45 protein-coding genes (1 of these 45 running past the window's edge) are annotated in these 57,671 nt (G+C 60.7%); 35 read left to right on the top strand and 10 right to left on the bottom strand.

Features of this window, described 5'->3' with window-relative positions:
- Both JZX89_RS20715 and JZX89_RS20710 read right to left on the bottom strand, forming a co-directional pair.
- Positions 1 to 795, bottom strand: the 5' portion of a protein-coding gene (locus tag JZX89_RS20715; RefSeq protein ID WP_207135230.1) for an ABC transporter permease. It extends 195 nt beyond the left edge of the window; 795 of the gene's 990 nt are visible here — the first part of the coding sequence; the start codon lies at positions 793 to 795; its stop codon lies beyond the left edge, outside the window.
- Positions 796 to 804: 9 nt separating this feature from the next.
- Positions 805 to 2,412 carry an ABC transporter substrate-binding protein gene (locus JZX89_RS20710; RefSeq protein WP_207135229.1) on the bottom strand — a complete coding sequence of 536 codons (1,608 nt, stop codon included), beginning with the start codon at positions 2,410 to 2,412 and terminating at the stop codon, positions 805 to 807.
- Between JZX89_RS20710 and JZX89_RS20705 the strand changes: the two genes are divergently transcribed.
- The 3 genes from JZX89_RS20705 to JZX89_RS20695 all read left to right on the top strand — a co-directional run bounded on the left by JZX89_RS20705 (position 2,411) and on the right by JZX89_RS20695 (position 6,718).
- Positions 2,411 to 2,692, top strand: a complete 282-nt coding sequence (locus JZX89_RS20705) for a hypothetical protein (RefSeq protein ID WP_207135228.1) — start codon at positions 2,411 to 2,413, stop codon at positions 2,690 to 2,692. The two genes, JZX89_RS20710 and JZX89_RS20705, sit on opposite strands and share 2 nt — an antisense overlap.
- A gap of 95 nt (positions 2,693 to 2,787) precedes the next feature.
- Positions 2,788 to 5,550: a DNA translocase FtsK gene (locus JZX89_RS20700; protein WP_207135227.1), complete on the top strand. Its 2,763-nt coding sequence runs from the start codon at positions 2,788 to 2,790 to the stop codon at positions 5,548 to 5,550.
- Positions 5,551 to 5,641: 91 nt separating this feature from the next.
- A complete protein-coding gene (locus tag JZX89_RS20695) occupies positions 5,642 to 6,718 on the top strand; it encodes an Ldh family oxidoreductase (RefSeq protein ID WP_207135226.1) in 1,077 nt (358 codons plus the stop codon).
- Between the two features lie 18 nt (positions 6,719 to 6,736).
- Here JZX89_RS20695 and JZX89_RS20690 read toward each other — a convergent pair whose 3' ends face one another.
- Positions 6,737 to 8,731: a putative bifunctional diguanylate cyclase/phosphodiesterase gene (locus JZX89_RS20690; protein WP_207135225.1), complete on the bottom strand. Its 1,995-nt coding sequence runs from the start codon at positions 8,729 to 8,731 to the stop codon at positions 6,737 to 6,739.
- A gap of 316 nt (positions 8,732 to 9,047) precedes the next feature.
- Here JZX89_RS20690 and JZX89_RS20685 point away from each other — a divergent pair, with 316 nt between their 5' ends.
- From JZX89_RS20685 to JZX89_RS20645, 9 genes are all read left to right on the top strand, one after another.
- Positions 9,048 to 10,094 (top strand): class I SAM-dependent methyltransferase, encoded by a 1,047-nt coding sequence (locus JZX89_RS20685; RefSeq protein WP_207135224.1) that lies wholly within the window; start codon positions 9,048 to 9,050, stop codon positions 10,092 to 10,094.
- 285 nt (positions 10,095 to 10,379) lie between these two features.
- A complete protein-coding gene (locus tag JZX89_RS20680; RefSeq protein WP_207135223.1) occupies positions 10,380 to 11,204 on the top strand; it encodes a bifunctional allantoicase/(S)-ureidoglycine aminohydrolase in 825 nt (274 codons plus the stop codon).
- Positions 11,205 to 11,372: 168 nt separating this feature from the next.
- Positions 11,373 to 12,875: a sensor domain-containing diguanylate cyclase gene (locus JZX89_RS20675; protein WP_207135222.1), complete on the top strand. Its 1,503-nt coding sequence runs from the start codon at positions 11,373 to 11,375 to the stop codon at positions 12,873 to 12,875.
- A 554-nt stretch (positions 12,876 to 13,429) separates the two neighbouring features.
- Complete coding sequence (locus JZX89_RS20670) at positions 13,430 to 14,632, top strand: efflux RND transporter periplasmic adaptor subunit (RefSeq protein ID WP_369809579.1); 1,203 nt, start codon at positions 13,430 to 13,432, stop codon at positions 14,630 to 14,632.
- 11 nt (positions 14,633 to 14,643) lie between these two features.
- The gene (locus JZX89_RS20665) at positions 14,644 to 17,778 is read left to right on the top strand and encodes a multidrug efflux RND transporter permease subunit (RefSeq protein WP_207135221.1); all 3,135 of its coding nucleotides are present in this window, start codon (positions 14,644 to 14,646) and stop codon (positions 17,776 to 17,778) included.
- A 102-nt stretch (positions 17,779 to 17,880) separates the two neighbouring features.
- Positions 17,881 to 18,504: a TetR family transcriptional regulator gene (locus JZX89_RS20660; RefSeq protein ID WP_149899065.1), complete on the top strand. Its 624-nt coding sequence runs from the start codon at positions 17,881 to 17,883 to the stop codon at positions 18,502 to 18,504.
- 194 nt (positions 18,505 to 18,698) lie between these two features.
- Positions 18,699 to 20,222, top strand: a complete 1,524-nt coding sequence (locus JZX89_RS20655; RefSeq protein WP_207135220.1) for a sugar ABC transporter ATP-binding protein — start codon at positions 18,699 to 18,701, stop codon at positions 20,220 to 20,222.
- 52 nt (positions 20,223 to 20,274) lie between these two features.
- Entirely contained in the window at positions 20,275 to 21,276 is a 1,002-nt protein-coding gene (locus JZX89_RS20650; RefSeq protein WP_207135219.1) for an ABC transporter permease, read from the top strand.
- Between the two features lie 71 nt (positions 21,277 to 21,347).
- A complete protein-coding gene (locus tag JZX89_RS20645) occupies positions 21,348 to 22,301 on the top strand; it encodes a substrate-binding domain-containing protein (protein WP_149899062.1) in 954 nt (317 codons plus the stop codon).
- Between the two features lie 56 nt (positions 22,302 to 22,357).
- On the opposite strand, the gene JZX89_RS20640 is transcribed toward JZX89_RS20645, so the two are convergent.
- Positions 22,358 to 23,251 (bottom strand): LysR family transcriptional regulator, encoded by an 894-nt coding sequence (locus tag JZX89_RS20640; RefSeq protein ID WP_207135218.1) that lies wholly within the window; start codon positions 23,249 to 23,251, stop codon positions 22,358 to 22,360.
- A 538-nt stretch (positions 23,252 to 23,789) separates the two neighbouring features.
- Here JZX89_RS20640 and odc2 point away from each other — a divergent pair.
- The 10 genes from odc2 to JZX89_RS20590 all read left to right on the top strand — a co-directional run bounded on the left by odc2 (position 23,790) and on the right by JZX89_RS20590 (position 35,926).
- A complete protein-coding gene (gene odc2 / locus JZX89_RS20635; RefSeq protein ID WP_149899060.1) occupies positions 23,790 to 24,923 on the top strand; it encodes an ornithine/lysine decarboxylase in 1,134 nt (377 codons plus the stop codon).
- Positions 24,924 to 25,115: 192 nt separating this feature from the next.
- Positions 25,116 to 25,685 carry a GNAT family N-acetyltransferase gene (locus tag JZX89_RS20630; RefSeq protein ID WP_142842794.1) on the top strand — a complete coding sequence of 190 codons (570 nt, stop codon included), beginning with the start codon at positions 25,116 to 25,118 and terminating at the stop codon, positions 25,683 to 25,685.
- A gap of 148 nt (positions 25,686 to 25,833) precedes the next feature.
- Positions 25,834 to 26,235, top strand: coding sequence for a MarR family winged helix-turn-helix transcriptional regulator (locus JZX89_RS20625; RefSeq protein WP_207135217.1), 402 nt, complete (start codon positions 25,834 to 25,836; stop codon positions 26,233 to 26,235).
- A gap of 89 nt (positions 26,236 to 26,324) precedes the next feature.
- Positions 26,325 to 27,620, top strand: a complete 1,296-nt coding sequence (locus JZX89_RS20620; protein WP_207135216.1) for an MFS transporter — start codon at positions 26,325 to 26,327, stop codon at positions 27,618 to 27,620.
- Positions 27,621 to 28,180: 560 nt separating this feature from the next.
- On the top strand, positions 28,181 to 29,560 hold the full coding sequence (locus JZX89_RS20615) for a GH1 family beta-glucosidase (RefSeq protein ID WP_207135215.1): 1,380 nt from the start codon (positions 28,181 to 28,183) through the stop codon (positions 29,558 to 29,560).
- A gap of 412 nt (positions 29,561 to 29,972) precedes the next feature.
- Positions 29,973 to 30,602 (top strand): NAD(P)H-dependent oxidoreductase, encoded by a 630-nt coding sequence (locus tag JZX89_RS20610; protein WP_174374858.1) that lies wholly within the window; start codon positions 29,973 to 29,975, stop codon positions 30,600 to 30,602.
- A 370-nt stretch (positions 30,603 to 30,972) separates the two neighbouring features.
- Entirely contained in the window at positions 30,973 to 32,013 is a 1,041-nt protein-coding gene (locus JZX89_RS20605; RefSeq protein ID WP_369809588.1) for a methionine ABC transporter ATP-binding protein, read from the top strand.
- Complete coding sequence (locus JZX89_RS20600; protein ID WP_149899054.1) at positions 32,003 to 32,671, top strand: methionine ABC transporter permease; 669 nt, start codon at positions 32,003 to 32,005, stop codon at positions 32,669 to 32,671. Before JZX89_RS20605 ends, JZX89_RS20600 begins: the two co-directional genes overlap by 11 nt.
- Before the next feature lie 33 nt (positions 32,672 to 32,704).
- Positions 32,705 to 33,484, top strand: coding sequence for a MetQ/NlpA family ABC transporter substrate-binding protein (locus JZX89_RS20595; RefSeq protein WP_207135213.1), 780 nt, complete (start codon positions 32,705 to 32,707; stop codon positions 33,482 to 33,484).
- Between the two features lie 198 nt (positions 33,485 to 33,682).
- Positions 33,683 to 35,926: a putative bifunctional diguanylate cyclase/phosphodiesterase gene (locus JZX89_RS20590; protein ID WP_194287713.1), complete on the top strand. Its 2,244-nt coding sequence runs from the start codon at positions 33,683 to 33,685 to the stop codon at positions 35,924 to 35,926.
- A 6-nt stretch (positions 35,927 to 35,932) separates the two neighbouring features.
- On the opposite strand, the gene JZX89_RS20585 is transcribed toward JZX89_RS20590, so the two are convergent.
- The 3 genes from JZX89_RS20585 to JZX89_RS20575 all read right to left on the bottom strand — a co-directional run bounded on the left by JZX89_RS20585 (position 35,933) and on the right by JZX89_RS20575 (position 37,931).
- Positions 35,933 to 36,181, bottom strand: a complete 249-nt coding sequence (locus tag JZX89_RS20585) for a hypothetical protein (RefSeq protein ID WP_153516568.1) — start codon at positions 36,179 to 36,181, stop codon at positions 35,933 to 35,935.
- Between the two features lie 117 nt (positions 36,182 to 36,298).
- The gene (locus tag JZX89_RS20580) at positions 36,299 to 37,570 is read right to left on the bottom strand and encodes a glycerate kinase type-2 family protein (RefSeq protein ID WP_207135212.1); all 1,272 of its coding nucleotides are present in this window, start codon (positions 37,568 to 37,570) and stop codon (positions 36,299 to 36,301) included.
- Positions 37,571 to 37,574: 4 nt separating this feature from the next.
- Positions 37,575 to 37,931 (bottom strand): DUF1304 domain-containing protein, encoded by a 357-nt coding sequence (locus tag JZX89_RS20575; RefSeq protein WP_153516566.1) that lies wholly within the window; start codon positions 37,929 to 37,931, stop codon positions 37,575 to 37,577.
- Between the two features lie 230 nt (positions 37,932 to 38,161).
- On the opposite strand from JZX89_RS20575, the gene JZX89_RS20570 reads away from it, so the two are divergent.
- Genes JZX89_RS20570 through JZX89_RS20560 form a run of 3 tightly spaced genes read left to right on the top strand, consistent with a single transcriptional unit; the run spans position 38,162 to position 43,630 of the window.
- Complete coding sequence (locus JZX89_RS20570; protein ID WP_207135211.1) at positions 38,162 to 38,926, top strand: ImuA family protein; 765 nt, start codon at positions 38,162 to 38,164, stop codon at positions 38,924 to 38,926.
- Positions 38,841 to 40,358, top strand: coding sequence for a Y-family DNA polymerase (locus JZX89_RS20565; protein WP_207135210.1), 1,518 nt, complete (start codon positions 38,841 to 38,843; stop codon positions 40,356 to 40,358). Before JZX89_RS20570 ends, JZX89_RS20565 begins: the two co-directional genes overlap by 86 nt.
- Positions 40,355 to 43,630, top strand: a complete 3,276-nt coding sequence (locus JZX89_RS20560; RefSeq protein WP_207135209.1) for an error-prone DNA polymerase — start codon at positions 40,355 to 40,357, stop codon at positions 43,628 to 43,630. Before JZX89_RS20565 ends, JZX89_RS20560 begins: the two co-directional genes overlap by 4 nt.
- On the opposite strand, the gene JZX89_RS20555 is transcribed toward JZX89_RS20560, so the two are convergent.
- Both JZX89_RS20555 and JZX89_RS20550 read right to left on the bottom strand, forming a co-directional pair.
- On the bottom strand, positions 43,624 to 44,283 hold the full coding sequence (locus JZX89_RS20555) for a class I SAM-dependent methyltransferase (protein WP_207135208.1): 660 nt from the start codon (positions 44,281 to 44,283) through the stop codon (positions 43,624 to 43,626). The two genes, JZX89_RS20560 and JZX89_RS20555, sit on opposite strands and share 7 nt — an antisense overlap.
- 82 nt (positions 44,284 to 44,365) lie before the next feature.
- Entirely contained in the window at positions 44,366 to 45,304 is a 939-nt protein-coding gene (locus JZX89_RS20550) for an AraC family transcriptional regulator (RefSeq protein ID WP_149899045.1), read from the bottom strand.
- Between the two features lie 182 nt (positions 45,305 to 45,486).
- On the opposite strand from JZX89_RS20550, the gene JZX89_RS20545 reads away from it, so the two are divergent.
- The gene (locus tag JZX89_RS20545; RefSeq protein ID WP_207135207.1) at positions 45,487 to 46,704 is read left to right on the top strand and encodes an MFS transporter; all 1,218 of its coding nucleotides are present in this window, start codon (positions 45,487 to 45,489) and stop codon (positions 46,702 to 46,704) included.
- A gap of 83 nt (positions 46,705 to 46,787) precedes the next feature.
- Here the strand turns inward: JZX89_RS20545 and zigA are convergent, their stop codons facing one another.
- Entirely contained in the window at positions 46,788 to 47,990 is a 1,203-nt protein-coding gene (zigA, locus tag JZX89_RS20540) for a zinc metallochaperone GTPase ZigA (protein WP_149899043.1), read from the bottom strand.
- Between the two features lie 298 nt (positions 47,991 to 48,288).
- Here zigA and aztA point away from each other — a divergent pair, with 298 nt between their 5' ends.
- The 9 genes from aztA (at position 48,289) to JZX89_RS20495 (ending at position 57,573) form a co-directional block, all read left to right on the top strand.
- A complete protein-coding gene (gene aztA / locus JZX89_RS20535; protein WP_207135206.1) occupies positions 48,289 to 49,128 on the top strand; it encodes a zinc ABC transporter ATP-binding protein AztA in 840 nt (279 codons plus the stop codon).
- Positions 49,121 to 49,987: a zinc ABC transporter permease AztB gene (gene aztB / locus JZX89_RS20530; RefSeq protein WP_153516560.1), complete on the top strand. Its 867-nt coding sequence runs from the start codon at positions 49,121 to 49,123 to the stop codon at positions 49,985 to 49,987. Before aztA ends, aztB begins: the two co-directional genes overlap by 8 nt.
- A 29-nt stretch (positions 49,988 to 50,016) precedes the next feature.
- Positions 50,017 to 51,012 carry a zinc ABC transporter substrate-binding protein AztC gene (gene aztC / locus JZX89_RS20525; RefSeq protein WP_207135205.1) on the top strand — a complete coding sequence of 332 codons (996 nt, stop codon included), beginning with the start codon at positions 50,017 to 50,019 and terminating at the stop codon, positions 51,010 to 51,012.
- Positions 51,013 to 51,404: 392 nt separating this feature from the next.
- Positions 51,405 to 52,097: a FadR/GntR family transcriptional regulator gene (locus tag JZX89_RS20520; protein ID WP_046800886.1), complete on the top strand. Its 693-nt coding sequence runs from the start codon at positions 51,405 to 51,407 to the stop codon at positions 52,095 to 52,097.
- The gene (locus JZX89_RS20515) at positions 52,094 to 53,266 is read left to right on the top strand and encodes a PLP-dependent transferase (RefSeq protein ID WP_207135204.1); all 1,173 of its coding nucleotides are present in this window, start codon (positions 52,094 to 52,096) and stop codon (positions 53,264 to 53,266) included. Before JZX89_RS20520 ends, JZX89_RS20515 begins: the two co-directional genes overlap by 4 nt.
- Positions 53,267 to 53,305: 39 nt before the next feature.
- Positions 53,306 to 54,565: an ABC transporter substrate-binding protein gene (locus JZX89_RS20510; RefSeq protein WP_207135203.1), complete on the top strand. Its 1,260-nt coding sequence runs from the start codon at positions 53,306 to 53,308 to the stop codon at positions 54,563 to 54,565.
- 148 nt (positions 54,566 to 54,713) lie between these two features.
- On the top strand, positions 54,714 to 55,658 hold the full coding sequence (locus JZX89_RS20505; protein ID WP_003525091.1) for a carbohydrate ABC transporter permease: 945 nt from the start codon (positions 54,714 to 54,716) through the stop codon (positions 55,656 to 55,658).
- Between the two features lie 3 nt (positions 55,659 to 55,661).
- Positions 55,662 to 56,492, top strand: coding sequence for a carbohydrate ABC transporter permease (locus JZX89_RS20500; RefSeq protein WP_003510396.1), 831 nt, complete (start codon positions 55,662 to 55,664; stop codon positions 56,490 to 56,492).
- Positions 56,493 to 56,496: 4 nt separating this feature from the next.
- Positions 56,497 to 57,573, top strand: coding sequence for an ABC transporter ATP-binding protein (locus JZX89_RS20495; protein ID WP_207135202.1), 1,077 nt, complete (start codon positions 56,497 to 56,499; stop codon positions 57,571 to 57,573).
- The last annotated feature ends 98 nt before the right edge of the window (positions 57,574 to 57,671 follow it).

Raw genomic sequence — 57,671 nt, 5'->3', positions numbered from 1 at the left:
GCTGCCGCCCAGCATGGTTGCGGCCTGCAGGCCAAGTACGGTGATGAGCGGCAGCGCCGCGTTGCGGGCGACATGGCGCAGCACGATACGCCGTCTGGAAAGCCCTTTGGACTCGGCAAACAGTACGAAATCCAGCGGCCAGACCGCCGCCATGGCGGTGCGCATGACGCGCAGGAACAGCGCCAGATAGATGAGGCCGAGGCTGGCGACGGGCAGCACGAGATGGCGGGCAATATCCAGCGCCCGTGCAAATCCCTGTTTGCCCGAGGCGATGGTTTCGATGCCCGACGTCGGCAGCCATCGCAGCTGCACGGCAAAGACGATGGCGAGAACGAGGCCGAGCCAGAAACCGGGCGTGGCGTAAAGCGTGAGCGAAAGCGTTGAAAGCACCCGGTCGGTCAGTCCGCCGGGACGTGCGCCGGCGATGATGCCGAGCGCGGTGCCGGTGATGAAGGCGAGTGCGGTGGCGCTGCCCATCAACAAAAGCGTGTTCGGCAGCCGCTCGAGGATCAACCCCAGCACCGGCCGGTCAAAGGCAAGCGACCAGCCGAGATCAAGCCGCAGCACCGAGCTTGCATAGAGCCAGAAACGGGCGAGCATCGAGCCGTTGAGACCATATTGCTCGCGCAGCGCATCCCGCAGCCCGGCATCGCCGCCGCCAATGGAAACGAGATAGGCATCCACCGCATCACCGGAGGCATTTTCAAGCAGGACGAAGGTGAAGATGAGAACGATCAGCAGCACCGGAATGGCGCTGATCGCCCTTCGCCGCAGCAATGTCGCCGCACGTTTCACGGCGCGGCCTCAGCTATCGACCGCGGTATCCGCCCAGTTGGAAACCGCCCAGCGCGGATTGCTGGCGACATGTTTGACGGTGTCGCGCGCCACCGTGATGAAACCCCATTCGGCGACGTTGATGAGCGGCAGATCGGCTGTAACCTGTTTCTGGAAATCCTTGTAAAGTGCTGTCCGTGCAGTCGTATCCACGGTTTCCGCCGCCTTGTCGATCAGCGCATCGAGCGCCTTGTTCTCATAGCCGCCCTGATTGGAGAAGCCGACGCCAGCGGGAATGCCGGATCGCACGAGAATGGTGGTGGAGATTGCGGGATCGCCACGGAACACCGGGGGAGCAACGGCCAGATCGAAGGCGTGGTCGGTATAGACCGCCTTCTGGTGTGCGGCGGCATCATTATTGACCAGCTCGGCATCGATGCCGATTTCCTGAAGCGCCTGACGAACATAAGAGCCGAATTGTTTGGTTTCGTTGAAATAGGGCGCAGGAAGAAGTTTTAGCGCAAAACGCTTTCCGTCGGGTCCGCGGGCATAACCCGCCTCGTCCAGCAGGGCATTGGCCTTGGCCACGTCGAAATCATAGGTCTCGACGTCGTCGGTGTAAAATTGCGGGGCGTTCTTCGGCACCGGGCCGGTGGATGCCGTGGCGTAACCGAGGAACACCTTGTCGATGACGAATTTCTTGTCGATGGCATGGGCGATGGCCTTTCTGACCTTGAGGTCGGCCAGTTCCTTGCGGCGGTGGTTGATTTCCACCACGAGCTGATAGGTCAGCGCCTCGTAACCATCGGCGATCACTTTGATGCCCGGCACCTTGGCGATGCGGGCAAGATCGGCCAGCGGCACGGCGGAGAAGGCGGCCAGCTGGATTTCTTCCGCTTCCAGCGCCGAGGCTGCTCCCGCACGGTCGGGCAAGACGCGATAGATGATTTCCTCGAGCTGCGGCTGGTCTTTGTCCCAGTAATTCGGGTTGCGGGTCAGGCGGTAATATTCGCCGGGTTTGTATTCGGCAAAAACGAATGGCCCGGTACCGACCGGTTTGGTATTGGCCGGATTGGTGGCGATATCGGTGCCTTCATAGAGATGTTTCGGCACGACGCTGGTGACGACAGGCAGTGCATTGCGGATGAGCTGGAACGGCGTGGGCTTTGAGAAACGGAAGACGGCCGTGTGGTCGTCAGGCGTTTCCACCTTTTCGAGATTGGCAAAGACCAGCCGGCCGAGGTTCTGCAACGGTTTCCAGACGGAAAGCGCCGAAAAGGCCACGTCCGCCGAGGTGAAGGGCTTGCCGTCATGCCATGTCACGCCTTCGCGCAGCTTGAAGGTGGCGCTCAAGCCATCATCCGATCCCTGCCATTCGGTTGCAAGCCGCGGCTCCAGCCCGTCCTTGCCATCAAAAGAGGCTTCCGCCAGCGGCTCGACGATCTTGCTGGCGATATAAAACACGCCATTGGAGGCGACGATGGCCGGATTGAGGTTTTTCGGCTCCGAATCGGCCGCGACGATCAGCCGCCCTGCGGATTTCTCCTGCGCTGCGGCAATTCCGGCCAATCCCGTGGTTGCGGCAAGAGCAAGCGAGGTCTTGAGAAGCGAGCGGCGGGAAAGCTGGACAGGCGACATGAATTTCACTCCGGAAATGAGGGCGAGACGGGCCTTTCCGCTTGGCCCGCGGCACGCCGATCTTAAGACTGCAACCTCGGCAGTGTCCACGTTAATTCGCGCCCTTTACAGCAATGATTTTACGTTGCGGACGAGTTTGAAGAAACAATATGCCTCACCCACGCCAATCTCGTTTTCTCCGGTTGCCGCAGAAGGTGTCCAGTCCATAGGAAATCGATTTAATAAAACAAAAACAAAATGTTGTTCTTCATTTTTGCTGCGGGCGCATACTGAAACGTGACTGTGGGTGACGTGAAATCTGTCGCCGAGGCCCCGTTTGGAAAGGGGTAATTAACCTTTATTTTCTATTTCAGGGAGACCGAAATATGTACGTTTATGATGAGTGTGCACGCTGCCATGAGCTTCTCCCGATCCAGATTCCAGAATTCGTCCAATAATGCCGGGGAGGGGAGCGAAAACGCCCGTCATGCCGGCGGCAAGGCGGTTGCCGGGCAGCAGACGGCGATGAAGGCAAGTGCCGCGCCCCGGCCAAATGCCGATATCAGCGCAGCCGACGCCATTGAAGGCCGTGCCGAAATGCCCGGCTGGCAGAATGCTTTTGTGCTTGGCCCCAATGTGCGCTTTACCCGCACGCCGGAAAGCGCCTTTAGCCGGCGCATGCCGGTCGAGACGCCGAATATTCCGGAAGAAATCCATATTCTCGAAGAGGAAGTCGTTGCAGTCGCTCCGCCGGAACCGGTGGAGCCGGAGCCGACGGCGCAGCAGGCTGTCGCATATGAGGATGCTGCTGTCCTCTCCCAGCCGGTCGTAAAACCGGCGGAGCAGCGCCTGCCGCCACAGCGCATGCCGTTCCTGCCGCAGCCGCCCGATGCGCGCGGTGCCAGGGCGCTGACCTATAAATTGCGTCTGGAGCTTGCCCGCAAACAGGCGGAAGAAGCCGCTGCCGCAACACTGGCGCCGCTCCAGGCTGTAACGGCCACGCCTATCGTGGAAGTGCCGGTACAGCGGGTATTTGCCTCCGTTCAGCCGCAGCCAGTTGCTGTGGCGCAGGCCGCCATGCCGGCTGCGTCCGTTCCCGCCTTTGCCGCGCACCTGCCGGATGAGCTGTTCTGGGAAGTTATGACGCTTGATCTTCCGGGGACAGCGGTCGAAGCCATTCCCACCTATCTGCGCGCCAATTTTGCCGATCCGGCCCTTGCAAATTCCGCTCTGGCAAACCCGGCTCTGACGAACCCGGCTTTGACGGCGTCCATGCCCGCCGTTTCCGCGTCGACGGTCGCTGCCGTCGTGCTTTCAGCCGAGCCTCCGGTCGTCACCGTGCCGGGCGGCTCCGCTATCCGGCTTTACCGGGAAATCGGCGTGCGTCAGGCTGTCGTTCCGGTCGCCACGCTGGCGGCAGAACAGGAAATCGCGCCGCAGCTGGTTGCGGAGGCATCCGTCTTCGTCGAACCGCAGCGGCCGATCGAGCAGGCCCAGCCGATTGAAAGTCAGCCGGCAGCACGAGTAGCGGCGGAGCCGCGTTTCACACCGCGCGCACCTATTCAGGCTTCGCAGCCGATGTTCCGCGAAGCGCCGGTCTTTGCCGAGGGAGAATATCAATATCCCTCAATCGATCTTTTGCAGCAGGCCCGCGTCCAGCAGACCACGACCATGACGCCCGAAGCGCTGGAACAGAGCGCCGGGCTTCTCGAAAGCGTGCTTGAGGATTTCGGCATCAAGGGCGAGATCATCGATGTCCGCCCCGGCCCGGTTGTGACGCTTTACGAGTTCGAACCCGCCCCCGGCGTGAAGTCTTCGCGCGTCATCGGTCTGTCGGACGATATTGCCCGCTCCATGTCGGCGCTGTCCGCCCGTGTCGCCGTCGTGCCCGGCCGCAATGTCATCGGCATCGAACTGCCGAACCCGGTGCGCGAAACTGTCTATCTGCGTGAACTGATCGAAGCGACTGACTACGCCGAGACCCGCCAGAAGCTCGCGCTTTGCCTCGGCAAGACCATCGGCGGCGAACCCGTCATCGCCGAACTGGCGAAGATGCCGCACCTGCTGGTCGCCGGCACCACCGGCTCGGGCAAGTCGGTCGCCATCAACACCATGATCCTGTCGCTGCTCTACCGTATGAAGCCGGAAGAATGCCGCCTGATCATGGTCGATCCGAAGATGCTTGAACTGTCGGTGTATGACGGCATTCCGCATCTCCTGACGCCTGTGGTCACCGATCCGAAAAAAGCGGTCATGGCGCTGAAATGGGCCGTGCGCGAAATGGAAGACCGTTATCGCAAGATGTCGCGTCTCGGCGTGCGCAATATTGACGGTTATAATGCAAGGGCCGCTGCCGCCCGCACCAAGGGTGAGACGGTGCTCTGCAACGTGCAGACCGGCTTCGACCGCGCCACGGGCGAGGCTGTCTACGAGCAGGAGGAAATGGACCTCACGGCCATGCCCTATATCGTCGTCATCATCGACGAAATGGCTGATCTGATGATGGTCGCCGGCAAGGAGATTGAAGGCGCCGTGCAGCGTCTGGCGCAGATGGCCCGTGCCGCCGGTATCCACCTCATCATGGCAACGCAGCGTCCGTCTGTCGATGTCATCACCGGCACCATCAAGGCCAATTTCCCGACCCGCATCTCCTTCCAGGTGACCTCGAAGATCGACAGCCGCACGATCCTTGGCGAACAGGGCGCGGAGCATCTGCTCGGTCAGGGCGACATGCTGCACATGATGGGCGGCGGCCGCATCGCCCGTGTCCACGGCCCGTTCGTGTCGGATGAGGAAGTGGAAAAGGTCGTTGCGCATCTAAAGACGCAGGGGCGTCCGGAATATCTGGGTACCGTCACGGAAGACGCCGAAGAGGCGGATGAAGAGGTGGAAGAAGATACGGCCGTTTTCGACAAGACCTCGATGGGCGATGACGATAGCGACGATCTCTATGAGAAGGCCGTCAAGGTGGTGATGCGCGACAAGAAATGCTCGACCTCCTATATCCAGCGCCGTCTGTCAGTTGGTTATAACCGCGCCGCTTCGCTGGTCGAGCGCATGGAGCAGGAAGGCATTGTCGGACCTGCCAACCATGTCGGCAAACGCGCCATCATCGCCGGCGAGCGCGATCCTTACGACGCCATGGGCGCGGACGACTGATTGATCACTAGGGGCGCGATATTCGGTTGCAAAAACGCGCCCCGTGAATAGCCTGTGCGGCATGGATTCTGGTACCGGGAGGGTTCCCCGCATGTCGCACAGCAATGAAAACGTCACCGTTCTCGCAAGGCTGGATGAGCTGGAGCGGTTTTGCCGCAGTGTTTTCCTCGCTGCTGGCACGGATGATGAGACGGCCGATGCAGCAACTCGCGCCATGATGCATGGCACAAGGCTCGGCGTCGACAGCCACGGCGTGCGCCTGCTTGCCCACTATATCACTGCCCTTGAAGGCGGACGTCTCAATCGGCGGCCGCAGATCCGCCGCGTCTCCGGTTTCGGCGCGGTGGAAACCGTCGATGCCGACCATGCCCATGGCGCGCGCGCCACCTATGCGGCCATGGACAATGCCATGGCGCTGGCCGAAAAATTCGGTATCGGCGCGGTGGCGATCCGCAATTCCTCGCATTTCGGTCCGGCCGGCGCCTATGCGCTGGAAGCGGCGCGGCAGGGTTATATCGGCCTTGCCTTCTGCAATTCCGACAGTTTCGTGCGCCTGCATGATGGCGCGATGCGGTTCCACGGCACCAATCCCATCGCCGTCGGTGTGCCGGCGGCTGATGACATGCCGTGGCTTCTGGATATGGCCACCAGTGCTGTGCCCTATAATCGCGTTCTGCTTTATCGCAGCCTTGAACAGCAATTGCCTGATGGTGTGGCGTCTGACGGTGACGGCGTCGACACGCAAAATCCCCATGCCGTTGAAATGCTGGCACCACTCGGCGGCGCATTCGGCTTCAAGGGCGCGGCGCTGGCTGGCATGGTCGAGATTTTCAGTGCCGTTCTCAGCGGCATGAAGCTCAGTTTCGATATAGATCCGATGGGCGGGCCGGATTTTTCCACACCGCGTGGCCTTGGAGCCTTCGTTTTGGCGCTGAAGCCGGAAGCCTTCCTTGAACGGGAAGTGTTCGACGAGGGCATGAAACGTTATCTTGAAGTGCTGCGCGGCTCGCCCGTACGCGAAGATTGCAAGGTCATGGCGCCGGGCGACCGGGAATGGGCAGTGGCGGCAAGACGCGAAAGGGAAGGTGCACCCGTCGATCCCGTTACCCGCACGGCCTTTGCAGAACTGGCGTCGAAATTCTCGATCACCCCGCCCGCTTATCATTAAGGCTGGTTCTGCGCTCCGTCAGGCGGGGCGCAGCAGCATGTTGGGACGCGGATAGGGGGCTTTCGCCGCGCCAAGTCTTTCAGCAACCACCGGGCGTCCGAGATAATAGCCCTGCGCATAATCGATCTCCAGCTGGCGCACCAGCCGCAGTTGTTCTTCCGTCTCCACGCCTTCGATCAGGATCTTGTGGCCGCGGTTGCGGATGAGGCGGATCATGTCCTGCAGCATTGCCCGGCCGCGCGGCGTGTTGCTGTCGTGCAGGAAGGAGCGGTCGATCTTGACGGTGTCGAAATCGGTCATGCGCAGCCAGGAAAGGCCGGCAAATCCGGTTCCGAAATCATCGAGCCAGATGTTGATACCGAGCGTTTTCAGGTCGTTCAGGCAGCGCAGCAAATCCGAATGTATTTCCATATCCAGACCTTCGGTGATCTCGAAGGCGAGCCTGTTGCCGGCAATGCCGGCCTCGACGAGGATCGCTGCAACCGACGTGGCAAAGCCGGGATTTTTCAGCTGCATGGGGGATACGTTAACACTGACCACGCCCACCCGGTCATCGGCAAGAATCTGCTTGCAGACGGTCTTGATGGTCCACAGGCCAAGTTCCATGATCGTGCCGGTGCGTTCGGCGATCGGAATGAAGATGCCGGGCGAAACGGCGCTGCCATCGAGCAGGCGAAGCCGCATCAGGGCTTCTGCCCCCGGTGTTTCATTGGTCGAGACGTTGAGGATCGGCTGATAGACAAGCGAAACGAGGTTTTCCGCCACGGCGATTTTCAAAAGTGCTGCGATGTTTTCCGTCTCGTCGCTGGTCTGCGGATCGTCCGGGTCGAACAGTTTCATGCAATTGCGGCCGTTGGCCTTGGCGATATAGAGCGCCCGGTCGGCCTCGTTGATGATTTTCTCCAGCTTGCCGTCCGGATTGGCGCGGGTGAAGGACGCGCCGATGCTGACGGTGACGACGAAGGTGCCGTCGCGGCGCTGGTCGTGGGCCAGCGACAGGTCTTCGACGGTGTGGCGGATCGTCTCCGCCAGCTCGCCCACCTGCTGCCTGGATTTGAACGGCACGAGAACGATGAATTCCTCACCGCCATAACGACCGATGGAAGCGCCATGCCCGGCGATCGCATCCTGCAGCGCATTGCCCACCGTCACCAGGCACTTGTCGCCTTCCTGGTGGCCATAGCGGTCATTGTATTTCTTGAAGAAGTCGACATCGATGAGGAGAACAGCAAAACCCTCCTCCTTCTTGCTCCAATTTTCCCACAGCAGACGCAGCTGATGGTCGATGGCGCGGCGGTTCTGCAGGCCCGTGAGCGAATCCGTATTCGAAAGCCGCAACAGCGCCTGGCCGCGCTCATCCGCCGCCTTCTGCTGGGCCTTGGCCTCCAGCGCGTTGAGAAAGACGTGATAACGTTCCCGGTTCAGGTTCCAGTTCACATAGGAGGTGAAGACGAAGCAGGAAATGTAGAAGGTGCCGAACGCCACCTTGTAGAACACATCTTCGGGAAACTGCGTCAACGCCAGAAAATAGGTGACGAGAATGATACCTGATGACACGAGCGACAGGTGGAAGCGGAAGGTGAAGAACAGGTTGGCGCCCATCATGAAGATCGCCCCGAAAACCATGTAATAGGACATGTTTTCGAGGTTGTCGGTCAAAAGCGAAGGCAGCAGCCAGCCAATATAGCCCATGACAAGCGCAGTGGCGCAGGTGAGGTCGAGCGCTGCGGTGCTGGCGCCCCTGCGCAGCTGGATCTCCAGCGTCAGCAGCGATGAGACGACCACGAGCAGGCGGGCGATGATGGCGTAAAACGCGACGTCGGGGATTAGAATAATGTCGGTGACGGCAAATAGCAGATAGATGAAAACGGCCGTCCACAGGCCCTGTCTGATCGAGCCACGGCGGCTGCGCTCACCTTCCTGCTGGTAAAGGGCAAGAAGTTCATCAGAAAACCGGGAGTCCGGCCGCCGATAGTCTTGCTGTCCATTCACCTCTCCCAACGTGTGCCTCATGCACTTTCCCATAGTGTTGCGTATACTTTTTTAAGTAACTGCTTATTCCACTTTTCCGTGTGCTCACGCACCCGGTGCGGGTTCCTGCCGATCTCTGCCGATATGCGTGCAGAACCGGGAAAGGAAGAACGCATCATACGTTCGCAACATTAAGTTTCACTAAATCGCGTATCCGCTTTCTCCTCCGCCCACGAGTGTGACCAAAAAAATACGCTAATGTAGAAATCTATCCCTACACCGCTCAAAAATTGAAAGCGAGTGGCGTTCCGTCTTCCAGAAACGTATAGTTAACAATGTGTTAATACTGGAGGCTGAAGTGGTGCGGGTAAAGAAGAAAAATCTGGACGGGGCAAGTCTGATCACCCCTGATACTGTCGCAAAAGAGATTTTTGCACGCAGAACCGAAACATTCGATGAGCAGTTCGCAGTTGCGAAAGCAGAGATCGCCATCATTCTCGAATTGGCACAGCAGCAATTCGACAATGGTGTTTTAGCGCATGAGATAATACATCGGACGGCGGGTGCGCTGCATGGATTGCGGGATAAACTCCACTCCAGCGTGTGGGCAGAACTGATCCCGCTGGTACAGAATCACTCGGTATCGGAGCATTTTCTCGAAGATCCCTTCACCCGGTGGTCGTTCGAAAAGCCGAGGGGCTATTCCGGCGACGCCCAGTTGCTCGATTTCATCTACGGTCACGACAGCGTTGCCGGGCTGGTGAAAAACGCCTCACCGCTGGGTGCTGCCCTTTACGATTACACAAAGGATGCCAGTTCCTCGGTTGCCGTGCGCGAGCGGCGGGACCTGCTGACGCGGTTCGTTGATGAGGCCGCCGCCCGGCACGGCGAGGAGACGGAAATCCTCACCATTGCCTCCGGCCACCTGCGTGAGGCGGATGCTTCGGTGGCGCTTAAAGAGGGCAGGATCAAGCGCTGGGTGGCGCTCGATCAGGATCCCTTGAGCGTCGGCTCGGTCGCCCGCGATTTCGGCGGCCGCGGCGTGGAGGCAATTGACGGTTCGGTGCGCGATATCGTCCTGCGCACGCAGGAACTCGGCAGCTTCGATCTGATCTATGCGGCAGGCCTTTATGATTATCTGAACGACCGCGTGGCGATCAAGCTGACACGGCGCTGCATGGAGATGCTGAAGCCCGGCGGCATGTTCCTCTTCGCCAACTTCTCCGAAGATATCGTCGTCGACGGCTATATGGAGACCTTCATGAACTGGGCGCTGCTGCTGCGCTCGAAGGCGGATATGTGGCGGATCGTCAATGCCAGCGCCGATCCTGCAAGTATCGAGGCGGAGGTGTTTTTCGGCGAGAACCACAATATCGTCTATGCGACGATGCGTAAGAAGGGCTGAGATAGAAAGCCGCGCTCGTTATTCCTTCGTGGGAGGCGAGCGGATGCCACTTGTTTCTTCTCCCCGACCGGGGAGAAGTCCGCGGCAGCGGGATGAGGGGGCAAGGGTGCTGTCAATCGCTGGCGTAGCGCCCACATCCGACCCTTCGGGCCACCTTCTCCCCGCCGGGGAGAAGAAATGCGCGGCGACGTCGTCCCCATTTCGTCACCCGTCCCTCGCCAATAACCATTTGATTAAACCATATCGCAGGCCTAAGAATCCGCGCCGAATGGATTGCAGAATGGAATGGCTGAAATGAAGAGATATTATTCGGATATGGGCGGTCTGCCGGGGCAGACGGAACTGCTGTCGAGCAAGGCTGTTTTCAAGACTGCCTATGCGGTCATCCCCAAGACCGTGATGTCCGATATCGTGACAAGCGTGCTGCCGCACTGGACCGGCACGCGGGCCTGGATCATCGCCCGGCCGATGACGGGTTTTTCCGAGACTTTCGCGCAATATATCGTCGAAGTGCAGCCGGGTGGCGGCAGTGAGCGGCCGGAGCCGGATGAGCGGGCGCAGGCGGCGATCTTCGTTGTCGAAGGCGAAATGACCGTGACGTTCGAAGGCGCGCAGCATGCGCTGCGGGAGGGCTCGTTTGCCTACCTGCCGGCCGGTGCGCGCTGGCAGGTCCAGAACTCCGGCAAGGCGCCGGTCAAGTTCCATTGGGTTCGCAAGGTGTTTCAGGCGGTTGACGGGCTGGAAGCCCCGCCGGCGATCTTTTCGCATGAAGACCAGATCGCCATGTCGGCCATGCCCGATACCGAAGGCAAATGGGCGACGACCCGCTTCATCGATCCCGAAGACGTGCGTTACGACATGCACCTCAACATCGTCACCTTCCAGCCGGGTGCGACCATTCCCTTCATGGAAACGCATGTGATGGAACATGGTCTTTACGTGCTGGAGGGCAAGGCGGTCTACCGGCTGAACGAGGACTGGGTGGAAGTTGAGGCCGGTGACTTCATGTGGCTGCGCGCCTATTGCCCGCAGGCCTGTTATGCGGGCGGCCCCGGCCGGTTCCGTTACCTGCTCTACAAGGATGTGAACCGTCACGTGAAGCTCTGGTAAAGGGCATTCCGGCGGCGAAATCCGTGAATTATCGCGCAATCCGGCGGGTTGCGCGATAAATGCTTGCGTTAAATCGAATATCCCTAATAAATCCCGATATGCGGACGGTCGTCGCCGTGCCGCACCGTTTGGCATCCGCCTGCATCTACCCTTGAGAAGACTGCCCGTATGAGTGAGACGATCGATACCAATATCTTCAATCTCGCGCCCGTGGCGATGTGGATCGAGGATTTCAGCGCAGTTAAGAACCAGTTCGATATCTGGCGGGCTGAGGGTGTCGAGGATTTCAGGGCGTTTCTTCTCGAAGATTTATCGCGGGTGGCGGCCTGTTCGCAGAAAATTCGCGTTATCAAGGTCAACGCCAGGACGCTGGAACTGTTCGAGGCGCGCGATCAGGCGCATCTCGTCGACAATCTGCACCGGATTTTTCGCGACGACATGCTGGAAAGCCATGTGAATGAGCTTTCCGAACTCTGGGCCGGCAAGACGGAATTCACAAGCAATGCCGTCAACTATTCGATCGGCGGCAAACGGCTGGATATCCAGCTGCGCGGCGCGGTCATTCCCGGCCACGAAGCGACGCTCGGGCGGCTGCTGTTGACCACCGAGGATGTGACGGAACGGGAGGAGGCTCGCCGCAAGGAGCTTTTCAATCGCCGTTATGCCGAGGGCATGTTCAAACATTCACCGGTTTCGCTCTGGGTGGAAGATTTCAGCCGAGTCCGTCGATTGATCGAGGAGGTCAGGGATCGCGGCATTGTCGATTTCCGGGTGTTCACGGATGTGCATCCGGAATTCGTGCGGCAATGCATGAGCGAAATTCGTGTCATCGACGTCAATCGAGCCACGCTCGACCTGTTCTGCGCGCCGGACCGGCAGGTGCTGCTGCAGCGGCTCGGCGATATTTTCCGCGGCGAGATGGAAAAGCCGTTCCGTGAACAGCTGATGGAGCTTTGGAACGGTAATCTCAACCACCATCGCGAGGTGGTGAATTATGCGCTTGATGGCTCGGAGCGGCATGTTCTCCTGCATTTTTCCGTCTTCCCCGGCCATGAGCAGGACTGGTCGCTGGTGCAGGTGGCGCTGACGGACATCACCGCGCGCAAGAAGGCGGAAGCCTATCTCGAATATCTCGGCAAGCACGATGTGCTGACCAAGCTGCACAACCGCGCCTTTTATTCGGACGAGCTGAACCGGCTGGAGCGCAATGCGCTCAGGCCCGTTTCCGCCATCGTCATCGATCTCAACGGCCTGAAGGAGGCCAATGACAAGCTCGGCCATGATGCCGGCGACGCCCTGCTGCGGCGGGTGGGAGAAGTGTTGAATGGCGTGGTCACTGCGCCGAACCATGCGGCGCGCATCGGCGGTGACGAATTCGCCATCCTTCTTCCCGGCGCCGACAAACAGATTGCCGCTGCCATGGTTGAAACCGTCTATGAGCTGCTGAAGATCAACAACCAGTTTTATTCAAGTGCGCCGCTCAGCCTGTCACTGGGAGTAGCGACCAGCGAAGTCGGCGAGACGATGGAATCGCTGGTGCGCCGGGCAGATATGAATATGTACGAACATAAGAACGCCTATTATGCGGCCCTGCGCAACAGATCTGCCGATAATGGCGAGACGACGAAGAACAACCCGTCCGAGGCCGCCCCGCTTAAGCGTCTGTTCTGAGGAAAGGCGCGGGCGCTTCAAGGTGCGGGGGGCGTTCTAGCCTTCTGCGACGATTTACATCATCTCGACGTCACCCCTCGGCTTGTCCCACTCCTGTCCGGTTTAAATTTCCGGGCAGGTCGCAGTCCCTCTGAAGTCGGTGATGAAGGGTGAACATTCCCACGGCGTCATCCTCGGCCTTGTGCCGAGGATCTGACCACGTCGAATAAAATCAATACGTTGGTAGATCCTCGGGACAGGCCCGAGGATGAAGTCGGCGCAATTGGCATGACTTTCCTTCCCGTTGGACGCCGCCGCTCTTGAGAGTCTTGTGCCTTGTCCAGAAATTTAAACCGGACAGGAGTGGGAGAAGCCCGGGGAGCACGTTGGTGCGATTGGCCCGACGCCCCCTCCCGTTTCACGATTCCACTCTTCCTTAGTGTGCGGTCAGGGCCGTACGCATCTTCACAAGCGCGTGAGACAGCTGTTGCGCTGCAACATTTCCATTGCCCGAATTTTACATACGTCTTAGTATGTATGTAAATATGACCTTTTTTGTGGATTCGGAGCGCAGTATGGCGAAGAAATTGGGGCAGATCGTGGCGGTGTTATTGACGGGCATCGTTCTGGTCGGATGTAGCGACGAGCAGGCCTCTGCGCCCGCTGCGCCGCCGCCCGGCGCGGTGAAAGTCGTGACCGTGAAACAGGAAGAGCTGCCCATCACCAACGAATTGCCGGGACGCATCGCGCCGACACGGCTTGCCGAAGTGCGCCCGCGCGTTTCCGGCATCATCGTCGAGCGGGTGTTTGAACAGGGCTCGCTGGTGAAGGCGGGCGACGTTCTCTACCGGATCGATCCTGCGCCGTTCCAGGTGCGCGTCGACAGCGCCGAGGGAACATTGCGTCGGGCGCAGGCTGCACAGCTACAGGCGCGGCAGACGGCCGACAGGCAGCAGCAGCTGCGTCGCTCCAATGTCGGCTCGCAGCAGGAATTCGACAATGCCATCGCCCTGCTGGCGCAGGCCGATGCCGAGGTGGCCGTTGCCGAAGCTGGCGTCGCGGAAGCCAGGCTCAATCTGCAATATGCCAATGTGACCGCACCCATCAGCGGCATGATTGGCCGTGCGCGCATCACCGAAGGCGCGCTCGTCAGCGCCACCGGCTCGGAAAATCTCGCGACAATCCAGCAGCTCGATCCGATTTATGCCGACTTCACCCAGCCGGCCGCCGATCTCATCCGGCTGCGCAAGGCCTTGCAGGAAGGCCAGCTGATGACCGGCCCGAACGAGGCCGAAGTCAACCTGCTGTTCGATGACGGCAGCCGTTATCCGCTTTCGGGCCGCCTGCTGTTCTCAGAGGCGGCAGTTGACGAAACCACCGGTCAGGTGACGCTGCGCGGCGAATTCCCCAACCCGAACGGCGATCTGCTGCCGGGCATGTATGTCCGCGTCCAGATCCAGCAGGGCATCCAGAAGGCGGCCTTTGCCGTGCCGCAGCAGGCGGTGCAGCGCGATGCGGGCGGGCAGGCGAGCGTGCTTGTGGTGAACGCTGAAGACACCGTCGAGCAGCGGCGCGTCAGCGTCGGTCGCTCCATCGGCGATCGCTGGGTGATTTCGGAAGGCCTTGACGATGGCGACCGCGTCGTTGCCGAAGGTTTCCAGAAAACTGCGCCCGGCGCCAAGGTGAAGCCCGAGCCGTGGTCTGACGAGCCGGATGTCGCTGCCGCCGCCGGCAGTGACGGCGCTGCCGCTACCGAGACCCCGGCCGCGAAGCAATAAGGACCGATTTCATGGCACGTTTTTTCATCGATCGGCCCATTTTTGCCTGGGTCGTCGCCATCTTCATCATGCTGGCGGGCCTGCTTGCCCTTCCCATGTTGCCGATTGCGCAATATCCGAATGTGGCCCCGCCGCAGATTTCGATTGCGACCACCTATCCCGGTGCTGCGCCCGAAGACATCTATCAAAGCGTCACGCGGCCCATCGAGGAGGAGCTGAACGGCGTTCCGGGTCTTCTCTATTTCGAATCGACTTCCGAATCGTCAGGCAGCATCTCCATCAACGTCACCTTCGCGCCGGGCACCAATATCGGTGAAGCGCAGGTCGAGGTTCAGAACCGCATCGCCCGCGTTCAGCCGCGTCTGCCACAGGCGGTGACGCAGCAGGGGCTGCGCGTCGAACAGGCCGGCACCTCGTTCCTGATGATGGTGGCGCTCACCTCCGTCGACGGCAATACCGACGCCATCGGCCTCGGTGATTATCTCAGCCGTAACGTGCTCGGCGAGTTGCGCCGCGTGCCGGGCGTCGGCAGCGCGCAATTATTCGCCACCCAGCGCTCGATGCGCATCTGGATGGACCCGGACAAGATGCTCGGGTTGAGCCTCACCTCGTCCGACGTCATCTCGGCCATTCAGGCGCAGAACTCGCAGGTTGCGGCGGGCCGCATCGGCGCGTCGCCGAACCCCATCGGTCAGCAGATTTCGGCCACCGTCAACGTGCAGGGCCAGCTGACTTCGCCGGAAGAGTTCGGCTCCATCGTGCTGCGCGCCAATCCGGACGGCTCGTCCGTGCGGTTGCGCGATGTGGCGCGGGTGGAAGTGGGCGGCGAAAGCTACGCGTTTTCCAGTCGCCTGAACGGTAAGCCGACGGCGGCCATCGGCGTGCAGCTGTCGCCCACCGGCAATGCGTTGCAGACCTCCGATGGCGTGCGCGCCACCATGGAGGAGCTGTCGCGGTATTTCCCGCCGGGTCTGGAATATGAAATTCCCTACGACACCAGCCCCTTCGTGAAAATCTCCATCCAGAAGGTGATCAACACGCTGGTCGAGGCGATCATTCTCGTCTTCGTGGTGATGTTCGTCTTCCTTCAGAACATCCGTTACACGATCATCCCGACCCTCGTGGTGCCGGTGGCGCTGCTCGGCACCTGCGCCATCATGTATGTCTCGGGTTTCTCGATCAATGTTCTCACCATGTTCGCCATGGTTCTCGCCATCGGCATTCTGGTCGATGACGCTATCGTCGTCGTCGAGAACGTCGAGCGCATCATGGCGGAAGAGCATCTGTCGCCCAAGGAAGCAACCCGCAAGGCGATGGGCCAGATTTCCGGCGCCATCATCGGCATCACGCTGGTGCTGACGGCGGTGTTCGTGCCCATGGCCTTCTTCCCCGGTGCGGTCGGTATCATCTACCAGCAGTTCAGTCTGACCATGGTAGTGTCCATCCTGTTTTCGGGCTTCCTTGCGCTGTCGCTGACACCGGCGCTCTGCGCGACGTTCCTGAAGCCTATCAAGGCCGGGCACCACGAGAAGAAAGGTTTCTTCGGCTGGTTCAACCGTGGCTTCGACAAGGCCTCGCATAAATATTCCTCGTCGGTCGGCAGCATCATCAAGCGTTCCGGCCGTTTCATGGTCATCTACGCGGCGCTGCTTGCCGGTCTCGGCTGGGCCTATATGCAATTGCCAAGCTCCTTCCTGCCCAATGAGGACCAGGGTTATCTGATCGTCGATATCCAGGCGCCGGCGGAAGCCAGCAGCGAACGCACGCTTCAGTCCATCCAGCAGATCGAAAAAATCTTTCTGGCGGAACCGGCGGTCGATCGCGTCATCGCAATTTCGGGCTTCTCCTTCTCCGGTTCCGGCCAGAATGCCGGTCTCGCCTTCGCGACGCTGAAGGACTGGAGCGAGCGCGGGCCGGAAGATTCCGCATCCGCCATTGCCCAACGCATCAACGGCCAGCTGTGGGGCCTGCCGGGCTCCATGTCCTTCACGCTGTCGCCGCCGCCCATTCAGGGCCTCGGCAACTCCAGCGGCTTCACTTTCCGCCTGCAGGACCGCGCGGGTGCCGGACAGACCGCACTCAGCGCAGCCGGTGCGCAACTGATGGCGGCGGCGCAGAAAAGCCCGGTTCTGGCCGGACTGCGCGTTGAAGGCATGCCGGATTCACCGCAGGTCAATCTCATCATCGACCGTGAAAAGGCCAACACCTTCGGTGTGACCTTCAGCGATATCAACGCCACCATCTCGGCCAATATGGGCTCGTCCTACGTCAACGACTTCCCCAATGCCGGCCGCATGCAGCGCGTGACGGTGCAGGCGGAGCAGGGCCAGCGCATGAAGACGGAGGACCTGCTGCACCTCAACGTCCGCAACGCCAATGGCGGCATGGTGCCGGTCAGCTCCTTCGCCACGGTGGAATGGGTGCGCGGTCCCTCGCAGGTGGTAGGTTACAACGGCTATCCGGCGATCCGTATCGGTGGCCAGTCGGCACCGGGTTATTCCTCCGGTGACGCGATTGCGGAAATGGAGCGTCTGGCCGGTGAGTTGCCGAATGGTTTCGGTTTCGAATGGACAGGCCAGTCATTGCAGGAAATCCAGTCCGGCTCGCAGGCGCCGGCCCTCATCGGCCTCAGCATCCTGTTCGTCTTCCTGCTTCTGGCGGCGCTTTACGAAAGCTGGTCCATTCCGCTCTCCGTCATGCTGGTGGTGCCGCTCGGCGTCATCGGCTCGGTGGCGGCGGTGATGATGCGCGGCATGCCGAACGACGTCTACTTCCTCGTCGGCCTCGTCGCCATCATCGGGCTTTCGGCGAAAAACGCGATCCTGATCATCGAATTCGCCAAGGATCTGCGGGCCGAGGGCAAATCCACCTATGATGCGACGGTGGAGGCGGCCCACCTGCGCTTCCGGCCGATCCTGATGACCTCGCTCGCCTTCTCGCTCGGCGTGCTGCCGATGGCGATTGCCTCGGGTGCGAGTGCGGCCAGCCAGAACGCCATCGGCACCGGCGTTCTGGGCGGCATGATCTCGGCGACGATCCTCGCGATCTTCTTCGTTCCCGTCTTCTTCGTCTTTGTCATGAAGTTTTTCGGGGATCGGAAGAAGGACGACAAGATTGCTGCTGACGCCGTGTCGCTGGCGGAATAAAACGGATGTGAAAGCCGGATCATGTTCATGTGACTGACAGTCCGGCAATGCAGAAAGGCACGGTGCGAAAGCGCCGTGCCACGATTGGAAGGAGACATCAGCATGCGCCGTACCAAGGCCGAGGCAGAAGAGACGCGTCAGGCGATCCTTGCCGCTGCCGAGCGTGTGTTCTTCAAAAAGGGTGTGGCCAATGCCTCGCTGGACGAGGTAGCGGTTGCGGCCGGCGTCACGCGCGGGGCGATATACTGGCATTTTTCCAGCAAGACCGACCTTTTTATCGGCCTTTACAAATCGGTGGCGTTGCCCGAATCGGATCTGCTCGATTTCGGTGATCCTGATCTGAAGGGGTTGACCTTGCTGGCCAAGATCGAAGAGGCGGCCTGCAAGTGGCTGGCGCTTCTGGCGCAGGACGAACAACGCCAGCGCATCATGACCATCAGCCTGCGTACCAGCTATTCAGACGAGTTCGCGCCTGTCCTGCATGCGCAGGAGGAACTGGACCGCTACCACAAGGATCGGCTGGAAGCGGCTTTCGAGCGGGCGCAGGCGGAAGGTGCCTTCAACGACAACTGGACAGCGGAATCGGCGCTCGGGGCGCTCTACTGGCTGCTGAAAGGCATCTGTTCCGACTGGCTGCTGTTCGGCAAGCGCTTCGATCTTGCAAAAGAGGGTGGCGAGGCCGTGCATAGCCTGATGAAAGGTTTCAGGCGCGCCGCAAATCCCTGATCCGATCCGCCATCAGGCCAGGAAGCCCCCTTCAAATTTCAGTGTATTCTAAAAGACGAGCGAAATTTGCTTTACGTACCTCAAAACGGACGTTAGCTTCTTCTCAGAGCTTTGGGAGGAGTTCGCTTATGGTCAAATCAGGAAAAATCGAGGGGCAAAAACCGTTCGTTCTCACCGGCTGTCGGTGACGGCGGATGGATTCTGCTGACGAAACTTCAGACCCCGTTCTTATCCGGACGGTTAGGCTGTCGAAATCCTTCGGGCCGGTTCAGGTTCTGAAGGATATCGAGATAGCGGTGCGCGCCAGCGAGGTGCACGCCATCATCGGCGAAAACGGCGCCGGCAAATCGACGCTGATGAAGCTGCTGGCCGGCAATGAGAAGCCGACGGGCGGCGAAATCCTCATCGATGGCGCAGCCGTTACGCTTGGCGGACCGGTGGATGCCGAACATCGCGGCATCGTTCTCGTGCATCAGGAAATATTGCTGGCGCCTGATCTGACGGTGGCGCAGAACATTTATCTCGGCCGCGAATTGCATAGAGGTCCTGTTATGGACGACCGCGCCATGCGCGATGGTGCGCGCAGGGCCGTCGGCGATCTCGGCGGCACGATCAATCCCGACGCCATCGTCGGCAGCCTGTCGATTGCCCAAAGGCAGCTGGTGCAGATCGCCCGCGTTCTGCTGGTGCCGCATCGCGTAGTGATTTTCGATGAGCCGACCGCGAGCCTCACACCCATCGAGACCGATGCGCTGCTCAACGTCATCCGCGACATCAGGGCGAAGGGCGTGGCCGTGCTTTATATTTCGCACCGCCTGCCTGAAGTGAAGGAGATCGCCGACCGTGTGACGGTGCTGCGCGACGGCAGGCTGGTCGCCTCGCATCCGGCCTCCGCGCTGGAGCCGGCCGATATGGCGCGGCTGATGGTGGGGCGGGATGTGGCGAAGCTCTATCCCGACCGCAATGCCGGCGGTGAGCGGGAACCGGTTCTTGAGGTGGAGCACTTTAACGTTCCCGGTTATGCGCAGGATGCCGGTTTCCGCCTGCGCAAGGGCGAAATTCTCGGTTTCGCCGGTCTGGTCGGGGCGGGCCGGACGGAGCTGATGGAGGGCGTGCTGGGCCTGCGGGCCGGGCGGGGAACGGTGCGCCATCTCGGGCGTGCGGTGCATTTTGCCAAGGCCGAAGACAGCCTGAAGGCGGGCATCGTTTATTTAAGCGAAGATCGCAAGGGCAAGGGACTGCTGCTCACCAAGGATTTGCGGGTCAATCTGACGCTTGCTTCGCTGAAGAAATTCAGCCGGCTGTTCCAGATCGATACCCGCCGCGAGACGGCGGCGCTTGATGATGCAGTGCGCGATTTCGATATCCGCACCGGCCGCAAGGATCTGCTGGCGGGCCAGCTTTCCGGCGGCAACCAGCAGAAGCTGTTGCTGGCCAAGATGATGCTGCTCGATCCGTCCATCGTCATCATCGACGAGCCGACGCGCGGCATCGATATCGGCACCAAGCAGCAGATTTACCGCTTCATCGCCGGGCTTGCGGAGGAGGGACGCTCGATCATCGTCGTTTCCTCGGAAATGCCCGAGCTGATTGGCATTTGCGACCGCATTCTGGTGATGCGTGCCGGCCGGATCGTCGGTGAGGTGACGGGTGAGCGTATGACTGAAAACGACATCGTGGCGCTGGCGACCGGTGTTCACACGCAGGAACCCGCCTGAGGCTGCGGGTTTCGAAAGAGTTGGCCTGAAGAAAAGACAATTGAGGGGAAATATGACCGAGGCCGCAACTGACACCGGCAAGACGCCGAAGACCTCGAAGGACTGGGATCTGCGCGCCGTCGCGCCGTTCGTGGCGCTGGCCCTGCTTCTGGTTCTCGGCACCATCGCCAATCCCAATTTCATCGGAATCGACAATCTGCTGAATGTCGTCACCCGCAGCGCCTTCATCGCCATCATCGCGCTGGGCGCAACCTATGTCATCACGTCAGGCGGGCTCGATCTTTCGGTCGGGGCCATGGTGGCATTCGTCGCCAGCCTGATGATCCTGTTCATGAACAGCGGCGTCATCGCCAGCCCGCTTCTGATGCTGCTGGCCGCCATGGCGCTGGCGCTCGCCATCGGTGCGGCCTGCGGGCTGGCCAACGGCCTTATCACCACCATCGGCCGCATCGAGCCCTTCATCGCCACGCTCGGCACCATGGGCATCTATCGCGGCTTGACCACCTGGCTGTCGCAGGGTGGTGCGATCACGCTGCGCAACCCGGAAATCCAGACGCTCTATCGCCCGGTCTATTTCGGCAATGTCTTGGGCGTGCCGGTTCCGATCATCGTCATCTTCGTCACCGCTGCCATCGCCGCCTTCGTGCTTTATCGCACCCGATATGGCCGACATCTGACAGCGGTGGGGTCCAGCGAGGATGTGGCGCGTTATTCCGGTATTTCGGTCGCCCGGGTCCGTACCATCGCCTATGTCGTGCAGGGGCTCTGCGTTGCGGTGGCGGTGCTGCTTTATGTACCGCGTCTCGCCTCCACCTCGGCCACCACGGGCATGTTGTGGGAGTTGCAGGCCATCACCGCCGTTGTTGTCGGCGGCACGGCGCTGCGCGGCGGGGTGGGGCGCATCTGGGGCACGATCTGCGGCGCCTTCATTCTGGAGATCGTCGGCAACATCATGATCCTGTCGAACTTCGTCAGCGAATATCTGATCGGCGCCATTCAGGGGGCCATCATCATCATCGCCATGCTGGTGCAGCGCTCGCTCAGCCGCAGGTGACGTATCACGCCGCGCCAGTGGGGCAGGTGCGGTTGAAGGAGGAACGCCCCGGTCTTGGGAGGAAAGAGACTATGCGTAGAAAATTCATCGGCGTGGCCTTCGCCGCGTTTGCTGCTGTGCTGGCCGGCTCGGCCCATGCACAGGACAAGAAGGTAACGATCGGCGTATCCATTCCGGCAGCCGACCACGGCTGGACGGCGGGCGTCGTCTACCATGCCGAGCGGGTGGCAAAACTTCTAATGAAGGAGCATCCGGGCCTCAACGTCATCGTCAAGACCTCGCCGGATGCTGCCAATCAGGCCAACGCGCTTCAGGACCTTGCCGTGCAGGGGTTGGACGCGCTGGTGGTGCTGCCGTCGGATCCCGATCCGCTGGTCAACGCGATCAAGGAGATCAAGGACAAGGGCACCTTCGTCGCGCTGGTGGACCGTGCGCCGAGCGTCAACGACAATTCCATCCGCGATCTCTATGTTGCCGGCAACAACCCGGCGCTTGGCCAAGTGGCGGGCGAATACATCAAGAAGACCACGCCGGATGCCGAAGTCGTGGTCATTCGCGGTCTGCCGATCCCGATCGACCAGCAGCGTCAGGATGGTTTCGACAAGGGTATCGCCGGCTCCAACGTCAAGGTTCTCGACCGCCAATACGGCAACTGGAACCGCGACGACGCCTTCCGCGTGATGCAGGACTATCTGACCAAATACAAGAAGATCGACGTGGTCTGGTGCCAGGATGACGACATGGCGATCGGCGTGCTGGAGGCGATCCAGCAGGCGAAACGTACCGATATCCAGTATATCGTTGCGGGTGCCGGTTCCAAGGACATGATCAAGAAGGTCATGGACGGCGACAAGCTGGTGCCGGTTGACGTGCTTTACCCGCCGGCGATGGTGGCGACCGCCATGCAACTGACGGCCGGGCATTTTTACGATCAGGTGCCGGTTGCAGGCAATTATATTCTCGACGCGACCCTGATCACCAAGGACAATGCCGAGCAGTTCTACTTCCCGGATTCGCCGTTCTGATCTGATCGTCAGCTAAAACCGACGCCCGCCGCAAGGCGGGCGTTTCATTTGGTGGCTCACCCGTTCTTCTTGAACCACGCCGAAAGATAATCCACGAAGCTGCGCACCTTGGCCGGCAGGTAACGGCGATGCGGATAGACCGCATAAATGCCCCTGTCCTTGGAAATATACTCGTCGAACAGCGTTACCAGTTCGCCGGACTGGATATAGGGCCGGGCGATGAAGTCAGGCACCATGGCGATGCCAAGGCCGGCGCGGGCGGCGCGCAGCGTCGCCTGTGGGCTGTTGACCTCGATTGGCCCGCTGATAGTTACCGAATTAGAGCCGCCATCCGGCTCCAGATATCGCACCGTATTGTGAAAGCGGGTATTGGTGTCGATGATGAAGGGAACACGGGAGAAATCCTGCGGCCCGTCGAGCGGCCCGTGCTGGGCCACGAAATCCGCCGTCGCCACCGCATAGACCCGGAAATCGGAAAGCTTGCGGGCGATGAGGCCCGAATCTTCCAGCCGGGTGATCCGGACCGCAAGATCGAAACCTTCCTCGATCAGATCGACAAACCGGTCCTCGGCGACGATTTCCAGCGACAGTTCCGGATTTTCCTTGGCGAAATCGATCAGGCTCTGGCCGACATCGGCGTCGATGAAGGTACGCGGAACCGAAATTCTGAGCTTGCCCTTCAGATCGGCATTTTTCTCGCGCACCAGATCGGCGAGGTTGTCGATCTCCTTCAAAATGTCGGAAGCGGTGCGATAATAGGTGTGTCCCGCCTCTGTCATCGAGAATTGCCTGGTAGTGCGGTTGAGGAGCAGCGCGCCGAGATCATCCTCCAGTTCCCGCACATATTTGGACAGAAGCGCCTTGGAACGCCCGGTCTTGCGCGCGGCGGCGGAAAAACCCTCTGCCTCGACAACATCGATAAAGGCGCGGATGCGGGTGAGCGTGTCCATGAAAATCCTCCGGTTCGTTCCATATAATTGAACGCTGGAGGGTGACTGTTCAACCCGTAAAATGGCTGCCGAAAAAATCCGCTAAATGGTGAAAAAAACCTCTTGATTATGACTGCGAATATTCTTATCTCCCGTGCTGCCCAAAGTCGCACGTGCCCATGTGTGTCCGCCGAGTCCTCGATGTGGTGAGGATTTAGGTAAGGTACCTGGAACTAACCCCTCCAGTCGCTATTCCGGCCAACCGGGAAATGCGAGGACATATGAAGCAACGACGGTGCGGGCCTTTCTGGTTCTCTGCCGGCTTTCCATCAGCCGGGGTACTGAAGAGGCACACCATCATTGCCTGAAGTGCGGTCGGGTCAATCCCTCCAATCGATGGCAGACAAAGCCGAATGATGCTCTGGCAGGGCATCGTTCATATTCACGCCTTGAGCGTATGCTATCGATTCTGCGCCTCCACCGGCTGATTCGAATGCATATCTCGAGCGTCCTTTGTCCTCCGGATTTTTCCGGAGTCGGTTTTATAGGGAATATATCGATGACGACTGCACGCATTCTCGACTTCATCAAGACCCGACGTCCCGAAGGCCCTTGCCTTGTGGTTGATCTCGACGTCGTGCGCGACAATTTCAACGCGTTCCGGCATTCCCTGCCGAACAGCGCGATCTATTATGCCGTCAAGGCAAACCCGGCTCCGGAAATCCTGAAGCTGCTTGCTGGCCTCGGCTCCAACTTCGATTGCGCCTCCGTGGCTGAAATCCAGATGGCGCTCGATGCCGGTGCGACTTCCGACCGCATCTCCTACGGCAATACCATCAAGAAGGAACGCGATGTCGCCCGCGCTTACGCGCTCGGCATTGATCTCTTCGCTGTGGACAGCCATGAGGAAGTCGAGAAGGTTGCCCGTGCCGCTCCCGGCGCGCGTGTGTTCTGCCGCGTGCTGACGGATGGCGAAGGCGCCGAATGGCCGCTGTCGCGCAAGTTCGGCTGCGTGCCGCAGATGGCTGTCGACGTTCTGGTCTATGCCCATCAGCTGGGTCTGGAATCCTACGGCGTTTCCTTCCATGTCGGTTCGCAGATGATGAATCTCGACGCATGGGATGCAGCACTTGCCGATGCCAAGCGCGTCTTTGCGTCGCTTGCCAAGCAGGGCATCCACCTGCAGATGGTCAATATGGGCGGTGGTTTCCCGACCAAGTACCTGCGCGACGTTCCTGCTGCCGAAGAATACGGCCAGGCGATCGACTCGGCGCTGCGCAAGCACTTCGGCAACCAGATCCCGAAGACGATCATCGAGCCGGGCCGCGGCATGGTGGGCAATGCGGGCGTCATCAAGGCGGAAGTCGTTCTTGTCTCGAAGAAATCCGACAACGACAACCACCGCTGGGTGTTCCTCGACATCGGCAAGTTCGGCGGTCTCGCCGAGACGATGGACGAGGCTATCCGTTACCCGATCCGCACGACACGCGATCAGGACGAGATGTTGCCCTGCGTTCTGGCCGGCCCGACCTGCGACAGCGCCGACGTGCTGTATGAAAAGAACATGTACCCGTTGCCGGTCTCGCTGACCATCGGCGACGAAGTTCTGATCGAAGGCACGGGCGCTTACACGACCACCTATTCGGCGGTCGCGTTCAATGGCTTCGAGCCGCTGAAGTCCTACGTCATCTGATCCGAACGCCGCCCGCTGAACAGGGCGGCGTCTCGACCAAGCTTCCGTTCCGGCTCTGCCGATTGTGCTGTTGCGCAAATCCCTGCTTGCTGCTCCTCTTCCAGCCGAGGAAAGCGTGTCGGCGGGCCGGAACGGTTTCACCATTTTTCATCAAGGGCCGCGTGTGGGCGGTTGTGTGACGGGAGGCCAAGGATGGCCGCTCTTTTGAATTCGGTACGGGCATTTTTCACGCCGCAGACATTTCATGTCGATCAGGAAAATCCGGGCGATGTCGTCGCCCGTGAGAACCTGCTGGACCGCGCCATGGGCGCTGGCCGCCGCCGCAAATCTTCCGAAAAGCTGCGCGCCGGCCGCGTTCCGGCCGAAGGCCTGGCGCTGGTTGCCCGCGACGAGGACGGCCATGTCATCGCCACGGTGCGCCTGTGGAATGTCGAAGCCGGCATTTCGCGCGAAGGCCGCGCCGTCGAAGCGCTGCTGCTCGGCCCGCTGGCCGTCGATGCCGCCCATGAGGGCAAGGGCATCGGTTCGGCGCTGATGCGTGCGGCAATCGCCGAAGCCACCAGACGCGGCCACGGCGCCATCCTTCTGGTCGGTGACGCGCCCTATTATGAGCGTTTCGGTTTCTTCGCCAACAAGGCGCAGCACCTGATCATGCCCGGCCCGTTCGAGCGCAGCCGCTTCCTGGCGCTGGAGCTGAAAGCCGGCTGGCTGGAAGGCGCTGCCGGTCTCTTGGTCGCAAACGGCCGCAGGCTCTCGGCCTGAGGCGAGCCCCGCTGCTAATATCAAACCCCGGCTCAACGTCGGGGTTTATTCTTTCTACCATATGATCTGTGCAGACGACCTTTCCCCCGCCGACATTTTTCCGAACATCTCTTGCCTGTGACGATTTGCGGGTATATACCCGAGACAAATGTCAAACGATAGCTGCCACTGCATTCTGTTGCGCAAAGCATCCCGCAAGGTCTCGTCCTATTATGACGAGGCGCTGGCACCGCTTGGCGTCAATATTGGCCAGTTCAGCCTGTTGCGGAATATCAACCGTACTGCGCCGGTGTCGCTGACGGATCTCGCCGCGCGGGTGGAGCTGGATCGCTCTACCGTCGGCCGCAATACCAAGGTGCTGGCGCGCATGGGCCTTGTGGCGATCGGCCATGGCGAAGACCAGCGGGAGGCGATGCTGACCGTGACGGCGGAGGGGCAGGCGATCCTGAAGACGGGCGCGCCGCTCTGGGACGGGGTGCAGGATGAGATCGAGGCCCGGCTGGGGCCGGAAAAGACCGCGCAATTGCAGGAACTGCTCGCAGCCCTGTAATTTTTTGATCATGAAGCGGGTATCTACCCACAAAATCGGGCATATACCCGGAATATCCGGCCACTGGCCGCTGGAAAGGGATTTTGAACATGCTCTCCACACGCCTTGCCGGATGGATGGCCGGCAGAAACCTGCATTATGGCTGGGTTGTCGCCGCCACCACCTTTCTGACCATGCTGGCCACCGCCGGCGCCATGGGGTCTGCGGGGGTGATGATCCAGCCGCTGCATCGGGAATTCGGCTGGGATATCGCCGATATTTCCACCGCCATGGCCGTGCGGCTGGTGCTTTTTGGCCTGCTCGGACCTTTCGCCGCCGCCTTCATGAACCATTTCGGCGTCCGGCAGGTGGTTTCAACGGCGCTCGCGCTGATCATGGGTGGCATCGTTGCCTCGTTCTTAATGACTGAGGTCTGGCAATTGCTGCTGCTGTGGGGCGTGGTGATCGGCGTCGGCACCGGCATGACGGCGCTGGTGCTGGGCGCGACGGTGGCGTCGCGCTGGTTTTCCAAACGTCGCGGACTGGTGATCGGCCTGATGACGGCGAGTAATGCCACCGGTCAGCTGGTGTTCCTGCCGCTTTTGGCGGCGCTGACGGAGGCTTATGGCTGGCGAACCGCCCTGACGCTGACCGTTGCGGTGATCGCGGCGGCCATGGTCCTCGTGCTTTTGCTGATGCGTGACCATCCCGCCGATGTCGGCCTGCCGGCCTATGGCGAGACCGTGGTGGCGCACCCGCCGAAACAGGACCACAAGTTTCTTGCAACGCTGGTCTCGCCGATTTTGACCCTGAAAAGTGTCTCCGGCAACCCGGTCTTCTGGGTGTTGTTTGGCACCTTCTTCGTCTGCGGGCTGTCCACCAACGGCCTGATCCAGACCCACTGGATTTCGATCTGCGGTGATTTCGGCATGGCGGCGATCACGGCCGCAGGCACGCTGGCGGTGATCGGCATTTTCGATTTCTTCGGCACGATCTTTGCCGGCTGGCTTTCCGACCGTTTCGACAATCGTTTCCTGCTGTTCTGGTTCTACGGTCTGCGCGGCCTGTCTCTGCTTTATCTCTCGTTTTCCGGGTTCAGCGTCGTGGAGCTTTCGGTCTTCGCCGTATTCTACGGGCTGGACTGGGTGGCGACCGTGCCGCCGACGGTGAAACTGGCCGCCGAGAATTTCGGCCGAGAAAAGGCCGGGCTGGTGTTCGGCTGGGTGTTTGCCGGCCATCAGCTGGGGGCCGCCACTGCCGCCTTCGGTGCCGGGTTCCTCAAGAGCGACTTCGACACCTATATGCCGGCGCTGCAGATCGCCGGGCTGATGTGTATGATTGCGGCTGTCTCGGTGCTGTTGCTCAGAAAGCCGGGCGCTGCCAACCTTGCGCCGCAGGCCGCATAATCGATACCCATCAACAAAGTTCACATTGAACGGGCGGTGGATGATTTTCCGCCGCCACCTCTTTTCGCCCAATCACTTGCGGCAAAATTGCTCCCCGCTTTTCCCCGCCGTCGCTTTCGGCCGCATCATGGTGCCCGCAACCGGAACGGAAGGATGATACGCGCGGCGTCCTTCGCGAACCGGTGGCCGGCATCGACAAGCATGGTTCTGGCAGACCATGTTTCGGAAAGGCGCCCTGCAATGCCAGAGGCGGGGAGGGCCGATCCGATAGATGCCGTGAAAATGCCTTCAGCGACACGGGCCGGCATTACGGTCGGCAAGACGCGGTCCGGCAAATGCAAGACTTCCCCCCACTCCCATCCCATCCGCATTTGCCGGACCGACGCTTCGCCCCGCTGCCTTGCCGCTGCGGCGAATTCCTGTGGGCAAAGCGCTTTGGACTTGTTAACTGCGCAGCCTGAAACGTTGTAGATTCCTCTGGCCCCGCTGTACCTCTTCGCCGACATGGTCTAAACCGCTGTCATCTTTTCACGCTCGATGGATATGAGAAGGCCTCTCCGATGATCGATCCCAAAGCGCTTGCAGCCCGTTTTCCCGGTGATTTCCTGTTCGGCGTCGCAACCGCCTCCTTCCAGATCGAAGGCTCCACCAAGGTGGATGGCCGCAAGCCCTCCATCTGGGATGCCTTCTGCAACATGCCGGGTCATGTCTTCGAGCGGCACAATGGCGATATCGCCTGCGATCACTATAATCGCTGGGAAGACGATCTCGATCTCATCAAGGAGATGGGTGTCGAGGCCTATCGTTTCTCCATCGCCTGGCCGCGCATCATCCCTGATGGTTTCGGGCCGATCAACGAAAAGGGGCTGGATTTTTACGATCGCCTCGTCGATGGCTGCAAGGCGCGCGGCATCAAGACCTATGCGACGCTTTACCATTGGGATCTGCCGCTGACACTGATGGGCGACGGCGGCTGGGCATCGCGCTCCACCGCCCATGCCTTCCAGCGTTACGCCAAGACCGTCATGGCCCGCCTCGGCGACCGGCTGGATGCGGTGGCAACCTTCAACGAACCCTGGTGCGCCGTCTGGCTGAGCCATCTCTACGGTGTCCATGCGCCGGGAGAGCGCAACATGGAGGCGGCCCTTGCCGCCATGCACCACATCAACCTCGCCCATGGTTTCGGCGTCGAGGCATCGCGCCATGTCGCGCCGAAGGTGCCGGTCGGGCTGGTGCTGAACGCCCATTCCGTCATCCCGGCATCCGACAGCAAGGCCGATCTGAAAGCCGCCGAGCGGGCATTCCAGTTCCACAATGGCGCGTTTTTCGATCCGGTCTTCAAGGGTGAATATCCGGCGCAGATGATGGAAGCGCTGGGCGACCGCATACCTGTCGTGGAGGCGGAAGACCTGGCGATCATCAGCCAGAAGCTCGACTGGTGGGGCCTGAATTATTACACGCCGATGCGTGTTGCCGACGATGCGACGCCGGGCGCGGAATTCCCGGCCACCACACCGGCCCCGGCGGTCAGCGACGTCAAGACCGATATCGGCTGGGAGGTTTATGCGCCGGCGCTCAAATCGCTGGTGGAGGACCTCTACAAGCGTTACGACTTGCCGGATTGCTACATCACCGAAAACGGCGCCTGCTATAATACGGGTATCGAAAATGGTGAGGTGAGCGACCAGCCGCGTCTCGATTATTACGCCGAACATCTCGGCATCGTCGCCGATCTCATCAAGGACGGCTACCCGATGCGCGGTTATTTCGCCTGGAGCCTGATGGATAATTTCGAATGGGCCGAGGGCTATCGCATGCGCTTCGGCCTCGTGCATGTGGATTACGGCACACAGGTGCGGACGCTGAAGAACAGCGGGAAGTGGTACAGCGCGCTGGCGTCGGGGTTTCCGAAGGGCAACCATGGTGTGGTGAAGGGGTGAGGCTACGCCTCAGGACACTGGCCTCTCGCCATCGTCAGCCTTCGAACAATGCGCGCTCCTCATCCCTGTGCTTGTCACAGGGATCCAGCCAGCCCAAGTCCTTGGGCTGAGGGGAGTCTTTCCGCCACGCGGATGCGTGTCGGCTGGATTCCTGTGACAAGCACAGGAATGAGGGTGGGAGACCGGCTGATGCGTGAATTCACCCTCGGCTCCTGACGGGCGAGGGCACGAAGCCTATCCGCAATAAACTCTGTCTCCTTATTATCAGTTTTCCAAACTTTCTTATCGGTTACCTGGCGGTGCCTGCTTGTGCCCGCCAACCCGTCCCTTATGTCAGGCAAGCTACGAAGCGTAGCGCCCGTTCTGCCGCCCAAGGGGCAGTGCGGGCTGGTCCTCCCAAGGGAAAACGAACATGCTTATCGAAAAACTCAACTGGCGTTATGCCACCAAGAAAATGGACCCTTCCAGGACGGTGTCCGAAGACAAGGTCGAGCGCATCCTCGAGGCGGCGCGGCTGGCGCCAACCTCCAGCGGCCTGCAGCCTTTCGAGGTGATCGTCGTTACCGATCCTGAAGTTCGTGCGAAAATCCGCGAGATCGCCTGGAACCAGGCGCAGGTTACCGATGGCTCGCATCTGCTGGTGTTTGCGGCGTGGGACAACTACACGCAAGAGCGGATCAACCATATGTTCGATCTGGTCAATGAAGAACGCGGCATCAAGAATGAAGGCTGGGAAGCCTATCGCCAGATGCTGCTTACCACCTATCCGCAGCGCGACGAGCAGGTGAATTTCGAACATGCCGCCCGTCAGGCCTATATCGGTTTCGGCATGGCGGTGGCGCAGGCGGCTTTCGAGGGCGTTGATTCCACCCCGATGGAAGGTTTCGACCCGGCCAAGCTGGACGAGATTCTCGGCCTTCGTGAAAAGGGCCTGCGCTCCGTCACCATGCTGCCGCTCGGCTACCGCCAGCCCGATGGCGACTGGCTGGTGAACCTGAAAAAGGTGCGCCGCCCGCTCGAGGAATTCACCAGCCGCGTGTGATTTTCATATCGCTACGAAATCTTGACTGCCGCAGGGCCGCCGAGGTGGCTTTGCGGTAGATTTTTTCTCTCTTTTCAGATAATTGAAAAAACATCCCTGTTAAAAGATGGCGCCTGCGGGCAAGTATGTGCCATCGAATTGCCGATCCCCGGCATTTCTGAGTGAAAGCCTGACGAAATGACCCGGAAAATCAGCTGTCATCGAATGTGCCCCTAGGCTGCATGAAGAGAGCGGTCTCGTACCGCAGCAGGATTTTTTGAGACCCGATCCGTCACGCGTTTTCCCAGAGTTTACAATGAATTTTCCATCATCCGCGGCACCGCCCGCGACCCGGCCACAGGCGGCCCCGGAGCGGGCGGTCAACGACCCGATGGTCACGTTTGAAGGCGTGACCAAGACATTCGGCGGCGCCGATGGCAAGCCCGGCTTTGCAGCCCTTGCCGGTGTCGATTACGTCGTGCCGAAAGGCTCGATCACCGGCATCATCGGCCGCTCCGGTGCCGGCAAGTCGACGCTCATCCGTCTGGCCAACGGTCTTGAAAAACCCTCGTCCGGCCGTGTGGTCGTCGATGGCGTCGATGTCGCGGCACTCGATGAGAAGAACCTGCGCACGCTGCGCCGTTCCGTCGGCATGATCTTCCAGCACTTCAATCTCCTGTCGTCGCGCACTGCTTTCGACAATGTGGCGCTGCCGCTCGAAATTGCCGGTCTGGGCAAGAAGGAGATCGAGACCCGCGTTGCACCGCTGCTCGATCTCGTCGGCCTTTCGGACAAGGCGAGGCGTTATCCGGCCGAACTTTCCGGCGGCCAGAAGCAGCGTGTCGGCATTGCCCGCGCGCTTGCCACCCAGCCGAAGCTGCTTTTGTCTGACGAGGCGACCTCGGCGCTCGATCCCGAGACGACCCAGTCCATTCTCGAACTCCTCAAGCGCATCAATGCCGAACTGGGCCTCACCGTGCTGCTCATCACCCACGAAATGGAAGTGGTGAAGACCATCGCCTCACAGGTAGCTGTCATTGACAGGGGCCTGATCGTTGAAGAAGGCACGACCTTCGATATCTTCACTGCGCCGAAACACGAGACGACCCGCAGCCTGCTGTCGTCCTCGGTCGGCGTGAAGCTGCCGCACTGGGTCACTTCGGGTCTCAAGCCGCAGGCGACGGACGGCGACCGCGTTCTGGTGCGTCTGGTCTTCTTCGGCGAGACGGCGTTTCAGCCGCTGACCGCCCGTCTGGTCGCTGAAATCGGCCCTGACGTGAACATTCTCGCCGGCACCATCGAGGAAATTTCCGGTGAGCCTTTCGGCTCGCTGGTGGTCTCCTATCCGGCCACGGCGGAAATCACCGCCCGCGCCGGTCGCTTTTATGCGGAAACCGGTCTTCACACGGAGGTGCTCGGTTATGTCGCCTGATATGCTGTTCAACCTTCTATTGAAGGGCCTGTTGCAGACACTGCATATGGTCGCGGTCGCCGGCATCGTCGGCTCCATCATCGGCGTGCCGATGGGCGTTTTCCTCGCTACCAGCGGCAAGGGTGAACTGTTTCCAGCACCTATGACCAACCGCATCCTCGGCCTCATCGTCAATGCGGCGCGCTCCACACCCTTCATCATTCTTGTCGTGGCGATCATTCCGTTCACCCGGCTGGTGGCCGGCACGTCGATTGGCACCAGTGCAGCCATCGTGCCGCTGACGGTCGCGACCGTGCCCTTCATTGCAAGGCTGGTGGAAGCGGCAATCCGCGAGGTGGACAAGGGTCTCATCGAGGCTGCCCGCGCCATGGGCGCCACCCCGCTGCAGATCGTCACCAAGGTTCTGCTCGCCGAAGCCAAGCCCGGCATCACGCTGGCGCTCACGCTCACGCTGGTCAGCCTCATCGGTTATTCGGCCATGGTCGGCGCGGTCGGCGGCGGTGGGCTGGGCGATCTCGGCATTCGTTATGGTTACCAGCGCTTCATGCCTGACGTGATGCTGGTGGTGGTTCTGGTGCTCATCGTGCTGGTGCAGCTGGTGCAGAGCGCCGGCGACCGGCTGGCGCGCAGCTTCGACAAGCGGACCCGCAAGAATTAACTGCGTTTATAATAACAACCCAAGGAGACACCCATGAAGAAACTCATCCTCGCGGCTTCGCTCGCCGCCCTCTTCACCGCCGGTCAGGCGCTGGCCGAGACCATCAAGATCGGCGTCACCCCCGCCGAGCACGCGCAGATCATGGAACAGGTGAAGAAGATCGCAGCCGCCAAGGGGCTGGATATCGATATCATCGAATTCTCCGACTATGTCGTGCCGAATCAGGCGCTGAACGATGGCGAGTTGCAGGCCAACTCCTTCCAGCACCAGCCTTACCTTGACAACCAGATCGCTGACCGCAAGTTCGATCTTGTCAGCGTCGGCACCACCATTACCACCCCGATGGGCGTTTATTCGAAGAAGGTGAAGAACCTTGACGAGCTGAAGGACGGCGCGACCATCGGCATTCCGAACGATCCGACCAATGGCGGCCGCGCGCTTCTGGTTCTCGCCTCCAAGGGTGTTCTGAAGGTGAAGGAAGAAGCCGGCCTGAAGGTAACGCCGGCCGACATCACCGAAAACCCGAAGAACATCCAGATCGTCGAACTTGACGCCGCCCAGCTGCCGCGTTCGCTTGACGACACCGACGCTTCGGTCATCAACACCAACTATGCGACGGCAGCAGGCCTGAACCCGAAGAAGGACGCCATCGCCATCGAAAGCGAAAAGTCTCCTTATGCGAACATCATCGCCGTTCGCACGCAGGACAAGGACAAGCCCTGGGTGAAGACGCTGGTGGAATCCTACCACAGCCCGGAAGTGAAGGCCTTCATTCTGGAAAAGTATAACGGCACGGTCATCCCGTCCTGGTAACCCCTGTTCGCCCTGGCGAAAGTTTTGGCCTCTCCCGTTCGCGGGGGAGGTTTTTTCTTTGCGGCGTGGGTTTAAATCCGTCTTTTGTGAAAAACCCCCGGTATTTTATGGAAGGATTTTTCAGGTTCACGGCCAGACTGTCGTTTTATACCCGTATCTTTTTGGGGCGGCGTCACAATGCCGTTTAACGGCTTTTGAATGTTTCCTTCGCAAGATGATGCTTTCGAAGGGGAATTTATGCGGATTGCGCCGCGAAACATTGGGGAATATTTGCCGGTCGGGCGCAGAACCGCCGTCGGCATCGTATTGTCCACCTTTGCGCTGGTGCTTCTCATCGTCACCGCGCTGGTCCTGTCCGCCCTCAGCCAGGTCCGGGAAAAGGCGAACCTGCTTGACAATGCCCGCTCACGCGAGACCACGGCGGGCGCTCTGGTCACCTTCCGCGAGCAGCTTGGCGCTACGCTGAATGACTACGCCGCCTGGGACGATGCCGCAGAATATGTCTATGCGCCTGACAGGTTCGACTGGATAGCCAGCAATTACGGCGACATGACGGTCAACAACGATCTCTTCGATACCGCTGTCGTTCTCGATGAGGATGGCAGAGTTCGCATGGCCTACCAGAACGGCAAGCCCGTCACATGGGCGCCTGACGCCTATTTTGCCGCAGGTCTGGAGGAGATGATCGAACGCGTGCAGGCCATGCGTCCGGACATCACCTCCCAGGTCACCGGTTTTGTCAAAACCGACGATGGCGTTGCTGCCGCAGGCGTCGCGCTGGTGCGGCTGAAGTCCGGCGCTCTGCCGCCCGTCGGCGCGGAGCGGCGTTATCTGATTTTCGCCCGCCATCTCAAACAGGCGACGGTGGACAAGCTTGCCCGCAACTACGTCATCGACGGTCTGGAGCTGCAATATGGCGACGCGCCTTCAGTCAACCATGTGGATATCGTCAATCCGCTCGGCGATGTGCTGGCGCGGCTTGTCTGGCGCTCGCATTTGCCGGGAGATGTCAGCTTCCACGAGGCGCGGCCGGTCGTCTTCACCGCGCTCGGCATTGCCGGCACGTTCTTTCTGGTGCTTCTCATCATCGGCTCGGCCACGCTTGACCGGCTGAAGGCGGATGAGGCGGCGGCAAGGGAGGAGGCGCTGCGCGATCGTCTGAGCGGGCTCAGCAACCGCGCCGGTCTGTTTGCCAGGCTGAACCGCATGGTGGGCAAGGCCCGTCACGACAGAACCGATATCAAGCTGCTCTACCTCGATCTCGACGGTTTCAAGGAAATCAACGATTCTTACGGCCATGCCGCGGGTGACCGGCTGATCAAGGGTGTGGCGGCTGCACTTCGGGTGCTGGTGCCGGAAGGTGCGGTGCTGGCGCGGCTCGGCGGCGATGAATTCGCCATCGCCATTCAGGGCAATGATGTCTGGGCGGAAGGCCGCAAGCTGTGTCTGGCGCTGCTCGAACTTTTCACCGAACCGTTCAGCATCGGTGAAAGGGTGGCGAGCATCGGCTGCAGCATCGGCACTTCGGTTTCCCGTGCCGGCGATATCAATGGCGAGGAACTGCTGCGCCGCGCCGATATGGCCATGTATCAGGCCAAGGAGAACGGGCGCGGGCGTTACGTTTCCTATGAGTTGAAGATGGATGCGCTGCGCGAGGAAAAGCTGCAGCTCGAGGCCGATCTTCGCTGCGCCATCCTCAACGACGAGATTACGGTGGTCTATCAGCCGGTCGTCAGCGCCGCAACGCGCTGCATTACCGGGGTGGAAGCGCTGGCGCGCTGGCAAAGGCCGGGACATGGCTTCGTGCCGCCGGATATATTCATCGCGGCTGCCGAAACCAGCGGTCTCATCGACCGGCTTGGCCTTATGGTTCTGCGCAAGGCTTGCGAGACGGCGCGGCAATGGCCCTCCATCAAGTTGTCCGTCAATATTTCGCCCGTGCAATTCCGCAATCCCGCCTTTTCCGGTTATGTGGCGGATATTCTCGCGGCCACACAGACGCCATCCGAGCGGTTGCGGCTGGAAATGACGGAAGGCTATTTCATCCAGCATCCCGAGCGGGCAGGTGCTGCGATCGACAAGCTGAAACAGCTTGGCCTGCATATTGCGCTTGATGATTTCGGCGCCGGATTTGCAAGCGTCGGATATCTGCGCCGCTTCGGCTTCGACCGCATGAAGATCGACCGGTCACTGGTCGTGGCGCTGGAACATGGCGGGCGCTCTCTGGAAATGCTGCAGGCCACCGTGGCGCTGGCGAAATCGCTCGATATTCCGGTGACGGCGGAAGGCATCGAGACCGAGGAACAGGCCGCCATCCTGCATCTGTGCGGCTGCGACGAGTTGCAGGGTTACCTGTTTTCGAAACCGGTTGCCGCCGAAGACATCACCATCATGGTGGAAGCGCAGAATGCGCCGCTATTTGCACTTCGGGCAGGGGCGTAAACGACATCAATTGATGCGTATCGACTGCTGCGGCATCCGTTGTGTTATGGGGCAACCGTCCTGAACCTTGGTCCAGGACGAGACGTTGAGCTTCATCTCGCAGCGCGCGAGATAGGAGCCGCCATCGACCTTCAGACAGGATGTCTGGCCGAGTTCGAACATGGTGCCGCGATTTCGGCATTTGCAATTGTGAGCATCCGCCAAGGTGGGTATGAGGGCCATGATCAGGCCAAGTATGAGCACTCCAGAACGCATGGCTGAAGCTCCAAAGTATATACCTCCAGATTATACCTGTCCGATACTATAGTCAAAATGGCCTTGCCTGAGGATGTGCGCACCGGGCGGCAATGGCCAGCCGGAACGCCGCCGATTTCAGCCGATCAAAATCGCCCTGATATCATTGACATTGGTCAGCGTCGGCCCCGTCACCACGAGATCACCGACCCCTTTGAAAGCGGTATAGCTGTCATGGCCCACGAGCGACTGGCGCGGATCGACACCGGCAGCGCGCATGCGGGCAAGCGTATCCGGTGTCACCACGGCACCCGCCGCATCCTCCACGCCGTCTATGCCGTCGCTGTCGCCGGCAATGGCCCAGATGCCGTCTGCGCCCTTCAGCGTCAGCGCAAGGCTCAGCAGGAACTCCGTGTTGCGGCCGCCCTTGCCGGCCGGGCCTTTGCCGATCGTGACCGTGGTTTCACCGCCGGAAAGCAAAACGGCCGGGCCTTTGACCGGCAGGCCCTTGCGGCTGGCGGAAAGGGCGATGCCGGCCATGACCGCGCCGACATCCCTGGATTCGCCTTCAAGGGAATCGCCGAGGATGAGCGGCGTAAGGCCGAGCTTCACCGCCTCTTCCGCCGCTGCCTGCAGGGCAAGCGAGGGGGCCGCGATCATCCTGACATCCTCGTCGATATCGCCGGCCTTCGGTGTTTCCTCGCCCTTTTCCAATACCCTGCGCACGGTTTCGGGAAGATCGAGTTCATAACGCGAGACGATTTCCCGCACGGTTTCAATGTCGCTTGGATCGGCAACCGTCGGGCCGGAGGCGATCTCGGAGGGGTCGTCTCCGGGCACGTCGGAAATCAGCAGCGACACCACCCTGGCCGGTCTGGCGGCCAGCGCCAGCCGCCCGCCCTTGATGCGGGAGAGGTGCTTGCGCACGGCGTTCATTTCCGAAATCGTCGCGCCGCTGGCCAAAAGGGCACGATTGACGGCCATCTTGTCGGCAAGCGTCATGCCTTCGGCGGGGGCCACCATCAGCGCCGAACCGCCGCCGGAAATCAGCGCGATGACCATGTCCTCGGCGGTCAGGCCCTCAACGGCGGCGAGAATGCGTTTGGCCGCTTCCGCACTTCTGTCGTCGGGCACTGGATGCGAGGCCTCGATGATCTCGATGCGACCGGCCGGAACGGCATGGCCGTAACGCGTCACCACCACACCGGAGAGATCGACATCCGCCCAGGCCTTGTCGAGCGCTGCGGCCATGGCGGCCGAGGCTTTGCCCGCCCCCACCACCACGCAGCGGCCTTTGGGCGGGGAGGGAAGGTGGTGTTGCAGTACTTTTGCGGGATCGGCGCTTGCGACTGCCGCCATGAAAATCCGGTTGAGGGCGTCTTTGGCGCGGCTGTCATTCCATGCGGTCATCGGTTCATACTCCAATCCAGAGCGCGCCAAGCGCCAAAATGGCGGGCAGCGCCTGAATGAACAGGATCTTCATGGTATTGGCGGTAACGGCGCCGAAAATACCGGCCACCAGAACGCAGATAAGGAAAAACACCTTGAAGCTCAGCCCGGCATCGCCCTGCATGAGCCCATAGATCAGCCCGGCTGCCAGAAACCCGTTATAAAGCCCCTGATTGGCGGCCAGCACTTTCGTCTGCCGGGCGAAATCCGCCGAGAGACCGAAAGCCTTGCGGCCGGCCGGCTTTTCCCACAGCAGCATTTCCAGAATGACGATGTAGATATGGATGGCCGCAACCACGGCAATCAGAATGCTGGCGATCATCGGCGGTCTCCTCCAAAACCCTGATGTCCGTGGCGCATCGGTTCTCGTGAGAAGAACGGCAGCGAGCGGACAATTCCGTTTTAACGGCGGGACGAAGCGCTGCAAGGGCTTAATCCTCTCTTCCCGTGCAAACTGTTGATGAGCGACAGCCTGTTGCTTGACTCTTTGCTGAAATAGGAACAAAACAAGAACAGTAAGATTGAAAATCCGGAATTGAAAACCGTCATGCCATGCAAAAGCGCGCGGACCAGTTGCTCGTTGTCGAAGAGCTGCGTGAAAGGCTGGAAAGGATCGGTAACGGCCCTGAACGGCTGCACGAGACCTTGCCTTTCGGCGTGGATGCCATCGACCATCACCTGCCGGGAGGCGGGCTGAAGCTCGGTTGCCTGCATGAGCTGAGCGGCGGCGGCAATGGCGCTGCCGATGGTGCAGCCGCAGCCCTGTTTGCTGCCGGTGTGGCGGCACGGCTTTCCGGCAAGGTTTTATGGTGTGTCACCCGGCGGGATCTGTTCATGCCGGGTCTGACACAGGCCGGCCTGTCGCAGAACCGGCTTATCATCGTTGAATGCCGCGATGAGAAAGGCGTGCTCGACTGTTTTGAGGAGGGCTTGCGCTGCAACGGCTTCGGCGCGGTGATGGGTGAATTGGCGAAACTGCCGATGACCGCCTCGCGGCGGCTGCAACTGGCGGCGGAAACCTCAGGCGTTACCGGCATCGCCATCCGCCGCTTCCGGCGTCAAGCCGATGCGGCGCTGTTCGGTGAGCCGACGGCGGCGGTGACCCGCTGGCGCATCTCCGTGCGGCCTTCATCACCCCTGCCGGTGCCGGGAGTGGGCAGGCCGCGCTGGTTTCTCGAACTTTTGCGATGTCGCGGCGGCGAAAGTGCCGAATTTGAAGTGGAAGCCTGTGATGCAAAGGGTCGTCTCGCTCTACCTGCCGACATGGCCGACGGATCGTTTTCGGCGTCTTTCGGGAGAGAACGCGCCGCCGGCTGAAAAGCCGCTGGTCATGATCGGCCGCCAGGGTAGCCGCCGGCTGGTGCTGGCGCTCGACAAGGCGGCAAAGGCGGCGGGCATCCGGCCCGGCACGCCGGTCAGCAAGGCGCAGGCGCTGGTGCCGGGTCTTCTCGTCGAAAATCTGGATGCGGCTGATGATGCCCGCGCCCTGCAACAGCTGGCCTTTCATTTCCTGCGCATCTATGCCCCGATTGTCGCCGCCGACCCACCCGACGGGCTGGTGCTGGACACATCAGGAGCGGACCATCTGCACGGCAATGAGACGCTGATGCTGAGCGGCATGGTCAATCGCCTGCATGCCGCCGGTTTCTCTGCCCGCGCCGCCATTGCCGATAGCTGGGGTGCGGCCCATGCGCTGGCGCGTTTTGGCCGTGAGGCGATCAGCATCGTGCCGCCGGGCGGGCAGCGGGTGGCGATCAGCGCTTTGCCGCTTGCTGCGCTCAGGCTGGAGGACCGTATCGTTTCCGGGCTGAAGGTACTTGGGTTTTGCAGCATTGGTGAGCTTGCCGAAGCCCCGCGCGCGCCGCTGACCCTGCGTTTCGGCCCCGAACTCGTCCGCCGTCTTTCCCAGGCGCTCGGCGAGATCGGTGAACCCATCGAACCGGTGCGTGTGGCCGAACTGGTGGAGGTGCGGCGCGCCTTTCCCGAACCCATCGCAGCGGCGGAAACGATTGCCCGTTATAGCCAAAAGCTGGTTGCCGAACTTTGCGTCGCGCTGGAAAAGCGCGGCCTCGGCGCGCGCCGGGTCGATCTGGTGCTGCACCGGGTGGATAGCGGCCTGCAGGCCATACGGGCCGGTACGTCCAGACCGGTACGCGATGTCAAACAGCTTGTCCGGCTTTTGACCGACCGTATCGACACCATCGATCCCGGCTTCGGCATCGAGATGATGGTGCTGACCGCCACCCATGCCGAGCCGCTTGTCGCCGCGCAGGCCCGTTCCTCGCTTCTGGAGGAAGGCCGTGCGGACATCGCCGATACGGTCGATGTCATCCTCAATCGCGGCCACCGGGTCTATCGTTATGCGGCGGTGGCAAGCGATGTGCCGGAACGCTCCCTTACTTCAGTTGCGGCGCTGGCGGCGGAGGATACGCTCGGCTGGCCCGGCCACTGGCCTCGTCCGGTCAGGCTTTTTGCAAGGCCGGAACCCATCGAGACTTTGGCGCTGCTGCCCGACCATCCGCCGCGTTATTTCCTCTGGAAAGGCGTGCGCCATAACGTGCGGCGCGCCGACGGGCCGGAACGGGTGTTCGGCGAATGGTGGAAACGCGACCGGGAAAAGGCCGCCGTGCGCGATTATTTCATGGTGGAAAACGAAGGCGGCGAGCGCTTCTGGATTTTCCGCTCCGGTGATGGCGAACATGCCGAAACGGGTTCGCAGGGTTGGTTCATTCACGGGGTCTTCGCATGAATACGCCCCGTTATGCCGAGCTGCAGGTGACCACGCATTTTTCCTTCCTGCGCGGGGCAAGCTCCTGCGAAGAGCTTTTCGAACAGGCCAAAAGCCTCGGCATCGAGGCGCTGGGTATCGTGGACCGCAACAGTCTTGCGGGCATTCCCCGCGCTTATGAAGCCGCCAATAATCATGGCATCCGTCTCATCATCGGCTGCCGGCTCGATCTGGACGATGATCTTTCCGTGCTCGCCTATCCCATGGATCGCCCGGCTTACGGGCGGCTTTGCCGGTTGCTTTCCGTTGGCAAGAAACGGGGCGGCAAGGGCAAATGCCGGCTGGCTTGGGACGATCTCGTTGCCTATGGCGAAGGCCTGATCGTCGTGTTGCTCACTGACCTCGCGGATGATCTTTGCGCACTGCGGCTGCGACGTCTCAAAGCTGCTTTTGCCGACAGGGCCTATATGGCGCTGAGCCTCCGAAGACGCCCCAACGACCAGATGCGGCTTTTCGAACTGTCAGCTATGGCCGAAGCGGCTGGTGTACCGACTGTTGTCACCAATGACGTGCTCTTTCATGTGCCCGAGCGGCGCATGCTGCAGGATGTCGTCACCTGTATCCGGCACAATTGCACCATCGACGAGGCGGGTTTTCGCCGCGAGCGCCATGCCGACCGCTATATGAAGCCGCCGCAAGAGATGCACCGGCTGTTTGCCCGTTATCCCGAAGCGCTTTCCCGCAGCCTCGACATTGCGAAACGCTGTAAATTTTCGCTGAAGGAACTGGTCTATCAATATCCCGAGGAGCGCACCCTGCCGGGGCTGACGGCGCAGCAGGCGCTTGAAAAGCTGGTCTGGGATGCGGTGTCGGATCGTTATCCGCATGGCGCGCCGGAAAAGGTGGAAAAGGCGCTGCACCACGAACTTGGCCTGATCGGAAGGCTGGAATATGCACCCTATTTCCTGACGGTGAATGCCATTGTTCGCCATGCGCGCTCATTGGATATTCTCTGCCAGGGGCGCGGCTCGGCGGCCAATTCGGTGGTCTGCTACGTGCTTGGCATCACCGCCATTGATCCCCTCAAGGTCGATCTTCTGTTTGAACGTTTCGTTTCGGAAGAACGGCGGGAACCGCCTGACATTGATGTGGATTTCGAACATCAGCGGCGCGAGGAGGTCATTCAGTGGGTTTATGATACCTATGGTCGCGACAAGGCCGCACTGTGTTCGGTTGTCACCCGTTATCGCGGGCGTGGGGCGTTGCGCGATGTCGGCAAGGTTCTGGGCCTGCCGGAAGACCTGACCAAACTTCTGTCTTCGCAGGTCTGGCGCTGGAGCGAGGGAGTGGGTGAAAAGCAGGTGAAGGAACTGAACCTCAATATGGAGGATCGCCGCCTGAAGCTTGCCTTCGAACTGGCCAACCAGCTTGTCGGCACACCGCGCCATCACAGCCAGCATCCGGGCGGCTTTGTTCTGACCCATGACCGGCTGGATGAGCTGGTGCCAATCGAACCCGCCGCCATGGATGATCGCCAGATCATCGAATGGGACAAGGACGATATTGATGTTGTGAAGTTCATGAAAATGGATTGCCTGGCGCTTGGCATGCTTTCCTGCATGAAGCGCGGCTTCAACATGCTGGAGGAGCGGTATGGGAAGAAATACGATCTCACTTCCATGCCGGATGATGATCCCGCAACCTTCAAAATGATCCAGAAGGCCGATACGCTTGGCACCTTCCAGATCGAAAGCCGGGCGCAGATGTCGATGCTGCCACGCCTGAAACCGGCAAAGTTCTATGACCTCGTCATTCAGGTCGCCATTGTTCGCCCCGGTCCCATTCAGGGCGATATGGTGCACCCCTATCTGCGCCGCCGCGATGGAAAGGAAAAAGAGGATTATCCGAAGCCGGAACTTAGAAATGTACTGGGCAAGACGCTGGGCGTGCCGCTGTTTCAGGAACAGGCCATGCGCGTCGCCATCGAATGCGCCGGGTTTTCACCCGGCAAGGCGGATCAGCTGCGCCGCGCCATGGCCACCTTCAAGAATGTCGGCACCATCTCCAAATTCAGGCAGGATCTGATCGATGGCATGGTGGAGCGCGGTTATGAGCAGGAATTCGCCGAACGCATCTTCAAGCAGCTGGAAGGTTTCGGCAGTTACGGTTTCCCCGAAAGCCACGCGGCTTCCTTCGCGCTGATTGCCTATGCCTCCTCATGGCTGAAATGCCATCATCCCGATATTTTCTGTACGGCCATTCTCAACTCGCAGCCCATGGGTTTTTACGCCCCGGCGCAGATCGTGCGCGATGCGCGTGATCATGGTGTCGAGGTGCGTCCGGTCTGCGTTAATAACAGCCGTTTCGATTGCACGCTGGAGCCTACGGGCAAGAAGAATGGCAAGGGTGAGGAGCGCTATGCCGTGCGGCTTGGCCTGCGCATGGTGAAGGGGCTTTCCAACGATCACGCCGCGAAAATCGTCTCGGGCCGGCAGGATCGGGCGTTTGCTTCCGTCGATGATCTGTGGCGAAGGGCGGGTGTTCCGGCCGCTGCCCTCGTCTGTCTCGCCGAAGCCGATGCCTTTCTGCCGTCGCTTTCGCTTGCCCGGCGCGAGGCGCTCTGGGCCATCAAGGCCTTGCGGGATGAGCCGCTGCCGCTTTTCGCCGCCGCTGCCATCAGGGAAAATGCCGTTATCGAAGAGCTTCAGGAACCCTCCGTTGCGCTCAGGCCCATGACTGACGGTGGCGAGGTGGTGCAGGATTATGGCCATGTGGGGCTGACGCTGCGCGAACATCCCATGACCTTCCTGCGGCATGATCTTTCCCGCCGCCGCATCGTCACCTGTGCGGAGGCGGTGCGCGTTCGGGATGGCACATGGCTGGAAACGGCCGGTCTGGTGCTGGTGCGCCAGCGCCCCGGTTCGGCAAAGGGCGTGATCTTCATGACGCTGGAGGACGAGACGGGCATCGCCAATGCGGTGCTGTGGGTCAAAACCTTCGAAAAATACCGGCGTGTGGTGCTTTCAGCCGGCATGGTCGGCATTTACGGCAAGATTCAGCGGGAAGGTGAGGTGGTGCATCTGGTCGCCCACCGGCTGACCGATCTGTCGCAGGCCCTGGCAAGCGTGGGCGAGCGCAACCACGCCTTTCCTCTGCCGCATGGGCGTGGTGACGAGTTTCATCACGGTATGCCGCCGGATGATCATCGCGTCATCAGGAAACGCCCGCCGCCCGCCGACCATGATGACGATGCGGTCGAGCGGATAAAGGTCATTTCCCGCAATTTTCACTGAGAAGGCGGCTCAGTCCACCTCTTGCGCGCCACGATGTAAGGGCGGTTATCATTGCCCTTTGTTGCGTGGATTTCCGTGGCCAGAATGTCGAAACCACCGGCATTCATATGCCGGCCAAGCGCGGCCGCGTTGAACACGCCGGCATAGGGCGCCTTGCCGATTGCCCGCATCGCCGGCAGGACAAGGCGGATAAGCGGGTTCATATCGCCGACACAGGGGGTCTTGGTAATGAACAGGCCGTGCGGGGCAAGCAGGGCATGAATGTGCCGCAGCGTGCCGGGCAGGTCGCGGACGAGATGAAGATAGTTGAAACCCAGTACCGCGTTGAACTGCATGTCGCCGGGCACAAGCGCTTCCGCAGTCGTTGCGCTGAAGGTGAGGTTGTGGAGAGAGCCGGCGGCTTGTTTTCTCTCCTCGGCGATTGCGATCATGTCGGCGGAAATATCCGTCGCAAGATAGTCTTTGACACTACCCGCCAGCTGGATCGCCGTCGTTCCGGTGCCGCAGCCCAGTTCCAATATGTTGTCGTCGGGTTTCAGCAGGGCGCGGGTCCGCTCCAGCGTGCGCGCATATCCGGCCTCGTCTGAAATCCTGCCTTTCGCATATTTCCGTGCTGACCGGTTCCAGAAACGGGCGTCGTCGGCCATGCTCATGGTGGATGCTCCCCGGACGAGCCCTTCCGCTTCAGGCGGATCTGTTCTCACACACTATCCTTACCCGGTTTGTCTGAAGCTTTTAAGCCGCATCCTCCAGCCCGGCCGTGTCCTTCCGGCGGAACTGGCTGGGTGGCGCGCCGAGCACCCGTTTGAAGGCGCGGCTGAAGGAGGCTTCGGAATCGTAACCGAGCTTTTCCGCAGCCAGCGTCACGCGCATGCCTTCGCGCAGCCACAGACGTGCCTGATGCATGCGCACGCGCACCACATAACGCGCCGGGCTTTCACCCACCACGCGGGTGAAACGTTCCGCGAAACTGGAGCGGGATGCGCCCATCAAGGAGGCAAGTTCTTCCACGCTCCAGTCTTTTTCGGGGCTGAGGTGGATGGCGGCCAGCACCCGCCCGAGTTCGGGATTGCGCACGGCGGCCAGCCAGCCGCTGGAATCGCCGCAGCCATATTCCACCCAGGTGCGGATCAGGGTCGCGGTCAGCACGTCGGCAAGCCTTGCCAGAATGCCGCCCGCGCCGACGCGGTTCAGCTCCACTTCGCGCGCCATGGCTTCCAGCAGGTGCGGAATAGCCGGGTCGCTTTTGGCCAGATCGCTGGTCAGCATCACATCCGGCATCAGCTGTAACAGCGGGTGCAGATTATCCATGTTGAAACGCATGGAGGCGGTAAAGGCCACGGTATCGCCGCCGGCGCTGGCGCATTGTATGTCGAAAATACCCTGACAGACTTCCTTTTTGCCGAAACGGTCAAAGGGTGAGGGCGTCACATTCTCGCCGCTGGCAAGCACATGGGCGTGCCCGCGCGGCAGAAGCACAGCATCGCCGCATTTAAGCATCAGCCATTCGCCGGAAGGCTTGCGCAGTTTCGCCTGGCCGACGCCGATGAAATGAAACCGCGCCGCTTCCTGTTCGGGAAAGGCGGTCGCCCAGGGGGTAGCCATGCGGCAGCGGCCATATTCCACGCCGTCAAGCCTCAGACCTCGCAGCATTTCCGTCAGGGCATCATTCATGACATCTCGCAAATTCGGACGATTAGTTAAGGAATACGGATTTTCTAGCATGGAAACGCCGGGCTGTCACGCATAGGTTACGATGATTGATTTGCGGGTGCTGAACCGGCCTCCCAGCGGTTTCGTCGCCGTCGCCCTTCCATTTCAGGGCGCATTCAGGCAATGCGCATCAGGAGATTTTCATGAATAACCGGACCATAAACGAACTCGAATATGTGCCGCGCAGAAAAGAGCCGGATGCGAAGTGGGCCGCCGTGGTTTCGCTTTCGCTCGGCGTCTTCGGGCTGGTGACGGCGGAATTTCTGCCGGTCAGCCTTCTGACGCCGCTCTCGGAAGATCTTGCCATCAGCTCCGGCATTGCCGGGCAATCCATCACCGTCACCGCGCTGGTTGCCGCGGTTGCTGGCCCCGGCGTCGTCATCGGCACACGCAGCATCGACCGCCGCTGGACGCTTCTGGGGCTGACCCTGCTGCTGATCATTTCCAGCACGCTTGCCGCCTTTGCCAACGGGCTTTTCATGCTGTTCGCATCGCGCGTTCTGCTCGGCATCGGCCTTGGCGGCTTCTGGGCCATGTCGGCGGCGCTGGCGCTGCGGCTCGTGCCGCTCGATAAAATGCCGCGTGCCATGGCCATCATCCTCACGGGGGTTTCGGTCGCCACCGTCTGTGCCGCACCGGTGGGCGCATGGATCGGCGCGACGCTCGGCTGGCGCGCGGCCTTCGTGGTTGCAGGTGTGCTCGGTGTCATCGCACTTGTCGTGCAGCTGCTGACCATCCCGTCTCTGCCGCCTGCCGGCGCACCCGGTCTTTCCACCATGTTCCGGCTGCTGCAGCGGCCCCAGGTCCGGATCGGCCTTCTGACGACGCTGTTCATCGTTGCGGGTCACTTCGCCGGCTTCACCTATGTTCGCCCGTTCCTGGAAAACGTGCCGCAGCTCGGCGTTGAAGCGATTTCCCTCGTTCTTCTGGTTTATGGCATAGGTGGCTTCTTTGGTAATCTCTTCGGCGGTTTCCTTGCCGAGAAGAACACGGCATGGGCAGTGACCTTCGCCGCCACGCTGATTGCCGCTTCGGCCTCCATTCTGGTGATTGCCGGCGCATCTCCCGTCGTTGCGGGCGTGGCTATCGCCTCCTGGGGTTTTGCCTTCGGTGCGCTTCCGGTCAGCGTGCAGAGCTTCATCACCCGCGTGGCTTCCGATGAGGCGGAAAGCGCCGGTGCGCTGCTGCTCACCACCTTCCAGATCGCCATTTCCAGCGGCGCGGTTCTGGGCGGCCTGCTGATCGATCTGCAGGGGGCAACGATGGTCTTCGTCTTCGTGGCGATTGCAGCGCTTCTCGGCGCCTCGCTCATGGCGTCGCGCCGCGGTGTGGTGCCACAGGTTGAGGCATCGCAGGGATAAGAACCCCGCTAAAACAAAAAAAGGCCCGCATTTGTGCGGGCCTTTTTTAATTTGAGTTTGCCTGTTGTGCCGTCCAGTCCCGGTCAGGCGGCCTGTCTGTCCCAATTGACGAAGGGGTCCGGCAGGTGCCGCCATGCGTCGGGCGTGAAGGCTTCGGTGTCGATCAGGCAGGCGTCGAGCTGGGCGCGGATGCGGGCCTCACTCATGGGATCGGAACCGATGAAGACGATTTCCTGCCGCCGGTCGCCGAAGACCGGATCGAGATAGGGTTTCATCATGTCGAGGAACTGCTTTTCACGTGGCCATTGCTCTTTCGGTACGGCGGACCACCAGAGACCCATCTTGCCGGTGCGCACCAATGCGCCCGCCTGACTGATCTCGCCGACATAACGCGGCCGTGTCGCCAGCCAGAAGAAGCCCTTGGCGCGCACCACCCCCGGCCAGGCACGATCGATAAAGCGCTGGAACAGCACGGGGTCGAAGGGTTTTTTGGCGCGGTAAACGAAGGAGCGGATGCCATATTCCTCGGTTTCGGGAATGTGGTCCTTGAAGCCGTGCAGTTCCTTGAACCACAGGGGATGTTCTTCGGCCCTGGCGAAATCGAAGCGACCGGTGCCGAGCACTTCTTTCAGTTCCACCCTGCCGAAATCCGCCTCGATGAGTTTCGCATCCGGGTTCAGCCCGACGATGATCTTGCGGGCCGCATCCCGCTCCTGTGGCGTCGCAGTGCCGATCTTGTTGAGGACGACCACATCGGCAAATTCGATCTGCTCGACCAGAAGGTCGACGATGGTGCGGTTGTCGCCATCACCCGCCGTTTCGCCCCGGTCGGCCAGAAAATCGGATGAACCGTAATCATTGAGAAGATTGGCGGCATCCACCACCGTCACCATCGTATCCAGCTGCGCGACATCAGACAGGCTGCGGCCGTTCTCGTCACGGAAATCGAAGGTGGCGGCCACGGGAAGCGGCTCGGCGATGCCGGTGGATTCAATCAGCAGATAGTCGAAGCGACCCTGTTCGGCGAGCGCGCGGACCTCGGTCAAGAGGTCGTCGCGCAGCGTGCAACAGATGCAGCCATTGGTCATTTCCACCAGCTGTTCCTCGGTGCGCGAGAGATTGGCGCCGCCATCCCGCACCAGCGCCGCATCGATATTGATTTCGCTCATATCGTTGACGATCAACGCCACCCGCAGACCATCACGATTGGCGAGGATGTGGTTGAGAAGGGTGGTTTTGCCAGCGCCTAAAAAGCCGGAGAGGACGGTGACGGGGAGTTTTTTCATGGGGACCTCGTTCTGTGGCAACAGTCGCGTGGGCGTCATGACGACCACGGCAGGCGATCTGGAAACGGAGGATTTTTGAAGTGCCGGTTCCAGTTATGTAACGTAATAACATTACATATGTGCGACATGTCAACGGGCTTTGGAAAAAAAGCATCTGCGGAGGCGTGAGGTCTCTGCTCAACAGCGTGCCGCTCTGACTTTCCAATAGTTAATGTTATTTCATTACATATTCGTTTGACGAATGTAATAACATTACATATCAAGGGTCCTCGAATGAAACCCCGCCCAGGAGGGATCGATGAGCGATCCGTGCCTCACCTTCACAAATCTGACGCTTGGATATGCCGGCCGTGCGGCCGTGCATCATCTGGATGGCGATATCACCAAGGGATCGCTCACCGCGGTTGTCGGCGCCAATGGCTCGGGCAAATCGACGCTGATGAAGGGTATCGCCGGCATTTTGAAACCGCTCGGCGGTGAGTGCCGGATCAGCTCTGGCATTTCCGTCGCCTATCTGCCGCAGCAGTCGGAACTCGACCGGTCGTTCCCGGCTCAGGTGCGCGATCTCGTCGCGCTGGGTCTCTGGCCCAGGCGCGGCCTGCTTGGCCGCCACCGTTCTGAGGACAAAGCGGCGATGGGCCGGGTGATGGAAGCGGTCGGGCTTTCCGGCTTTGAAAAGCGCAATATAGATTCGCTCTCCGGTGGCCAGATGCAGCGTGCCCTGTTTGCCCGCGCCATGTTGCAGGACGCGCAGTTGATCCTGCTGGATGAACCCTTCAATGCCGTTGATGAGCGCACCGTCACCGATCTTCTGGTGCTGATCAAGGCATGGGTTGCGGAAGGGCGCACGGTGCTGGCCGTCCTGCATGACCGTGAGCTGGTGCGGCAGCATTTTCCCCAGACCCTGTTCCTCGCGCGGCGTCTCGTCGGCCTCGGCCCGACAGCCGATGTCCTGAAGCCGGAAAACATGCGCCAGGCGCGGCATTTCTACGAGGCATGGGAGGAGAATGCACCATGGTGTGCGCCGGGCGATGCGCCAATGACCAATGCGCTCGATGCAGGCCCACGGGCGTCGTCGTCACATTCTCACACTCATCCCCAAGCCAACTCCCACGCGAATTCGAATGCCCATGGCTGATTTCTTCATCGAACCCTTCGTCCAATATGTCTTCATGCAGCGGGCGCTTGCCGGCGCCTTGATCCTTGCCATCAGCTGCGGGCCGGTCGGGGTGTTCCTGATGCTGCGGCGCATGAGTCTCACGGGCGACGCCATGTCGCACGCCATCCTGCCGGGGGCGGCGGTTGGCTTTCTGTTTTACGGGCTGGAAATCCTGCCGATGACGATCGGCGGGCTGGTGGTCGGCCTCGTGGTGGCGCTGGGTGCCGGTGCGGTGTCGCGTTTCACCGTCCAGAAGGAAGATGCGTCACTTGCCGCCTTTTATCTGATTTCACTGGCGCTCGGCGTGCTGCTCGTTTCATGGCGTGGCTCCAGCGTCGATCTCATGCATGTGCTGTTCGGCACGGTGCTGGCGCTGAACAACGAGGCGCTCGGCCTCATCAGCGGCATCTGCATCGTGACGCTGGTGGTGATGATCACTTTCTGGCGGGCGCTTCTGGCGGAATGCCTCGATCCCCTGTTCCTGCGCTCGGTCAGCAACTGGGGCAGCCCGGTGCATTTTCTCTTCCTCGCCATCGTCGTGCTCAATCTGGTTGGTGGCTTTCAGGCGCTCGGAACGCTGCTTTCGGTCGGCCTGATGATGTTGCCCGCCGCCGCCAGCCGGTTCTGGTCCAACCGCGTGGCACCCATGTGCTTCATCTCTATCGGCATCGGCATGGTTTCCTGCTTTGCCGGCCTCATCCTGTCCTATCACGCGTCGCTGCCCTCAGGCCCGGCGATCATCCTTTCGGCGGGCGTCATCTATGCGCTCTCCATTCTCGTCGGCACGCGCGGCTTGCTCGGCGATCTTCTCGGTTCCGGCCGCCACAGAACGGCCTGAAAACAGCGTTCGAAAAAAGGAGAACCTTCATGTTCAGAACCTTCCGTCTTGCCACCTGCGCAAGCCTTCTTACCCTCTCCCCGGTCCTGATGGCGCAGGCTTCGGCTGCCGAACTCAAGGTCGTGGCCAGTTTCTCGATCATCGCCGATTTCGCCAAAAATGTCGGCGGCGACCGCGTCGAGATTACCACGCTCGTCGGTCCGGATGGCGACGCGCATGTCTATGAACCGCGTCCGGCCGATGCGGTTGCCGTCAGCAAGGCGAATGTGGTGCTGGTCAATGGCCTGGAATTTGAAGGCTTCCTGAAGCGGCTGATCGACACCAGCGGCACCAAGGCCCCGGTCGTGGAACTGACCAAGGGTGTCGAACCGTTGAAGCTCTCCGAAGAACCGGCTGGCCATGCCCATCCGGAAGCGGAAGAAGAGGAAGGCCACGACCACAAGGCGGAAGAAGCCGGCCACGACCACGACCATGAAGGTCACCACCATCACGGTGAATTCGACCCGCATGCCTGGCAGTCGATCAAGAACGCGGAAATCTATGTGAAGAACATTGCCGGCGCATTTTGCGAAGTCGATAAGGCTGGTTGCGCCACATACACGGCCAATTCGGATGCCTATATCGCCAAGCTTGCCGCTCTGAACGAGAAGGTGAAGACTGAAGTTGCCGCCATCCCGCCGGAAAAGCGCGTCATCATCACCTCGCATGATGCTTTCGGTTATTTCGAGCACGCTTATGGCCTGAATTTCCTCGCTCCCGAGGGCATCTCGACGGAATCCGAAGCCTCTGCCGCCGATGTCGCCAAGCTCGTGGATCAGGTCAAACACGACAAGGCCTCGGCGATCTTCGTCGAAAACATCACCGACAAGCGGCTGATCGACCAGATCGCCAGCGAAACCGGCCTGAAGGTTGGCGGCACGCTTTATTCCGACGCGCTTTCCACCGCCGATGGCCCGGCTGCCACCTATATCGACATGATCAACCACAATATTCAGACCATCAAGGCGGCGGTTCTGACGCAGTAAGTTTCGTGAGTTCAGTGTGAATCAAAGGAGGGTGGCTCAAGGCCACCCTCTGCTTTTTTGCTGAACCTTTCCCTGCACGCGGCGTCATCCTCGGGCTTGTCCCGAGGATCCAATCACGTCGCGTTCGGTCGAAACGGAGCAGATGCTCGGGACAGGCCCGAGCATGACGAAAGAGAGGCTTTCGGCCTTTGTCATCCACATCGTGGTGACTACCTTCGCCTTTTTTCGATCCGCTGAAATTTCCCCCGGTACTTCCAATACGAACGAGCATGGGCAGCGATCTTCCCGGTGCACGTCTCGCGTTGCCCGTTGACAATCAATCGCCTCTTTGAAATGGTAAGATGTCAGACCAATTTAGAGGGTGCGTCTTGGACAGGTCCAGCCGGGAACTCATGCAGCCGATTCCGCCGAGCGACCGTGTGCGCCAGGTCGAGGCGGCGCTTTCCGACTATGTCGAGCGGGCGGGGCTGAAGGCCGGCGAGCGGCTGCCGGCCGAGCGCGAGCTGATGGCGGCCCTGGGTGTCGGCCGGTCGACCATCCGCGAAGTCATCCGCAAATTTCAGGCGCTTGGCGTCATCGACAGCCGCAAGGGCAGCGGCAATTACCTGCTGAAGCCGATTTCCGCCGCCACCGTGCATATGCCGATTTCCATCGATGCCGAAAGCCTGCGCGATGCGCTGTTGATGACGCTGGAAGTGCGGCGCGGCATCGAGGTGGAGGCCTCCATGGCGGCTGCGCGTCGGCGCACGGCGGACGATATCGCCACGATGGAAGCACGGCTCGACGAGATGGAGCGGGTGCATCTGGCGGAAGGAACCTCCGGCAAGGCCGACCTTGCCTTCCATCTGTCGATCTACGATGCCACCCATAATACGCTGTTCAAGCAGCTTCTGGAGCAGATGCGCGAAGGTTTCGAACGCTTCTGGTCGAAGCCGTTCGACCGCCCGGATTTCGCCGGTCGCTCCTTTCCCTTTCACCGCACGCTGTTCAACGCCATCGCCGCCGGCGACGCCGAGACCGCCCGTGAAGAAACACTGAAAATCCTCGCCGTCGTCGAGGAGGATATCAAGGACATGTCGAAATGAACCAAGGCAACGATCTCTTCGATCCCGCCTCCCTGATCGTCGCCCATGACGAGACCCACGCTTTCGAAGCCGTGGTGCCGCCGCTGGTGCAGACCTCGCTTTTCACCTTTTCCAGCTACGACGAAATGGTCTCCACCTATCGCGGCGAGAAGGTACGGCCGGTCTATACACGCGGGCTGAACCCGACGGTGCGCATGTTCGAGGAGATGCTGGCCAAGCTCGAAGGCGCCGAAGATGCGCTCGGTTTTGCCAGCGGCATGTCCGCTATTTCCTCCACCGTGTTGTCCTTCGTGTCTCCGGGCGACCGCATCGTCGCGGTGCGCCATGTCTATCCCGATGCGTTTCGCCTGTTCGGCACCTTCATGCAGCGCATGAATATCGAGGTCGTTTATGTCGATGGCCGCGACGAGGCGGCGGTTGAAAAGGCGATGCCGGGCGCGAAGCTGTTTTATATGGAAAGCCCGACGAGCTGGGTGATGGAAGCCCATGATGTCGCAGCGCTGGCCGCCATCGGCAAGCGTCATGGTGCCGTCACCGTCATCGACAACTCCTGGGCAAGCCCGGTCTTCCAGCAGCCGATTTCCCTCGGTGTTGATCTGGTCGTGCATTCGGCATCGAAATATCTCGGCGGCCACAGCGACGTGGTCTCCGGCGTGGTGGCCGGTTCCAAGGCGATGATCGACCGCATCCGGGCGGAAACCTATCCCTATCTCGGCGGCAAGATGTCGCCTTTCGATGCCTGGCTGCTCATTCGCGGGCTTCGCACCCTGCCGCTGCGCATGAAGGCGCATCAGGCCTCGGCGCTTGATATCGCAACCCGCCTGCAGGCGCTGGATGTGGTGGAGAAGGTCTGCCATCCGGGGTTGGCGAACCGCCTGCCGCCGGGTCTCAACGGCACGTCGGGCCTGTTTTCCTTCATCTTTAAGGAAGGGGTGGATGTGCGCGCTTTTGCCGACCGCCTCAAGCTTTTCAAACTGGGTGTTTCCTGGGGCGGGCATGAAAGCCTGATCGTTCCCGGAGAAGTGGTGCTCGAACAGAAGGCGCAGCCAAACTCCGCCCACACGTTCGGCATCAGCGCGCGTTCGGTGCGCCTGCATGTCGGGCTGGAGGGCACGGAAGCGCTCTGGAACGATCTCGAACCCGCGATCAAGGCGGCCTCCGCCGCCTGACGTGTTTTTAAACTGACGACAAAAAAAGGGGAGAACGACATGAAAAAACTGGTAACAGCAGCAATCTTCACCGCCCTGATGACCGGAACGGCGCTGGCGGACACGACCTTGAAACTGGTCGAGGTCATCACCAGCCCGGAGCGGACGGAAACGCTGAAAGGCATCGTCTCGAAATTCGAGGCTGCCAATCCCGGCACCAAGGTGGAAATCATCTCCCTGCCGTGGAGCGAAGCCTTCCAGAAATTCGCCACCATGGTCTCGGCCGGCGATGTGCCTGACGTGATGGAAATGCCCGACACCTGGCTGTCGCTTTATGCCAATAACGGCATGTTGGAGAGCCTCGAGCCCTATCTTGCCAAATGGGAATACACCAAGGGCCTGAGCGAGCGCACGCTGGAACTTGGCCGCGATGTGAAGAACACCGCCTATATGCTGCCCTACGGCTTCTACCTGCGCGCCATGTTCTACAACAAGAAACTGCTGGAACAGGCCGGCGTGAAGGAACCACCGAAGACGCTCGAGGAATTTGCCGATGCCTCCAAGAAGGTCGCAGCCCTTCCCGGCAAATCTGGCTACTGCCTGCGCGGCGGGCCGGGCGGGCTTAACGGCTGGGTCATGTTCGGCGCATCCATGGCAGGCTCGAACGAGTTCTTCACCAAGGACGGCACCTCCACCTTCGACAGCCCCGGCTGGGTGAAGGGCCTGACCTATGTGATCGATCTCTACAAGAACGGTTACGCGCCGAAGGACAGCGTCAACTGGGGCTTCAACGAGATCGTCGCCGGCTTTTATTCCGGCACCTGCGCCTTCCTCGATCAGGACCCGGATGCGCTGATCGCCATTGCCCAGCGCATGAAGCCGGAAGATTTCGGCGTCATGACCATGCCGAAGGGACCTGACGGCAAGACCTTCCCGACCATCGGCTTTGCAGGCTGGTCGATCATGTCGGCCTCCGCCAACAAGGATCTCTCCTGGAAACTGGTCGAGACGCTCGAAGGGCCGGAAGGCAATATCGAATGGAACAAGAAGACCGGCGCGCTGCCGGTGCACAAGTCGGCGGAAAAAGACCCCTTCTATGCCAGCGAGCAGTTCAAGGGCTGGTTCGACGAGCTTGCCGACAAGAACGCCGTGCCGACGAAAATGCCGACCTATCTTGAGGAATTCGCCTTCTTCAAGGATTCGCTTGTTATCAAGACATCGCAGGAAGCGCTGCTCGGCGATATCACGCCGGAAGATCTGGCCAAGCAATGGGCTGATTACATGACGAAGGCGCAGCAGAAGTTCCTCGCTTCGAAATAACGACACGGACAGGCCGTGCGGGCGAAAATGCCCGTGCGGCGGTCTTGCCGGCCTTCGCTGCGACAGGCCTTTTCTTGAAATTTTCGGATCGGTGAGCCGAGAGGCTGGAGAACCCGTCCGTTCCGTCGTCCGATCAGGGAGCGATACAATGTCCTATGCCCATGGCGCCGGGCCGGTGGCCGCGCGCAAACCGGCTGGCAAACCGGCGATGCGAAGGTTTGCCGACTGGGCCGAACCCTGGCTCTACAGCGCGCCCGTGCTGGTGCTCATCGTCGCCGTCATGCTGGTGCCGCTGGTGCTTGGTCTCTCCTATGCGTTTCGCGACGTGCAGCTGCTCAACCCGTTTTCCGGCGGTTTCGTCGGCCTGAAACATCTGGAAGCCCTGTCGCAGGATGCGGCCTTTTACCGGGCGCTGAAAAATACGCTGTGGTGGACCGGAGCCTCCGTTTTCCTGCAATTCTTCTTCGGCCTCATTCTGGCGCTGCTGCTCGATAAACCCTTTGCGGGCAGGGGGTTGGCGCAGGCGCTGGTATTTCTGCCATGGGCGGTGCCGACATTCCTTGCCGGCCTCAACTGGGCCTGGCTGTTCAATCCGGTCATCGGGCCGCTGCCGCACTGGATGGTCTCGCTCGGGCTGTTATCCGCACCCAACAATATTCTCGCCGATCCGCAGCTTGCCATGTGGGGGCCGATCATCGCCAATGTCTGGTGGGGCATTCCCTTCTTCGCCATCACCCTGCTTGCGGCATTGCAGGCCATTCCGCGCGATCTTTACGAGGCGGCGGAGATCGACGGGGCCAACCCGTTGCAGCGTTTCACCTCGATCACGCTGCCGTTTCTGGCGCCCACCATCGCCATCACCATCCTGCTGCGCACCGTCTGGATCGCCAATTTCGCCGATCTCATCATCGTCATGACCAATGGCGGGCCGGCCGACCGCACGCAGATTGTCGCCAGCTATATCTTCACGCAGGCCTTCCGGCGTCTCGATTTCGGTTATGCCTCGGCCATCGCGCTGGTGCTGCTGGTCCTGCTGCTTGCTTATTCCATGCTGATCGTGCTGCTGCGCCAGCGCCTGATCGAGAAGGACTGACCGATGACATCAAGGATATTTCTCACCCTTGCCCATCGTCTGGCGATCCTTGCCTATATCGTCTTTGCGCTCTTCCCGCTGTTCTGGCTGCTCAAGGTTTCCGTCACGCCGAACGACCTGCTTTATAGCGAAGGTGTGCGGATGTGGCCGTCGCATGCGACGCTCGATCATTATCGTTATGTCATAGAAAACAGTGCCTTCCCGACGTTTTTTAAGAACAGCGTCATCGTTGCCGGCTCCACGGCCCTTGCCGTAACGGTACTTTCCTCGCTGTCCGGTTACGCCCTGTCGCGGTTCCGCTTCAAGGGCAAATACTGGATCGTCGCCTTGATGCTGATCACCCAGATGTTTCCGCTGGTGATGCTGGTCGCGCCGATCTTCAAGATGCTGTCGCCGCTCGGCCTCACCAACAGCCTCACCGGTCTCGTCATCGTCTACACCGCCTTCAACGTTCCCTTCGCCACCTTCCTCATGCAGTCCTTCTTCGACGGCATTCCGAAGGATCTGGAAGAGGCGGCGATGATCGACGGGGCAAGCCGGTTTACGGCCTTCCGCCAAATCATCCTGCCGCTGACTTTGCCGGGCATTGCCGCGACGCTCGGCTTCGTCTTCACCGCCGCGTGGAGTGAGCTTCTGTTTGCACTGATGCTGATTTCCGGCAACCAGAGCGCCACCTTCCCGGTTGGCCTTCTGACCTTCGTTTCGAAATTTTCTGTCGATTTCGGGCAGATGATGGCGGCGGGCGTTCTGGCGCTCATTCCGGCCTGCCTCTTCTTCCTGCTCATTCAACGTTATCTCGTGCAGGGCCTGACGGCCGGCGCGGTGAAAGGATAATCCCATGGCTTCCATCGAGCTGAAGAATGTCGGCAAGACCTATGGCGACCTCGCCGTGCTGCATGGCGTCGATCTTGATATCAGGGATGGCGAGTTCATCGTCCTCGTCGGCCCCTCCGGCTGCGGAAAATCGACGCTGCTGCGCATGATCGCCGGGCTTGAAGAGATAACATCCGGCGACCTGTCCATCGACGGTGAACGCGTCAATGATCGCCGGCCGAAGGATCGCGACATTGCCATGGTGTTCCAGTCCTATGCGCTCTATCCGCATATGAGCGTCGCCGACAATATGAGCTACAGCCTGCGCCTGCGCCGCAGCCCGAAAGAAACCATCGCGGCGGCGGTGGCCGGTGCTTCCGCCAAGCTCGGCCTCGATCCCTATCTCGCCCGCCGCCCGAAGGCGCTGTCCGGTGGCCAGCGCCAGCGTGTCGCCATGGGCCGCGCTATCGTGCGCCAGCCAAAGGCCTTCCTGTTCGATGAGCCGCTCTCCAACCTCGATGCCCGTCTGCGCGAGCAGATGCGCGCCGAAATCAAGCGCATGCATGCCGATCTCGGGGCCACCTCGGTTTATGTCACCCATGACCAGATCGAGGCGATGACGCTTGCCTCGCGCATCGTCGCGATGAATGCCGGCCATGTGCAGCAGATCGGCGCGCCGCTCGATCTTTACGACCGCCCCGCCAATCTGTTTGTGGCCGGTTTCATCGGCTCGCCGGGCATGAATTTTCTCGAAGGGCGGCTTCACCACGAGAATGGCGGCAGTTTCGTTGTGCTCGGCGATGGCACGCGTCTCGCACTCGGCCGCGATGTGAAGCTTGCCGATGGTGAGCTGGTCACGCTCGGCATCCGCCCGGAACATGTCACCGTTTCGCCCGCTGAAGGCGGTGTCGAAGCGGCGGTCGATCTGGTCGAGCCGACCGGCCTCGGCATCATCCTGCATCTGACCGTGCACGGATTGCCCTTCAAGCTGTTTTCGTCAGACCGGGCGCTGTTGCAGCCGGGCAAATCCCTGCGGGTCGGTTTCCCTCGGGAACGGCTGCATGTCTTTGACCGTGATGGCGTCAGGGTCGGCGAAGACTGACGCGCAAGGTCATACCGCCAGCCCCCTGTCATCGAACCTGTGGACCTTCGTCTCATCCGGCGTGATGAAGACGGTATCGCCATGCCTGCATTCGAACT

Source organism: Agrobacterium burrii (assembly GCF_017313405.1).
Lineage (GTDB): Bacteria > Pseudomonadota > Alphaproteobacteria > Rhizobiales > Rhizobiaceae > Agrobacterium > Agrobacterium burrii.
The sequence above is the reverse complement of the archived record's forward strand: the minus strand, read 5'-3'. Positions and strand labels throughout refer to the sequence as shown.

Coding starts and splice junctions, on each gene's coding strand:
- JZX89_RS20585 (WP_153516568.1), bottom strand. CDS start 36,181: ATGCGTTCTGGAGTGCTCATACTTGGCCTGATCATGGCCCTCATACCC.
- JZX89_RS20555 (WP_207135208.1), bottom strand. CDS start 44,283: ATGAGCATGGCCGACGACGCCCGTTTCTGGAACCGGTCAGCACGGAAA.
- aztB (WP_153516560.1), top strand. CDS start 49,121: ATGGCTGATTTCTTCATCGAACCCTTCGTCCAATATGTCTTCATGCAG.
- JZX89_RS20665 (WP_207135221.1), top strand. CDS start 14,644: ATGGCACGTTTTTTCATCGATCGGCCCATTTTTGCCTGGGTCGTCGCC.
- JZX89_RS20705 (WP_207135228.1), top strand. CDS start 2,411: ATGAATTTCACTCCGGAAATGAGGGCGAGACGGGCCTTTCCGCTTGGC.
- JZX89_RS20575 (WP_153516566.1), bottom strand. CDS start 37,931: ATGATCGCCAGCATTCTGATTGCCGTGGTTGCGGCCATCCATATCTAC.
- JZX89_RS20645 (WP_149899062.1), top strand. CDS start 21,348: ATGCGTAGAAAATTCATCGGCGTGGCCTTCGCCGCGTTTGCTGCTGTG.
- JZX89_RS20700 (WP_207135227.1), top strand. CDS start 2,788: ATGATGAGTGTGCACGCTGCCATGAGCTTCTCCCGATCCAGATTCCAG.
- JZX89_RS20565 (WP_207135210.1), top strand. CDS start 38,841: ATGCAAAGGGTCGTCTCGCTCTACCTGCCGACATGGCCGACGGATCGT.
- aztA (WP_207135206.1), top strand. CDS start 48,289: ATGAGCGATCCGTGCCTCACCTTCACAAATCTGACGCTTGGATATGCC.
- JZX89_RS20590 (WP_194287713.1), top strand. CDS start 33,683: ATGTTTCCTTCGCAAGATGATGCTTTCGAAGGGGAATTTATGCGGATT.
- JZX89_RS20690 (WP_207135225.1), bottom strand. CDS start 8,731: ATGAGGCACACGTTGGGAGAGGTGAATGGACAGCAAGACTATCGGCGG.
- JZX89_RS20675 (WP_207135222.1), top strand. CDS start 11,373: ATGAGTGAGACGATCGATACCAATATCTTCAATCTCGCGCCCGTGGCG.
- JZX89_RS20570 (WP_207135211.1), top strand. CDS start 38,162: ATGCAAAAGCGCGCGGACCAGTTGCTCGTTGTCGAAGAGCTGCGTGAA.
- JZX89_RS20595 (WP_207135213.1), top strand. CDS start 32,705: ATGAAGAAACTCATCCTCGCGGCTTCGCTCGCCGCCCTCTTCACCGCC.
- JZX89_RS20670 (WP_369809579.1), top strand. CDS start 13,430: ATGGCGAAGAAATTGGGGCAGATCGTGGCGGTGTTATTGACGGGCATC.
- JZX89_RS20680 (WP_207135223.1), top strand. CDS start 10,380: ATGGCTGAAATGAAGAGATATTATTCGGATATGGGCGGTCTGCCGGGG.
- JZX89_RS20655 (WP_207135220.1), top strand. CDS start 18,699: ATGGATTCTGCTGACGAAACTTCAGACCCCGTTCTTATCCGGACGGTT.
- JZX89_RS20710 (WP_207135229.1), bottom strand. CDS start 2,412: ATGTCGCCTGTCCAGCTTTCCCGCCGCTCGCTTCTCAAGACCTCGCTT.
- JZX89_RS20505 (WP_003525091.1), top strand. CDS start 54,714: ATGTCCTATGCCCATGGCGCCGGGCCGGTGGCCGCGCGCAAACCGGCT.
- JZX89_RS20650 (WP_207135219.1), top strand. CDS start 20,275: ATGACCGAGGCCGCAACTGACACCGGCAAGACGCCGAAGACCTCGAAG.
- JZX89_RS20620 (WP_207135216.1), top strand. CDS start 26,325: ATGCTCTCCACACGCCTTGCCGGATGGATGGCCGGCAGAAACCTGCAT.
- JZX89_RS20580 (WP_207135212.1), bottom strand. CDS start 37,570: ATGACCGCATGGAATGACAGCCGCGCCAAAGACGCCCTCAACCGGATT.
- JZX89_RS20610 (WP_174374858.1), top strand. CDS start 29,973: ATGCTTATCGAAAAACTCAACTGGCGTTATGCCACCAAGAAAATGGAC.
- odc2 (WP_149899060.1), top strand. CDS start 23,790: ATGACGACTGCACGCATTCTCGACTTCATCAAGACCCGACGTCCCGAA.
- JZX89_RS20510 (WP_207135203.1), top strand. CDS start 53,306: ATGAAAAAACTGGTAACAGCAGCAATCTTCACCGCCCTGATGACCGGA.
- JZX89_RS20545 (WP_207135207.1), top strand. CDS start 45,487: ATGAATAACCGGACCATAAACGAACTCGAATATGTGCCGCGCAGAAAA.
- zigA (WP_149899043.1), bottom strand. CDS start 47,990: ATGAAAAAACTCCCCGTCACCGTCCTCTCCGGCTTTTTAGGCGCTGGC.
- JZX89_RS20520 (WP_046800886.1), top strand. CDS start 51,405: ATGCAGCCGATTCCGCCGAGCGACCGTGTGCGCCAGGTCGAGGCGGCG.
- JZX89_RS20495 (WP_207135202.1), top strand. CDS start 56,497: ATGGCTTCCATCGAGCTGAAGAATGTCGGCAAGACCTATGGCGACCTC.
- JZX89_RS20515 (WP_207135204.1), top strand. CDS start 52,094: ATGAACCAAGGCAACGATCTCTTCGATCCCGCCTCCCTGATCGTCGCC.
- JZX89_RS20660 (WP_149899065.1), top strand. CDS start 17,881: ATGCGCCGTACCAAGGCCGAGGCAGAAGAGACGCGTCAGGCGATCCTT.
- JZX89_RS20630 (WP_142842794.1), top strand. CDS start 25,116: ATGGCCGCTCTTTTGAATTCGGTACGGGCATTTTTCACGCCGCAGACA.
- JZX89_RS20600 (WP_149899054.1), top strand. CDS start 32,003: ATGTCGCCTGATATGCTGTTCAACCTTCTATTGAAGGGCCTGTTGCAG.
- JZX89_RS20500 (WP_003510396.1), top strand. CDS start 55,662: ATGACATCAAGGATATTTCTCACCCTTGCCCATCGTCTGGCGATCCTT.
- JZX89_RS20625 (WP_207135217.1), top strand. CDS start 25,834: ATGTCAAACGATAGCTGCCACTGCATTCTGTTGCGCAAAGCATCCCGC.
- JZX89_RS20615 (WP_207135215.1), top strand. CDS start 28,181: ATGATCGATCCCAAAGCGCTTGCAGCCCGTTTTCCCGGTGATTTCCTG.
- JZX89_RS20550 (WP_149899045.1), bottom strand. CDS start 45,304: ATGAATGATGCCCTGACGGAAATGCTGCGAGGTCTGAGGCTTGACGGC.
- JZX89_RS20640 (WP_207135218.1), bottom strand. CDS start 23,251: ATGGACACGCTCACCCGCATCCGCGCCTTTATCGATGTTGTCGAGGCA.
- aztC (WP_207135205.1), top strand. CDS start 50,017: ATGTTCAGAACCTTCCGTCTTGCCACCTGCGCAAGCCTTCTTACCCTC.
- JZX89_RS20560 (WP_207135209.1), top strand. CDS start 40,355: ATGAATACGCCCCGTTATGCCGAGCTGCAGGTGACCACGCATTTTTCC.
- JZX89_RS20605 (WP_369809588.1), top strand. CDS start 30,973: ATGGTCACGTTTGAAGGCGTGACCAAGACATTCGGCGGCGCCGATGGC.
- JZX89_RS20695 (WP_207135226.1), top strand. CDS start 5,642: ATGTCGCACAGCAATGAAAACGTCACCGTTCTCGCAAGGCTGGATGAG.